This window comes from Streptomyces sp. NPDC110618 (assembly GCF_055657065.1).
The window spans coordinates 335,960-391,949 of record NZ_JBVKBN010000003.1 but is presented as its reverse complement, the minus strand read 5'-3'; the positions used below and the strand labels follow the sequence as shown (position 1 = coordinate 391,949).

Below are 55,990 nucleotides of genomic sequence, written 5' to 3'. Positions count from 1 at the left end.
CCGGTGGCGGAAGGAGCGACATGACCGACGAACAGCACGAGATAGGCGTCCTCGTGGTGGACGACGACTTCATGGTCGCCCGCATCCACCGCGCCTACGTCGAACGTGTCCCGCCCTTCAAGGCCGTCGGCACCGCCAGCACCGGCGAACAGGCCCTCGCCGCGGTCGACGAACTCCGCCCCGACGTGGTCCTCCTCGACCTCTATCTCCCCGACATCTTCGGCCTCGACGTCATCCCCCGGCTGCGCACCGCGGGCCACGACTGCGACGTCATGGTCATCAGCGCCGCCCGCGACGCCGACACGGTGCGCGGCGCTGTCCGGCACGGCGTCGTCGACTACCTCCTCAAGCCCTTCGACTTCCAGGACCTGCGCCTGCGCCTGGAGCGCTACGCCGACCAGCGCGGCAGGCTGCGCGGCACCGTCGTGCGCAGCCAGGCCGACGTGGACCGGGTCCTGGCCGGGGCCACGGCCCCCGCCACCCTCTCCGGGGCGCTCCCCAAGGGCATGAGCGTGGAGACCGCCGAACTCATCGAACGCACCCTGCGCGACTGCCCCGACACCCTCTCCGCCACCGAGTGCGCCCGCCTCACCGGCATCTCCCGCGTCAGCGCCCGCCGTTACCTGGAGCACTTCCACACCATCGGCCGGGCCGAGGTCACCCTCCGCTACGGCAGCACCGGTCGCCCGGAGCGGCGGTACAGCAGCGTGCGGCAAGGGGTCAGAGCGGAGCCACTGGCATGATCTCCTCACGTCGTACGCGCAAGGGCTGAAGGGGACCGCTGTGAACAGGCAGGGCGCGCTCGGGCGCGGCATGAGAGTCGGCCTGCTCATGGCCGGCGTCCCGGTCCTCCCCTGGGCGGCGCTCGCGCTGGGAGTCGCCGCGGTGGAGTTCCTCAGGGGCGGGGACACCGACCTCGCCGCGCGTGACCTGCGGTACGCGGGGCTGCTCACCGGAGGAACCCTGGTGGCCGGAGCACTGATGGGCGCCGTCCTGTGCGCGGGCCTGGTCCTGGTGTCCCGTGCCGTCCGCCGCGCCTGGGGCCTCTCCCTGGTCGGAGCGCTGCTCGGCGTGCTGGTCTACCCGGCCGTACTCATGATCGTCGCCCTCGGCACGGACGTCGCGTACGCGCCGCTCGTCCTCACCTTCCTGGCCTGGCCGGTCATGACGCTGGTGGCAGCCGCCCACAGCGCCGACATCGTGGGCCTGACGCGAAGGCGCGCCTGGCTCATGGCCCGCCTTGGCACGCGCACGCCGGGCGCCTGACGTCGAGCGGTGGATCTTTTCGGACACTCATGGACAGCCCTGCGCACCGCCGTCGCCGACACCCCCGAGGAGGACTTCGCGTGCCCCTCGGGATGCGCCGGGTGGCTGGTCCGGGATCTGGTGTGCCATCTGGTCATCGGGGCGCAGGACATCCTGATCACCCTCGTCACCCCCGCCGACACCGAGCCGACTGTGGATGCCGCCGGGTACTGGCAGCTCGTCGAACCGCCGACCGGTGACGACCCGCTCGACGCGCTGATCCCGCGTCTCGCCGCCGCCTACGGCGACCCGCGGCTGCTGAAGTTCCACCTCGACGACGTGGGCTCCGCCGCCGGACGCGCCGCCGAACTGGCCGACCGCACGGCACGCGTCCGCACCGGCGACAAGGTGCTGACCGTCGACGACTTCCTCCACGCGTACGTCCTCGAATGGACCCTGCACCACCTGGACCTGATCGCCCGCCTCCCCTCCGCCCCCGAGCCGCCCGCCGAGACGCTCGCCGCCACCCGCGTGCTCCTGGAGCGGATCACCGGTACGCCGTTCCCGACGGCGCTCCCCGACAAGGACGCCCTGCTGATCGCCACCGGCCGCCGCGCCCCGGGCGAGGCGGAGCGGGCCGCGCTGGGCGGCCTCGTGAGCAGACTGCCGCTGTCGGTCGGGTGAGGTGACGCCATGTCAACCGATCGGCCCAGCGGCAAAATCGATACGCCGGGTGAAGGAAGGCGCCGCGTGATCAACTCGCGGCGCGCACCGTGGTGATCATGGGGCGGTAATGATCAACGGGCCGGTCGGTGTCCTGAGCTCCGGTCCGGTCCCCCGTCCCATGGAGTACTTCTTGCGTTTCCGTCGCATGATGACCGGCGCCCTCGGCGCTTCCGCCATCGTCCTGACGTCCCTCGGCGCGGTCACCTCGGCCTCCGTCCCCGCCGCCGCCGACCCGTGCGGGTTCTACGAGACCCACGCGGACGCCTTCTACAACCACTGCACCTCGGACGGCTCCAGCGTCGTCATCAAGGTCCAGGTCGCCCTGGCGCCCGACTACGAGCGGTGTGTCGGCCCCGGCAAGTCCTGGCTGGGCTCCGCCTCCAAGATCCAGGGCGCGTACTACGTCGGCCGCACCTGCTGACCCGGGAACACGCCTGACGGGGCGGACGGTCCGGGGCCCGGACCGTCCGCCCCGCCCGATTTTCCGCCGCTTTCGCTAGCAGATGTTCTGCCGGCTGTTGACCAGCGTGTTGTTGCGGAACGTGGTGTTGTTCCCGCACGGGTTCTCGGTGATGGCCGAGTTGGTGACCGTGAGGTTCTGGATGGTGATGTCGGAGTTGTTCGCGAACTCCGTGCGCGCGGCCAGCCGGATCTCCCCGCCGCCGGTCACACTGCCGCTCTGGGCGGCGATGTTCACGTTGTGGCAGTTCTCCACCAGGATCGCGTTGTTGCCGGTGTGGGAGAGGTTCACCCGGTCGATGACGGCGCCGCCGCTCTCGGAGACACAGAACACCCCGCGCCCGCCGCCCCGCGCGATCACTTCGCCGACCCGGATGTTGGTGGGGTACGAACTGCCCACCCGGCCGTTGCGGTTGGCCATGCGGAAGGCCGCGTAGCCGGTACCGGTGCCCGCGCCGTCGGCGTCGACCTTGGTGACGGTGGCGTTGATCGTCTGGTTCAGCAGCAGTCCGGACTCGCCCACATTGCGGGCGGTGACCGTCCCGACGGTGAGCCCGTCCACGCCGTACGTCTCCACGGCGTGGCTGCTCGCACCGGACACGTACACGGAGTCGATACGGACGTTGCGTGTCCACTGGCTGGTGTCGCCGCGGTTGTCGATGCGGACGCCGAGGCCGCGGGACAGCCGCATGTCGATCTGGCCGAGCACCACGTTCTGCACGTTGCGCATGAAGATCCCGTACAGCGGGGCGCCGGTGACGTTGAGGTGCTGGACCTCGATGTCGCGGACGCCTCGGGCGTACACGGGGGCCTGGTCGCCGGAGCCCGATCCGGTGACGTTGATCGTGCCGCAGACGTCGAGGACGGTGTAGCTGGGCAGGGAGACCCGGGACCCGGCGCTGATCGAGCCGGAGCCGCGGACCACGACCCGTTCCTTCGAAGTGCGGCCGGAGGTGAGGCTGTTGATCGCTGCCTGCATCGCGGCCCGCATGTCCGTGCCGGTGTGGACGACGGAACCGCCACGGCGGACGGTCCAGGTACTGCCGCTGAGTACCGCCTCCGCCTGGTAGCCGCCCTCGCCGCAGGCCGCCGAGGCCTGGGCCGAGGCGGCGGTCGCGGGCTGGGTGAGTAAGGAGGCGCCGGTCAGCAGGGCGGTGGCACAGGCGCCGGCGGCGATGGCTCGGCTTCTGTTTCTTCTCATGTCGGCTCCTATGGGGGGTGTGGGGGGGCACGTCGAAGCGGCTCCGGTCGTGGGACCGAAAGAGTGTTTGAATCGATTCAAAACATGCCCTCGCGACGTGACCGGGAGGGGATGTCCCGCGTGATCACGGAGGCGCGGCCGAACCGCCGTAGCAAGGGTTTTCTACGGCGGCTCGCGAGTGTGCCAACGCCACCGTCGCGCGTCAAGAGGGCCGTTGATCGAGTGGTGGCCGCACAGGGGGCGGCGTACCGTCAAACGGTGGACCGACGGTGGACGCAGCCGTCCACCGACCCCTCGCGAGGGCACAGGCCCCGAGAGTGCGACCCGACATGACCAGCAGCCCCCAGCCGACCACGCCGCAGACCACCGCCCCGAAGAACGGCGGTGGCGGCAATGCGATGGCCCTCCTGGTCATCGCCTCGTGCCAGTTGATGGTGGTCCTGGACATCACCATCGTGAACATCGCGCTCCCGCACATCCAGCGCTCGCTCGACTTCTCCACCACGAGCCTGTCCTGGGTGGTCAACGCGTACACGCTGACGTTCGGCGGCCTGCTCCTGCTGGGCGGCCGGGCCGGTGACATCCTCGGCCGCAGACGCGTCTTCATCTTCGGCGTCCTGCTCTTCGTACTCGCCTCCCTTCTCGGCGGGTTCTCCCAGAACGAGGCCCAACTCCTGTCCGCACGCGCCCTCCAGGGCGTCGGCGGCGCCATCGCCTCACCGACCTCGCTCGCCCTGATCAGCACGACCTTCCGCGAAGGCCCGGAACGCAACCGGGCTTTCGGCGTGTTCGCGGCCGTCTCGGCGGGCGGCGGCGCCATCGGACTGCTGGCCGGCGGCATGCTCGTCGAGTGGCTGAACTGGCGCTGGGTGTTCTTCGTCAACGTCCCCATCGGCCTGCTCATCGCCCTCGCCACCCCACGCTGGATCAAGGAGTCCGAACGCCACCCCGGCCACTTCGACATCACCGGCGCGCTGATGTCCACCGCGGGCATGGTGCTCCTGGTCTACGGCTTCATCCGGGCCGCGCAGGACGGCTGGCGGGACCCCCTGACGCTGGCGTCCTTCGGCGCGGCCGTGGTGATCCTCGTCCTGTTCGTCCTCGTGGAACGGCGGTCCGTCCAGCCCATCACCCCGCTGCACATGTTCGCCGACCGCAACCGCGCCGGGACCTACGGCATCATGCTGTGCCTGGCCGCCGCGATCTTCGGCATGTTCTTCTTCCTCACCCTCTTCGTGCAGAACGTGCTGGGCTTCAGCCCCTTGCAGGCCGGGCTCGCCTTCCTGCCGGTCAGCGCGGTCATCGCGATCGGCGCCGGGCTCGCGTCGAGGTTCCTGCCCGTCTACGGGCCCAAGCCGTTCATGGTCGTCGGCGCCCTGCTCGCGGCGGCCGGCCTGAGCTGGCTGACCCTGACCGACGTCCACTCCACGTACGCCGGCAGCGTCCTGGGCCCGATGCTGGTCTTCAGCCTGGGCATGGGCATGGAGTTCGTCTCCCTGACTCTGATGGCCCTCTCCAACGTCCCCGTCCGGGAGACCGGTGCCGCGTCCGGTCTCCTCAACGCCACACAGCAGGTGGGCGGTTCACTGGGCCTGTCCATCCTGGTCACGATGTACGGCACGGCGAGCCGGAACGAGGCGGAGAAACAGGTCCCGGCCTTCCTGGAACAGGCGAACCCCGCCCAGCGCCTGGAGTTCCAGCGGACGGGCGAACTGCCCCCGCCCTGGTCCCACGAGGTCCTCACCGCCGGAGTCTCCTCCGCCTTCATCACGGCGGCGATCTTCACGGGCGTGGCGGCCCTCATCGCCATCCTGGCGATCCAGGTGCGCCCCTCGGACCTGGAGCGGCTGAAGGGCGGAGGGCCACCGGGGGCGGTGTGAGCGGGGGCCGAAGGCCCGCGAGGGGTCGCGCGGTGACTCCGCTTGGGCGGGGCCACCGCGGGGTTCACGGAGCCGGACCGCGCACTCGGATGATCGGCCGCTGCCCCGGAGTTCACCGTCCCGGCTCGGCCCCCCAAGCCGCCGCGCACAGCGCCCGGTCCACCTCCGTCGTGTAGTGCGCCGCCGCCAGCCAGGCGCGGGCGAAGCCGTTGACGTCGGTGGGGATCAGGCGGCCGAAGATGTCCCGGGTGCGGTCGGCCGCCGCCGCGTGGAGCTCGGTGAGGAGGTCGGCCGCGGTGGACAGACCCGAGCGGCGCAGGCGTAGCCCGTCGGTGGTGCTGTCGCCGGGGAAGGCCAGGACTCGGCGCCCGCCGGAAGCCGCCTGGTGGACCCGGCGGCGCAGCAGGTGCAACGGGGCCTCGTCCCCGGCCGGGTGCCCGGTGCCGGGGACGGCCGGGGCGGCCGTGGGCAGGTCCGCCCGCTGGAGGCGGTCCACGCCCAGGTCCAGGCGGGTTCCCCGCTCCGTCGGGTGCGTCGTGGCCAGGAGGAGGGCTCGGGCGTGTGGCGCGGGGGTGAGACGGGCCACGACCCGCAGCCGGGTGCCGGGGGCCATGGAGAGCAGACGGAGGTTGTCGCGGTAGGGGAGCGCCGCGTGGTCGTGGGCGGCAGCCAGCCGCACCGGGAGTCCGCCGCAGTCGGCCAGCAGACAGTCGCCCGCCGCCTCACGGACCGTGCCCAGCAGGGTGACGTCGAGGAAGAGCAGGTCGTGTCCCTCCTCGGACAGCGCCCGCACCGCCTGCTCGGCGACCGGCACCGCCCACAGCCGCTCCAGCGGATCGGCGTCCCAGTCCACGCCGGACGCACGCACCGCCCGTACCGCCTTCCCCGCGCCCAGCCGCCCCGTCGGCGAGACCGTCGCCCCGGACACGGCGAGCCCCGCCCGGGACAGCTCCCGGTGCGACAGGGCCGTGTCGCCGATCCGCACGGTGCGTTCGGCGGCGCCCACCGCCCGGCCCGCCCCGCCCGGCGCCACGTCGGAGACCGTGTACAGGCGGCCCTCGGCGTCGGCGGTCCAGGTGACGGCGCCCGCGTACCCCGTCGCGGTGAGGATCGGCTCCGAGAACAGCCCGTACAGCCGCAGCGAACCGTCCGGCGTGTACGGCTGCCGCACGGTGCCGCGCAGCGCGGTCAGTTCCGCCCCGGCCGCCCGCGGCAGGCGGTGCGCCGTGCCCAGGACGGAGAGCAGCCCGGCGACCAGGTCGGTGAGCCGGTACGACGGGTCCGCGCCGCGCGCCGCCCGCAGCGCGGTGACCACGCCGACCGCGGAGGCGGCGGCCCGGGGCAGCCCGGCGAGCCGCGCCGAGTGCGCGGCACGCAGCAGCTCCGCCTGGAGCACGGCCCCGGCACCGTCCGTACCGGCGTCGAGCACGGCCGCGGCGGCGTCGTAGAGGGCGCGCGCGGCGGCGAGCTGCTCGGCGGACGCCGTCTGACGCAGCTCCGGCTCCTTGGCCGACGCTCCCGCGTCGGGAGCCGAATCCTCAGCGGAGCCCGGATCCGGCTCCGCCGACTCCGACGCCACCGGGGCCGCCGAGGCGGCGGCCGCCCGGTGCAGACAGTCCGGCGCCAGCAGGCACCCACAGCGGATCGCGTCCGTGCTGGTCACCACCCCGCCCGGCGCGTGCAGTTCGAGGTCGGTGTCGTCGTCCACGGCGAGGCGCACGGTGTCACCGTCCACCACCACGGGACGCGCCGACAGTTTGGCGATCCCCGCGTCGAGGCGCTTGCGCAGCCGGGGCGAAAGGGCCCCGACCAGCTCTGCGGTCACCTCCGGGGCGACCGGCGGAAGGACCGGGCTCATACGATCTTCTCTCCTACCCAGCGGGCGAGTTCGAGCGGACTGAGGGCGGCCACCGGCATGCCCGCGGCGACGAGCTGCCCCGCGACGCCGGTGGAGTAGCGGGGCCGGCCCGCGTCGTCGAGGCTCGCGCAGCCCAGCAGTTGACAGCCCGCCCCGACCAGGGCGCGCACCTCGGCGAGGAGCCCGCCGACCGGGTAGCCCTCCTCGAAGTCGCTGACCACCACCACGAGCGTCCGCGACGGCACCGTGACCAGCTCGCGCGCGTGCCGCAGCCCCGCGGCGACGTGCGTGCCGCCGCCCACCCTGACCTCCAGCAGCAGCGACAGCGGGTCCTCGACATGGTCGGTGAGGTCGACGACCTTCGTGGAGAAGGCGAGGAAGTGCGTGGACAGCGTCGGCACCCCCGCCAGCACGGAGGCCGTCAGCGCCGCCCAGACCGTGGACGCCTCCATCGACCCGGACACGTCCGTGACCAGGATCAGCCGCCAGTCCGCCGCCCGTTTGGCGCGACTGCGGAACACCGGCCGCTCCGGGATGACCACGACCCGCCCGTCCTCCCCGCGTCGCGCGGTGGCCAGGTTGGCGCGCAGGGTGCGCGGCAGGTCCAGGCCGCCGCCCGGACGGCGGCTCGGCCGGGGCAGCGCGGTCCCGTGCAGGGCGGGCCGCAGCCGGGTGGCCAGCTCCCGGGTCAGCTCGTCCACCAGGCGCCGCACCAGCGGCCGCAGCGCGGCCAGCCGCGCCTCGGGCAGCCCCCCGGCGTGCCGGAGCACCGTCCGCAGCAGATCCACCGAGGGCCGCACGCTGTCCGGGTCCAGCTCGGCCAGTACATCGGTACGGCCCTCCGCGGCGGCAGCGGCCAGCACCTCCTCCCGGATCCCCGGCCCGAACAGCGCGGCCAGGTCCTCGGACCACTCGCGCACGCCGGGATACGGCGCCTCGCGCCCGGCGCCCGAGCCGGGCAGCCCGCCCCGGCTGCCCTCGCCGCGCCCGGAGCCGTACAGCTCGTCCAGCGCGGTCGCCAACCCGGCCGCCGACGGCGGAAGTTGATCCTGCCGCCGCCCCAGGACCAGCCGCCAGCGATCGGCGGGGGACAGCTGCCGGTCCGGCAAGTGCGGTACGGGCCTGGGCGCTTCGGGCTCCGCGCACGCGCCCCGCGGCGACGGCAGCAGCCCCAGCCGGTCCAGGTCCGCCCGCGCCGCCAGGTCGGCGCGCGTCCACGTGGCCAGCGCTACGGGGTCCACCTCGCCGGTGTCGGTCACCTGACGCTCGCCGCCCAGACGGTCCTCCACCGTCGAGAGCAGCCGCTCGCGGGCGGCCGGGCTGAGGGTGTCGAAGCCGCCGCGCAGCGCGGGCAGCCGGTCCAAAAAGGCCCGGTCCGACAGCTCCACCACCCGGCCCAGCAGCGGCTCCAGAGCGGCCGGAGCCGACTCCAGCAGCGGCCCGGCCGCGGTCAGTACCCCGGCGAGCCGGGCGGCCAGCACCGACCGCGCCTCGGGGCCGGTCGCCGAGTCCACCCAGGAGGCGATCCGGCCGCCCAGCGCCTGAGGCGCCTCGTGCCCGAGCAGCACCCGTACCGCACCGGCGGCGCCCCGCATCAGCGGCGAGCCGTCGGCGGCGAGCCGGGCGAGCGCGTCGGCCAGCCGGATGCCGCCCAACAGGTCGGCGCGGTGCGCGAGTTCGAGCAGGGCGTGGGCGTCGGCCGGGTCCTCGGAACCGGTCAGCCCGTCCACCTGCCGCACCGCTGCGGACGTCAGCAGCTCGGCCACCGCGACGGCCCGTACCGCACGCTCCTTGTCGACCCCGAGCCCGGCGATGTGCCCGGCCCGCACCCGGTCCAACAGGGCCAGCCCGGCGAGGAGTTCGGGCAGGGTGCCGGAGTTCGGCAGCACGTCGGCGACATCGGCGAGCCGTTCGTCCGCGAGCGCGGGCAGACCGCACTCCGCCGCTTCCCGCAGACCCCGCAGCGCCTGCTCGGCCGTACAGCCGCCGTCATCCAGCTCCGCCCGCCGCCGCTCCCGCAGCACGCCCTCGGCGGCCTGCGCCGCGGTGACTCCGCGCACCCCGGCCGCCGTCAGCATCGCCGCCGTCGCCGGGGTCCAGCGCACCTCCCAGCGCGAGGTCAGCGCCTCGGTGCCACCCGCGCCGGTCACCTCCTGGGCCTGCGCGTACGGCACCCGGCACACCGTCAGACGCCGCATCAGCAGCTCGCGCCGCCGGTCCAGGTCCGACCGGAGCGGATCGAGCCGCAGATCGCGCGCCGCGCCGTCGTCCTGCCCCGGCAGACCGAGCGCCGCGACCTCGGCCTCCACCGCCGGGGCGAGCCCACTGCGGGGCGCCCCCGGTGCGGGCCGGCCGACCCGGGTGCCGACGAGCACCCGCTCCATCGCACGGGCCACCGCCCGTCCCCTGCCGTACGGTTCGCCCTGCGCGAGGACCGTCTGCACCGCCTCGACCAGCTCGCCACGCCCCGCCGCGGGCAGCCCCCGCAACCGGGCCAGATCACCGGCGAGGCGGCTGATCTCCCGCGCGTCGGCGGGCCCCGACGGATGCCCGAGCGACCGCAGTTCGGCACACACCCGTACCGCCGCCCGCGTCAGCGCCTCCTCCAGCGCGTCCGGCTCCCCGGCCGCCTCCAGCACCAGGTGCTGCCACTCGGGGTCGCGGATGCCCGCCGGGTACCCGGAGCGCTCGTCCAGCAGCGAGTACGCGTACGGAATCAGGGAGGTCGTCCAGCCCGTGCCCGCGGCCGTCCCGACCTCGGTGTCCCCCGACAGCAGTGCCGGAGCGTGGAACGCCCCCACGACGACCGCCGCTCGTTCCCCCCGCGCGATCGCCTCCGCGATCCGCGCCCGCATCCACCGCTCGCGCCGCAGATCCAGCTGGGGCACACCCCCGGAGGCCGTCGCGTCCTCGCGCAGCGCCCAGCCCGTGAGCAGCGCCGCCCGGCGCAGCGCCTCGGGCGGGGAGCCCGGGGCGGTGGCCTCCACGAGCCGGTCCCACAGATCGTCCCCCGGGCGTCCGGTGAGCCGGGCGCGCAGCGCGTCGGCGATCCCCTGGCCCACGGACCCCGACCGGGCCGCCGTCCGTCCCTCGCCCCACGCGCGGTCCGCCAGCGGCAGATCGCACGCGACGACCGGCACCCCGTGCCGGTCCGCCCAGCGCACCGCGGCCAGTTCGGGCGAGAAGTCGGCGAACGGGTAGAACGCCGGTCCGGCGGCCGTCTCCGCGCCCGTGGGCGCCGCCGCGAGAGCAACCGGCGCCCGGGTCTCGGCGTGGCCCAGCCACGGCAGCCACTCCTGCATCTCCGCGGGCAGCTCGACCAGGAGCACGTCCGGCTTCGCCGCGTCCAGGAGGGCGGGCACGGCCGCGGCCAGGGAGGGCGCGTGGTGCCGTACGCCGATGAGGTACGGCGCGGCCGGGTCGGTGAGGGCCGTCAAGGCCTCGTCGGGGGAGAGGGACACGGCGTCAGCCCTCCAGCACCGTGCGCAGGTCCCACAGGGCGCGCCAGGTCGCCGAGCCCTGCTCGGCGCGACGCCGGACCGGGCCGTCCCAGTAGCCGCGCAGCCGGGCCGCGTCGGCCGGGTCGTCCTTGCGGACCACGCCGAGCAGATGGCCGGGGAGCAGCCCGAGCACATCGTGGTCGCCCGGGAAGTACGCGGTGGCCAGGCCCAGGGCGCCCGCCACGGACACCGCCTCCGCCGTGCTCATCACGGTCGACGGCCGCTCCACCTCCCAGCCCTCCGCCGACCGGCCCTCGCGCAGGTCCCGGAACGCGGTCACCAGGGCCTCCAGCACCGCGTCGTCGACCTTGAAGGCGGCGCCGGCCCGTTCCACCGAGGCGCGGGCCTGGCTGCGCACCAGCGCGGTCTCGGCGTCGAGGTCCGTGATCGGGCCGACCGTCTCGAAGTTGAAGCGGCGCTTGAGCGCGGCGGACATCTCCGAGACGCCCTTGTCGCGCAGGTTGGCGGTGGCGATGAGGTTGAAGCCGGGCGCCGCGTGCGCCAACGACTCCTCACCGCCCGCCAGTTCCGGAATCGCGATCCGCCGCTCGGACAGCAGCGAGACCAGCGAGTCCTGCACCTCGGGCAGACAGCGGGTGACCTCCTCGACCCGGGCGATGGCGCCGCGGCTCATGGCGGTCAGCACCGGCGACGGCACCAGGGCCTGCCGGCTCGGGCCCTGGGCCAGCAACAGGGCGTAGTTCCAGCCGTACTTGAGCTGGTCCTCGGTGGTGCCCGCGGTGCCCTGCACGACCAGGCCGCTGGTGCCGCACACCGCCGCCGACAGCAGCTCCGACAGCATCGACTTGGCGGTGCCGGGCTCACCGACCAGCAGCAGACCGCGCTCACCGGCCAGGGTGACGACGCACCGCTCGACCAGCGCGCGGTCGCCGACGAACTTCGCCGACACCTCCAGCCGCCGCGGCACCCCCTCCGGGGCCTCGGCGGAGTCGGGCAGCTTCAGCGCCTGCCCGCCGCTGCCCATCACGAACGTGACGACGGCGCGCGGCGTGAGCTTCCAGGCGGGCGGGCGGGGGCCGTCGTCGTAGGCGGCGAGGAAGGCCAGTTCGGTGGCGTACAGATCCTCCGGCGGGACGATCTGGCGGGCCGGGGCGGCGGTGGTCATGGGCTGCGGTTCTTCCGGTCGGTCGGACGGGGCGGAGGCAGGGGCGGTCGTCATCGGCGGCGGCTCTTCCGGGTGGGCCGCGTGACGAGTTCCTCGTAGGCGGGGGCTTCGCCGTCCTGTACGCGCTTCCAGGCGCGGGCGAACAGTTCGGGCAGGGGCAGGTGCGGTACGGCGCGCGCGTTGCCGGGGACCGGGTACAGGCCCTCCTTCCACGCCTCGATCGGCAGCGCGGAGCCCTTCAGATCGCGCCACGGGCCGGGCAGGAACAGGGTGCGCCCGGCGCGGGCCCGCTTGGCCTCGACGACCAGGTCGGTCGCCGCCAGCTCGGCGCGGGCCTTCTTCAGCCGCGCGGGCTTCCAGCCGGTCCAGCGGGCGCAGTTGCGGTCCGTCGGGTCGGGCAGCGCCAGCAACTGCAGGTACAGCGCCGCCGCGTCCTCGCTCAGCCCCCGGGCCGCGGCGACCTCGGTCACCAGGTCCGGCACGCTGAACGTCGGGTCCTGGGCGTAACCGGCGGGCCCCTCGGAGTCGAGGCCGGCCGTCACCAGCCGGGTGAGGTCGTCGGCGAGCAGTGCCCGCAGCCCCGCGACTCCGCCGCCGAGCGGGCCCGCCAGCCCTTCCAGGAGCCCGAAGACCGGGTCGTCCGGGCCGGTGAGCCCGGCCGTGCGGATCACGGGCGTCTCCCGGTCGGGGTGCGCGGGCCGCAGGACCAGCGCCTCGCTCAGCCGGACCAGGCCGAGTTCGTCGCCGCCGCCGGACTCCGGGAGGCCGTACACCTTGCGCAGCTCCGGGGCGGTCGGGCGGCCCTTCTCGGTCCATTCGGCGCCGACCGGGAGCAGCAGTCGCGGGTCGGCGATCCGGCGGCGCAGCGCGGCCAGCCCTTCCGGCAGCGCGGCCCGCAACGCGTGCCCGTACGGCAGCGCGTAGGCGAGGGCGGCCAGCGCGTCGACCGCGCTGGACAGGTGGTGTCCGCCGGGCTCGGCCTTGGGGTCCTGCGCGACCAGGTTGCCGTCCTTGTCGTGGCGCAGGGACGAGGTGCCGCTGACCCACCGGGTGCGGCCGGGGTTCAGGACCGCGTCGGCGGAGTGGACGGGCAGCCCCGCCAGGTCGCCCAGGATGTCCTCGGGGATCCGTACGACCGAGCCGAACCGCTCGGCCCACACCCGGCCCGCGGCCGCCACGTCCGGGCCGGTGGACCACAGGTCGGCGGGGTCGGCGGGCAGCAGCGCCGAGAGCAGTTCGTTGCGTTCCCGCGCCTCGACCGAGCCCAGCATGCCGTGCGCCTGGTCGAGCTGGCGCGGCTTCAGGCCCAGCAGCTCCAGTGCCCGATCGCGGACCTGCGGCAGCGCGGCCAGCAGCACGCCCGCCTGCAGCGGGCCGAGCCCGCCGCCGGTCGCGGCGGCGAGGGCCCCGACCGCCTCCGGCCGCCAGGATGCGGCGCCCTTGTCCCGGATCAGCCGGGCCACGGCGGCGAGTCCGTCGTCCGGGAACGCCCGCCGGAACCGCTTCTCGCGCTCCAGCGTGAAGTGGGCGACGGCGCCGAACGCGCCGGACGGATCGTGGTCCAGGGCGAGCCAGTTGACCCGGTTCTTGGAGGGGTCGACGTTCTGGCAGCCGAGGATGACGACCGTGCGGCCGTCCTTGCGCAGGACCTGGCCGGCCCGCTCCTGTTTGTCGTGCGGTTCGCCCAGGAGGACCTCGCGCAGGTTCTCCCCCGAGGCGAGCGGCCCTTCGGCGATCGCGTCGAACAGCAGGAGCAGCGCCTCCCGGTGCTGGTCGGGCACGGCGGGCAGGGCTGCCCGGTAGGCCAGCGGCCGGACCGCGTCGAGCAGAGCCGGCCAGTTCGCCCCGATGCGCGGGACGGTGAACCCGTCGCTGATCCAGCCGTCACCGACGGACGCCTTGTGCTTGGCGGTCAGCGGCGGGCCCTCGGCGGGGAGACCGGAGAGCACGTGGTTCACCGCGCGGATCTGCCGCAGTGCGGTCCACTGGTTCTTGCCGCCCCAGCCGCCCCACATCCTGGTCACGCCGCTCGCCGCGTCGAGGAGGGTGTGGTCGTCGCCGTGCCGGGGGCGGTAGTCGGCGAACATCTCCTCCACCTGCTTCTTCCGGGGCGCCGACTGCTGCACCGGGGCCGCCACGAGGGCGGTGGCCTGCTCGACGAGGTGCTGCGCCGTGCGGACGAGCACGGTGACGCCCACGAGCAGCCGCTCGTCGGTCACTTCGGGCAGGGCCGCACGGACGGCCTTCAGCACGAACCGCGCGGTGTGGGGAATCTTGGCGCGCGCCTCCAAGGACTTGTTGGCGGCGACCTGCGCCTGGTACTCGGCCACCGCGGCGGCGCCGGCGCTCAGCAGCTCGGCGGCGCGCTCGTCGCTCAGGGCGCGCAGGGCCGCCGAGCCCTTCTCGTCGCGGGGCCGCAGCGCGTGCCAGTACGCCACCGGGGGCATGTACGGCTTGTCCGCGCTGAACTCGCCGTGCTGCTCGCCCTCGGTGACGCGGTCGAGCAGACCGCCCTTGGAGGTGTCGTCGGCGGCGAACAGGGCGAGGTTGCCGCCTACCCGCGCGACCACGGGCCCGGCTCCGCCGGGCAGCCGCAGCGCGCCGAGCGGAACGCCCTCGGCGCGCAGGGTGACCGTACGGCCGTCCGGCGTGCCCGCGGACATCAGCCGCTCGTCGCCTTCCGTCGAGGTACGCACCCAGCGGCCCACGACCGCCCCGTCGGTGCCGAACGGGGTGTGCTCCAGGCCCGGCTGGAGCGGCAGAACCTCGCACTGGTGCTGGTCCAGCGTGGCGCCCTCGGCGATACCGGACCGCAGGAACGCGGGCAGCGAGGCCCGGCCGTGGGTGCCGGTCGCCGGGTCGTACTCCAGCCAGATCTGCCTGCGGCCCTCCCGGCCCTGGCGCCACAGTGTGGTGCCGTCGCCGATCACCGGGCGGCTCGCGGGCAGGACGGTGTCGCCCGCGTGCAGCGTGCGGCCGCCGGTGGCCCGGCCGCCGGAGGACAGCGGGATCGACGGCCAGCCGGGATCACGGCTGTAGCTGCCGCCGAGTTGCTCCCCGCCCAGGGTGAACACCTCGGACGGCCGGGACGACCAGTAGCCGTACTGCTTTCCGTCCTTCTGCCAGATCACCAGCAACTCGCCGTCGGTGTAACGGAAGTTCGGGCGGGTCCAGTAGTCCAGCTCCACCGGGACACGCAGCTCGTGCTCCAGCAGCACGCCCTCCGGGCCGACGACGACCGCCTTCTTCCCCCGGGCCAGGATCAGCGCGGGCCACGCCTCGGCGACGAGCAGCTCATTGCGCTTGCCCTTGGGGAGGGTCTCGGGGTCGAGCAGCGCGAACGCCTCGTCCAGGGCGGGCCAGCCCAGTTCGTCGACGATGCCCGCGCGCAGGGTGCGGCCCAGCAGCGGCGCCAGCTCATGGGCGGCGACCCGTGCCACGGCGTCGGCGTTGACCTCGGCGGCGACCGAGCGGAAGGAGCTCAGGCGGTTCAGGGCCGCGCGCGCTCCGGGCAGCCCGGTCGCGCGGGTGAACTCGTCGGCCCGGTCGGCGATCCACTCCCGCATCACCTCGCTCACCACCGGATGCGCGGCGGCCGACGTCAGCGACCCCGCGGACGAGCCGTTCCCGCCGAGCCGGCCCACCTCCTCGTACAGCAGGCGCCGCAGCCGCGGGTCGGCGGCCGTGGCCACCAGATCTCTGCGCCCGGCACGGCCCTTGCCCAGCCAGTCGTCGAGAGCCAGATGGACGCGGGTGCCCGGCGCGGGCACCGTCAGCGGAACACCCTCGGCCGCGCACAGGTCGAGCAGGTCCAGATCGGCGCCGGCGTACCAACGGCCGACGAACAGGTCGACCGGCCGTCCGTCCGCGCGCAGCCGCGGTGCCATCCGCTCCACCAGCGCGAGTGTGGCGGGGGAGCGTTTGGCGGAAGCGGTGCCGTGCTTGCGGTACGTGGCCCACCGGCCCAGCCAGTCCGCCGCGTCCACCGGACCCTCGTCCTCGCCGGTCAGCAGCCGGTCCGCGCCGGTCTCCGCCAGTAGCTCCAGCCAGAACTCGTCGTCCTCGACGGAGCGTCCGAGCCCGGACGGCATGATCTCCAGCAGCCGGACACGGGTCTCCGGACGCTCCTTCGCGAGCACGGCCAGGGTGGCGCGGTAGGTGTTCCAGAAGGACGCGGGCGCGCGCACCGCCGCCGGGGAGGCGATGAGGTCCGCGACCAGCGCGCACTCCTCCGTCACCCGGTCAAGACCGGCGGCCTTGATCAGACTGCGGGCGTCCTGCGGCAGCGAGGCGTACGGCGGCATGCCCGCCGCGCACCGCTCCACCGTCAACTGCCGGTACTGCGCCCACGCTTCGCCCGGGTCGAGCCGCTGGGACAGGGCCTTCACGTGCTCCTTGAGGGCCTTCACGGTCAGCGCCCCGGCGAAGGCGAACTCCAGGAACACCGCGCGCTGCCGGTCCTCGTCCACGGTCAGCGCGTGCACCCGCTCGGCCTCGCGCGCCTTGCCGAAGAAGGCCGCCGCGTACGTCGTGTTCTCGTGCTGCAGGAAGACCCGCGCGGCCTGCTCGTAGAACGTCGGCAGGAAGTGCGGGACGGCCCGGCCGAGCCGCTCGCCCAGCTCCTCGAAGCCGTCCTTGGCCGTGCCGGGGCGGGACTTGGCCTGCCGGGCGAGCCGTTCGACGTCCTTGACCAGGGCGAGCGCGTGGTGGCCGTTGGCCGGGTCGTGGACCAGCGCCCAGGCGGGGAAACCGAGCGTCTCCTTGCGCACCTGCCCGACCTCGGGCGCCTCCGCGTCACGGGTCAGCCCCAGGAACTCCAGGGCGAGGTCCTCCGCCTCGCCGAGGGTGCCCGGCACCAGCCGGACGACCGGCCGCTCGTCCAGGGCGGGGTGGGTGTAGGTGCGGACGGTGAGGGTGTCCGCGTCCTCGCGGCTCGTGGTGCGCGGCGGCAGGACGGCGCCCGCCTCCAGCAGCGCGGCCGCGGTCGTCTCGTCGTAGGTGGTCACGCGGCCTTCTCCTCGTCCTCGATGTCGCGTCCCGCGTACAGCGCGGCCGCCATGCGCATGCCCTCCGACCAGGACACCGGCCCGACCTGACCCGGCCTCAGCAGCTTCCCGGAGCCGTCCGTCCAGGTCAGCGGGCCGGTCTCGGTCTCCATGTAGGTCTCGTAGTCGCCGATCCAGACGCGGGCCTCGATCGCGCGGCCGTCCTCGCGCAGCGCGCACACGGCGTCGCCGCCGCGCACCCGGTAGCCGAGCTGGGTGGCCCGGCCGGCCAGGAACCGCAGTTCCTTGAAGACGCCGCCCGCGTACTCGTCCACGGAGGTGGCGTCCGCGCCGAGGTTCGCCGGGCGGTGCCACACCTCGCGGAACAGCTGCTGGGCGCGCTGCTCGACGCCGAGTTCGACGGCGAACTCCCGCAGCTCCTCCAGGTCCTCCAGCAGCACCGGGTGCGGGATGCGCACCAGGTCGGGGCTGATGCGCACGGTGTCGCCGTCGAGGTCGACGAGACCGAGTCCGCGCTCGGTGTCGGCGTCCCGCAGGAACCCGGCGACCTCGCCGTCCGGCCCGGTCACCACCAGGTCGCGCAGCGCCGCCTGCCAGGCCGGGTCCGGCCACACCCGGGCGATCACCGCGAGCGGCACCGGAAGGGAGCGCACCATCCAGCGCTCCACGTCGGTCAGGCACTGCCGTTCGTGCCGCTGGAGCCACTCGGCGAGCTGACGCAGCCCCACCACCGCGGGATCGTCGGCGAGTTTGGCCGGCACCGATTTCAGCCGCCGCCCGGCCGCGTTGCGGCACACGACCTTCCCCGCGTCCAGCGCGACCTCGTAGTCGCCCGCGCTCACCCACCCCACAGGTGCCTCCCCGTCACTTCGTCGATCAAGTGAGCGGAACTCTAGGGGAGACCACTGACAACGCCGTGCCGGGGTACCTGACCTGCCCGGACGCTGCCTCAACTCGCCGTGAGCACACCGCCGTCGGCCACCTCGACCCGCACCCCCGCACTGATCCGCCCGAGCGTCTCCCGCAGCCACTGCGTGTCCGCCGCCCCGGCCCGCTCCAGCCGCATCCGCCGGGCCCGCAACGGCACCATCCGCAGCCTCGCCAGCCGCCCGCTGTCCGCCGCCACGGACACCAGGAACATCAGCCGCAACTCCGCCCGGTACTCCTCGAATCCGCCGATGCCCTCGTAGTCGTCGACGAAGTCGCCGCAGCCGTACAGGATCAGCCGGTCGCGGTACACCTCCACCGGGCGCGGATGGTGCGAGGAGTGCCCGTGGACCACGTCGACCCCGCCGTCCACCAGGGCGTGCGCGAACGCGACGTGGGACCGGGGCACTCGGTACCCCCAGTTGGAGCCCCAGTGCACCGACACGACCACGAGGTCACCAGGCCGCCGGAACCGCTCCAGGCGCTCCAGTACGGCGGTGGCCGCGTCCGGCGTCGCCGCGGGCAGGTACGCCACGCCCGCCCGGCCCGCCGTCGCCGCCCACGAGTCGGGCACACCGCTGGAGCGCAGGGCCAGCGCCCACACCACCACCCGGCCGCCACCGCCGAGCGGGACCACGGCCGGTGCGTACGCCTCGTCCGCGTCCCGCCCGGCGCCCGCCGTGCGCAGCCCCGCGCGGGAGAGCACGGTGAGGGTCTCGGCCAGCCCGAGCGGGCCGAAGTCCAGGACATGGTTGTTGGCGAGGACGCAGACATCGGGGCGGGCCACGGTCAGAGCGGGCAGGTTGGCCGGGTGCATCCGGTAGTGGATCTCCTTGCCCGGCGCGAAGGAGCCGTCGGCGGTGACCGAGGTCTCCAGGTTCACGATCCGCACGTCAGGGGCGCTCGCGGCGAGCACGGGCAGTGCTTCGCCCCACGGCCAGGAGGGCGGCACGGGCGCCGGAATCGGACCGTTCGCGGCCTCCGCGAGACGGACGTAGGTGCGGGCGTCCGTCACGTACGGCTCGCGCAGGGCCGGGTCGCCGGGGTGCGCGAGGATCTGGTCGACGCCGCGCCCGAGCATCACATCGCCGCACAGGAACAGCGTCACGACACCGCCGCCCATGACTCCACGGTAGGCCGCGTGAGGCGCGCTACCGGTCGGCCTCTGTCTCAGGGAATCGGCCGCTGCCGGGAACCGCACCGACCGTGGGAACAGCCGCTGCCGGAGACCGCACCGATCGTGGAAACGGCCGATGCCGGGGATCGTGGAAGCAGGACACCGAATAGCGGCGGAAGCATGGGAAGCAGGCGATGGCGATGATCTCCCGAGCGGTCGTCGTGCCCGCGGGCCGGGACGTCGAACTGGCCGGTGAACTGGTTCTGCCCTCCCGGGCCCGGGCCGTCGTGCTGTTCGCGCACGGCAGCGGCAGCTCCCGGCACAGCCCCCGCAACCGGAAGGTCGCCCAGGCCCTGCACGGCGTCGGCCTCGGCACCCTGCTGATGGACCTGCTCAGCGAGGAGGAGGCACGCGAGGACGAGATCACGCGCGCGTACCGCTTCGACATCCCGCTGCTCGGCGGGCGGCTGGTGGCGGCGATCGACTGGCTGGCGGAGCGGGAGGAGACCCGGAACCTGCTGGTGGCGCTGTTCGGCGCCAGTACCGGGGCCGCCGCCGCGCTGGTGGCCGCCGCCGAGCGCCCCGCGCGCGTGCTGACCGTCGTCTCCCGCGGCGGGCGTCCCGACCTGGCCGAGGGTGCCCTGGAGGCCGTACACGCGCCCGTGCTGCTGATCGTCGGCGGGCGGGACCTGGAGGTGATGCGGCTCAACGAGGACGCGGCCCGGCGGCTGCGGGTGCCCTGCACGGTGCATGTCGTGTCCGGGGCGACCCATCTGTTCGAGGAGCCCGGCGCGCTGGAGACCGTCGCCGACGCCGCCCGCCAGTGGTGCGCCGACCACGTACGGGCCGCAGCGGGGGACTGAGACCGCCCCGCGTGCCTACCCTGAACATGTGGCCCGTGCCAACGACGAGGTCGCCGCGCTCTTCCAGGAGTACGCGGACCTGATCTCGATCACCGGAGGAGACGCGTTCAGGGCACGCGTCTACGAGAAGGCCGCCCGCGCGATCGGCGGCCACCACGCCGATGTCTCCACCCTCGACCTCAAGGGCCTCCAGGAGATCCCCGGTGTCGGGAAGTCGACCGCCGAGAAGATCGTCGAGTACCTGGGCACCGGCCGGGTCGCGGCGGTGGAGAAACTGCGCGCGAAGATCCCGGCCGGGGTGCGGCGGCTGACCGCCATCCCCTCCCTCGGGCCCAGGAAGGCCCTGGTGCTCTACCAGGAGCTGGGCATCTCCTCGGTCGACGAACTCGCCGACGCCATCCACGAGCAGAAGCTGCGCGACCTGAAGGGCTTCGGACCGCGCACCGAGGAGAAACTCCTGCACGGCATCGACCTGCTGCGCTCCGCCGGCGACCGGGTCCTCATCGACGTCGCCGCCGACCTCGCCGAGTCCGTCGTCGGCGCGCTGTCCGAGGTGAGCGGGGTGCAGCGGTGCGCCTACGCGGGTTCGCTGCGCCGGGGCCGGGAGACCATCGGCGACATCGACGTCCTGGTCGCCGCCCGCACGCCCGGACCCGTCATGAAGGCGTTCACCGAACTGCCGTACGTCACCGAGGTCATCGCCCACGGCGACAAGAAGACCTCCGTGCGCACCGACCGCGGACTCAACGTCGACCTGCGTGTCGTGCCGAAGGACTCCTGGGGCGCGGCCCTGCTGTACTTCACCGGCTCCAAGGCGCACAACATCAAGATCCGGGAACGGGCCGTCCACCAGAAACTGAAGCTCTCCGAGTACGGCCTCTTCGACACCGAGACCGGCGAGAAGATCGTCTCCCGCACCGAGGAGGACGTGTACGCCAGGCTCGGGCTGCCCTGGATCGCGCCACCGCTGCGCGAGGACCGCGGGGAGATCGAGGCGGGCCTGGAGGGCACCCTGCCCGAGCTGGTCACCGAGGCGGACCTGCGCGGCGACCTGCACACCCACACCGACCTCACCGACGGACTCGCCTCCCTGGAGGACATGGTCGCCGCGGCCGCCGGGCGCGGCTACGCCTACTACGCGATCACCGACCACGCCCCCGACCTCGCCATGCAGCGCATGACCAAGGAGCGGATGCTCGCCCAGCGCGCGCAGGTACGGGAACTCAGGCCCCCGCACGGCATGCGGCTCCTGCACGGCGTGGAGCTGAACATCGGCCCCGAGGGCGGCGTCGACTGGCCGGACGACTTCCTCGCCGACTTCGACCTGTGCGTGGCCTCGATCCACTCCCACTTCGACCAGGGCCGGGACGCGCTGACCCGGCGCCTGGTGCGGGCCTGCGAGAACCCGTGCGTCCACATCATCGGCCACCCCACCACCCGCCTGATCGGCAGACGGGCCGCCGTCGACGCCGACCTCGACGAGGTCTTCGCCGCCTGCGCCCGCACCGGCACCGCCCTGGAGATCAACGCCCACCCCGACCGGCTCGACCTCAACGACGAGCACATCCTGCGCGCCAAGCGGCACGGTGTGCGCTTCGCCATCGACAGCGACGCCCACGCCGTACCCCACCTCGCCCATATGCGCTACGGCGTGGCCACGGCCCAGCGCGGCTGGTTGACCAAGGACGACGTGATCAACACCTGGACCCTGACCCGGCTCGGGCGCTTCCTGCGCAAGGGGCGCACGTAGCCGGACCGACCCGGACAGGAGATGCCCCCATGACCCATCGGATACGCGACGTGATGTCGCCCGGAGCGGTGGCCGTCGAACCGATGACCACGCTGGAGAAGGCGGCCCGCGTGATGAACGAGCACAACGTCGGAGACGTGCTCGTGGCCTACGACTGCGACCTCTTCGGCGTGCTCACCGACCGCGACAACGTGGTCCGGGCCGTCGCCGAGGGCGTCGACCCGCACACCACGGCCGTCGGCTCGGTGTGCAGCAAACCTCCGGTGGTCACGGTGAGCCCGGAGGACACCACCGACCACGCGGCGGAGCTGATGCGCCAGTACGCGGTGCGCCGGCTGCCGGTCGTGGAACGCGGCGGCTGCCCCGTCGGCATGGTCAGCCTCGGCGACCTCGCCGTCACCGAGGAGCCGCACACCGCGCTCGCCGACATCAGCAGGGCCGACCCGACCCACTGATCACGCCGGGTAGGCGTGCGTCTCGGCCGCCTTCACCGTCGCCCACACCGTGGCGCCCGGGTGCAGCTCCAGTTCGGCCGCGGCGACGGTGGTGAGGTCGGCGGCGAGCGCCAGCTCACCGGTCAGGTCGGCGCGGATCTGGTCGCCGTGACTCTCCAGGCCCGCCACCTCGCAGCGCCAGAGGTTGCGGGCGCTGGAACCGGTCGGCCGGTCCCGGTGCAGGGTGACGGCGCTGGGCGGGAAGGCGACGAACACCGGGCCGTGGAGATCTTCCGTGGTGACCACCGTGGCCCCTGGGACACGGACGGTGTGCCCCTCGGCCTCGCCCCGGTACAGGTTCAGGCCCACCAGCTGGGCGATGTAGTCCGTACGCGGATGCCGGGCGATGTGCGACGGCGCGCCCTCCTGCACCACCCGCCCGTGCTCGACGACGACCAGCCGGTCGGCCAGCACCATCGCGTCCAGCGGGTCATGGGTGACGAGCACGGCCACCGCCTCGAACGCGGCGAGGTGCCGCCGCAGCGCGGCCCGCACCTCCAGCCGGGTCCGGGCGTCCAGGGCGGCCAGGGGCTCGTCGAGCAGGAGCAGCCGGGGGTTCACGGCCAGGGCACGGGCCAGCGCCACCCGCTGCGCCTGCCCGCCGGAGAGCCTGCGCGGCTTGGCCTGGGCGTGGTCGGCGAGCCCCATACGGTCCAGCCACTCGGCGGCACGCGCCCGGGACTCGGCTTTGGACGCGCCCTGGCAGCGCGGCCCGAAGGCCACGTTGTCGAGCGCCGTGAGATGCGGGAAGAGCAGGTAGTCCTGGAACACCACCCCGACCGGGCGGTGCTCGGGCGGCGTACGGTCCAACTCCCTTCCGTCCAGCCGCAGATGGCCGTCGCTGAGCGGGGTCAGCCCGGCCAGGGCGCGCAGCGCGGTGGACTTGCCGGCGCCGTTCGGGCCGAGCAGCGCGACCACCTCGCCCGGTGCGACGGTCAGCGCCACGTCGAGGCGGAACTCCCCGCGGTCCACCACGAGATGGGCATCGAGTCCGGTCATGAGGCGGTCATCCATCGGTCACGCAGCCCGGCCAGGACCGCGACGGACACGGCGAGCAGCACGAGGCTGAGGGCGATGGCCGCCTCAGGGTCGCTCTGCAGGGCGAGGTAGACGGCGAGCGGCATGGTCTGGGTACGTCCGGGAAAGTTGCCCGCGAAGGTGATCGTGGCCCCGAACTCCCCGAGCGCCCGCGCCCACGCGAGCACGGCCCCGGCCGCGACACCCGGCGCGATCAGCGGCAGCGTGACCCGGCGGAACGCGGTGAACCGGGAGGCGCCCAGGGTGGCCGCGGCCTCCTCGAAGCGCGGATCGGCCGCCCGCAGGGTGCCCTCGACGCTGATCACCAGGAACGGCATCGCCACGAACGCCTCCGCGACCACGACTCCCGCAGTGGTGAAGGGCAGCGTGATCCCGAACCAGGAGTCCAGCCACTGCCCGACGATGCCGTTGCGGCCGAGCGCCATGAGCAGGGCGACACCGCCGACCACCGGCGGCAGGACGAGCGGCAGGGTGACCAGGGCCCGTACGAGACCCCGCCCGGGGAACTCGACCCGGGCCAGCAGCCAGGCCAGCGGTACCCCCACGACCAGGCTCACCGCCGTCGCCGCCGTGGCGCACACCAGGGACAGCCGCAGGGCATCCCACACCTCGGCGCTGGTCAGCAGCTCGGGCATGCTCCGCCACGGGGCCCGTACGAGCAGGGCGACCAGCGGGACGACCAGGAACGCCAGGCCCAGCAGCGCGGGGACCAGCAGGGGAACGGGCGCGCCCGAGCGAGGACGCCGGGGCTGCATCTTGTCGGTGCGGGTCACGGTCGGTCGATGTGTACGTTGGTCGACTTCACCCGGGCCGTGGCCTCCATGCCGATCTCCAGGCCCAGCTCCTCCACCGCCTCGCGGGTCAGCAGGGAGACCAGGCGGTGCGGTCCGGCCTGGATCTCCACCTGGGCCGCGACGTCCCCGAGCTTGATCGCGGTGACGATGCCGGGGAAGGAGTTGCGGACGGACGTGTAGGGGGTCTGGCCCTCGGCCCCGCCGCTCTTGGCCAGCTCCACGGAGAAGGCGGCCAGGTCCTTCCCGTCCACGAGGCGGCGCCCGGTCTCGTCCCGGCGGGTGGCCACGCGGCCCGCGTCCGCCCAGCGTCGCGCGGTGTCGGGGCTCACGCCGAGGAGCCGTGCGGCCTGGCCGATTGTGTAGGACTGCATGCCGATCACCTTAGACGCCGATTCCGGCCGTTCCCGGCTCCCAAAAATACCCCTGGGGGTACCCGTGCTACATTCGCCATATACCCCGGGGGGTAATCCGTGGATGGGAAAGGAGTGCCCGGAGTGTTCTTCATCGACACCGTCGACGTGGCAGGACTCGGCAATCGCGGCTATCTGGCGGGCGGCGAGCGGACGGCCGTGGTGGTCGACCCGCCGCGCGACATCGACCGCGTGCTGGCGGCAGCGGTACGGCGGGACGTACGGATCACGCACGTGGTGGAGACGCACCTGCACAACGACTACGTCTCCGGCGGCCTGGAGCTCGCCCGGCTGACCGGCGCCACCTACCTGGTCCCCGCCGACGCCCACGTCTCCTTCGCCCGCACCCAGGTGCGCGACGGCGACCGGGTGACCGTCGACGCCGACGCGGGCCTCACCCTGCGCGCCCTGGCCACGCCGGGCCACACCCCGCACCACACCTCCTACGTCCTTGAGGAGCACGGCACCGCCGTCGCCGCCTTCACCGGGGGCTCCCTGCTCATCGGCACCGTCGGCCGCCCCGACCTGGTCGAGCCGCGGCTGACCGAGCGGCTGGCCCGCGCCCAGCACGCCTCCGCGCACCGCCTGGCCGCCGAACTCCCCGACGAGACACCCGTGCTGCCCACCCACGGCTTCGGCAGCTTCTGCTCCTCGACGCAGGCCGCGGGCGACGCCACGACGATCGGCAAGGAGAAGGCGCAGAACGAGGCGCTCACCCTGGACGTCGACACCTTCGTCGCCGAACTCCTTGCGGGCCTCGACGACATACCCGCCTACTACACGCACATGGGGCCCCTCAACGCCGCCGGACCCCGGCCGCTCGACCTCACCCCGCCCGCCGTCGCCGACGCCGACGAGATCGCCGCCCGGCTCGCGGCGGGGGAGTGGGTGGTGGACCTGCGCAGCCGCGTCGCCTTCGCCGAGGGACACGTCGCGGGCACCTTCAACTTCGAGGCCGTCGGCCAGTTCGCGATGTACCTCGCCTGGCTGATCCCCTGGGGCAGGCCGGTGACCCTGCTCGCCGGGTCGGCGGAGCAACTGGCCGAGGCCCAGCGCGCGCTGACGCGCGTCGGCATCGACCGGCCCGCCGCCGCGGTCACCGGCGGCCCGGCCGACTGGGTCCGCGCCGACGAGACGCCCGCCGCCTTCCCCCGCGCCGATTTCGCCGAACTGGCCCGCCGCCACCCGGCCGAGGGCACGGTCGTCCTCGACGTACGGCGCGACTCCGAGCGGGCCTGCGGACACATCGAGGGCTCGGTCCACATCCCCCTGCACACCCTGCACCGCCGGATCGACGAGGTCCCCGACGGTGAGGTGTGGGTGCACTGCGCCGGCGGTATGCGAGCCGCGATCGCCGCGTCCCTGCTGGACGCGGCGGGTCGGCGCGTCGTCGCGGTGGACGACGCCTTCGACTCCGCGGAACGCGCCGGTCTCGTCGTGCGGGCCTGCTGACATGGCCGGGCGCATCACCGTCCAGGAGGCGGCCGAGCTGACCCGGAACGGCGGTCCGGCCCTACTGGTGGACGTACGCGAGACGGACGAGTGGCAGTCGGCCCATGTCCCGTGGGCGCTGCACCTGCCGCTGGGGGCCCTGCCCCAGCTGCCGCCCGAGGCACAGTGCCGCCCCCTGGTCCTGCTGTGCCGTTCCGGCAACCGCTCCCGGTGGGCCGCCGACCTGCTGACCGGCCTGGGCGTCGACGCGGTGGACGTGATCGGCGGGATGACCGAGTGGGCGCGGGCCGGGCTGCCCGTGGAACCGGACGGCGCCGCGACGTGACCGCTGTGCTCCTCGCCCTGGCCGCCGGGGCCGTCGTAGGGCTGGCGCTGGGTGCTCTCGGGGGCGGCGGCAGCGTGCTCGCCGTCCCCGCGCTGATCTACCTGCTGGGCTTCAGCCCGGCGGCGGCCACCACCGCGTCGCTCGTCATCGTCGTCCTCACCTCGGCCACCGCCCTGTACGGGCACGCCCGCGACGGGCGGGTCCGCTGGCGCGCGGGGCTCGCCTTCGCGGCGGCGGGCGCCGTCCCGGCCCTGCTCGGCGGCACCCTCGCCGCCCGCATCCCCGACGCCCTGCTCACGGCCGCCTTCGCGGTCCTGGCGGCCGTGGTCGCCACCCGCATGCTGCGCGCCGCCCGGCCAGGACCGGCCATCGGGGAGCGTCCGCTACGGCCCCGGCGCGCGGCCGGGGTCGGCGCGGGGCTCGGCGCCGTCACCGGCGTGCTCGGGGTGGGCGGCGGCTTCCTGGCCGTACCGGCGCTGGTGACGGGCGTCGGCCTGCGGATGCGGGTCGCGGTGGGCACCAGCCTGCTCGTGATCACGGTCAACTCACTGACCGCCCTCACCGCCCGCGCCGACACCACCGCCGACCTGGACTGGTCCCTCGTGGCCCCGTTCGCCGCCGCGGCGATGCTGGCCGCCTGGGACGGCCGCCGACTGGCGACCAGGACGTCCGCGGACACCCTGCAACGGGCGTTCGCCGTGGCGCTCCTGGCGGTGTCGGCCTTCATGCTGGCCGAGGCCCTGCTCTGAGGGCCCGGGAGCTCAGGCCAGCGACAGGAAGAGCTTCTCCAGGCGGGCCCGCATCTGTTCCGCGTCCTCGCCGTTGCTGCGGCCCGCCTCCATGTCGGCCACGCACTGCTGCAGGCCGGTCGCGATGATGGCGAAGCCGGCCCGGTCCAGGGCCCGGGAGGCGGCGGCGAGCTGCATGACGACCTCCTCGCAGTCCCGGCCCTCCTCGATCATCCGGATCACACCGGAGATCTGGCCCTGCGCCCGGCGCAGCCGGTTCAGCACGGCCTTCAGCTCGGCACCCGCGAGGTCCAGTTCCACCATCACTCCTCCATGAATACCCCTAGGGGTACTCTACGTCCCGGTTCGGGAACACGTCGAACATCGAACAACAAGGATCACATCTGCCATGACCGCACCGCTGACCCCCGTCGTCGTCACCCCCGGCCAGGCCCGCGCCCGGCTGCACGAGTTCACCGTGATCGACGTCCGGACCCCCGGCGAGCACGCCACCGGTCACCTGCCCGGCGCCCTCAACCTCCCGCTCGACCACATCCGCGGCGCCCTGCCCGAGCTGCGCGGGACCGAGGGCCTCCTGCTGGTGTGCGCCTCCGGCGCCCGCTCCGAGAACGCCTGCCGCATCCTCGCCGCCGAGGGCATCGAGGCCGCCACCCTCGCCGGAGGCACCAGCGCCTGGGCCGCCGAGGGCCACGACCTCCACCACCACCCCGAACCCGGCACCGCCCGCACGGTCTGGGGCATGGAACGCCAGGTGCGCCTCACGGCGGGCTCGCTGGTCCTCCTGGGCATCCTCCTCGGCGCCTTCGTCCACCCGGCCTGGCAGCTGCTCTCCGCCGGTATCGGCGGCGGCCTGGTCTTCTCCGCCCTCACCAACACCTGCGGCATGGCCGCCGTCCTCGCCAAGCTCCCGCACAACCGCCCGCGCGGCACCGACGTCGAGGCCACCCGCGAAGCGCTGCGCCTGCGCGCGGCTCAGGAGACGGGCGGCGCGTAGCGGTAGCCGACGGAGTCGATCGTCCCGGTGTCCAGCACGTCCTCCACGGTGACGGGGGCCGCGCCGGAGAAGTCCGGCAGGAGCTGCTTCACCTGGGCGTCGACGTCGGCCTCGTAGCCGGGCGCCGAGCCCACCCACGGCCACATCCAGTCATGCAGACGGTGCCCGGCAGGCGCGGGCTCCAGGTTGAACGGCGACACCTCGTGCGGCGGCGGGTAGTGGTCGCGCGGCTTGGAGCCCGGGACCGCGGCGAGCCGCCGGTTCTGCCAGTTCGCCCAGATCCGGTCCACGTTGGCGTGGTGCAGCCAGAAGACGGGGTCGTTGGGCGAGAAGCCCCGGGACATATGGCCGCCGATGAAGTTGTGCCCGGAGTTGTGGGTGGGCACGAACACCGGCATCCCGCCCGGGCCCGGCACTGAGAACCCCTCCTCCAGGGCGGTCCAGAAGTACCAGAAGGGATGGACGCCCGGCTGCTGGAGGACGTACTGCTCCAGCACCGCGACGGACGTCCGCGCGGGCGGCCACAGCTCGCCCGTGCGGGCGCGGGCGAGGGTTGTGCCGAAGGTCTCCTCCAGCAGCGGGTGCACGGGGAATCCGGTCACCCCGGGCGGGTCGGCCGGCCACCAGGCGGGCCGCTCGGCCGGGGGCACGGGGTTGCGCAGGACGCCGTCGGTCACGGGCGCGGGGGCGCCGGTGCCGAGGGAGGCGAGGAAGTCGCCGGTGAACAGTTCACCGACGGCACCTGGGTGGTCGGCCCAGTCCCAGTAGGGGACGGTGACACCGGGCACCTCGGCCTGGAGCGCCCGTTCGAACTCGCGGACGTACTGGCGGTGCCAGGCGCAGAACCCGATGTTCCAGTGCGCGAAGTTCACGGTCTCCCCGGGCGCGAGCCCCGGCGGCCGGACCGACATGACCGCGCGGTGCAGGGCGACGAACTGGTCGTAGACGCTCGCTCCCGCGGGCCCGGCGGGGGCCGGCCGGTGCTTGAGCCGGATGACCGCCTCCAGGAACGCCTCACGCTCCGGTCCGGTCAGGTCGACGGCGCTCCTACGGATGTCCATGCCCGCTGCCTCCCTGCCGGCCGTGGTGGTCGTGGCCGCCGCCACCGGTGGAGTGGTGGTGCTCCAGGTGGCCGGTGGCGGGAACGCCGTGCAGACCGGCGAAGAAGGGGCGCTCGGGATCGTCCGACAGCAGCCGGGTGAGCAGTTCCCGGAAGGTCTCGTCCGTATGGGTCCGCAGGACCAGCGTGCTCTGGTACATGTTCGCCGGGCCGAGCCCGATCCGGAGCAGTACCCCGGCCCGGTACGGGGTGACCGAGATCTCCGCCGGGTGCACTCCGACCGCGCCGCAGTGCACGGTGCCCTCCAGCGAGGCGGCCAGCTCCTTGACGCGGTGCGCGTTGCAGCCGTCGGCGGGGGTGAGGGTGGTCAGCAGGACCAGGTGGTCGTAGAGCATGCCCGGGCCGGTGACGACGACCCGGACCTCCGGGGCGTCCACCAGGAGGTCCACGAGCGAGGCGCCCCCCTTGCTCAGGGCCAGCGTCGCGCTGCGGTATGCGGAGGTCGCCATGCGACCAGCCTCCGGCGGTGCGGCGGCGCGGCGCCAGCCCTGGGCACCCGAAAGGGTCCGTACGTCACGGCTGGGCGACCGTCACGGCTGGGCGACCGTCACGGTTGGGCACCGTCACGGCTGGGCCACCGGAGCCTGCGCGGGCCGGCTCCGCAGGACCTCGCGGCGGTGCTCGCCCTTCGGCCAGTGGTGCGAGCCGGGCCTGTGGGCCTCCTTCACCAGGTGCTTGACGCTGAAGGTGTAGGTCAGCCCCTTGAGCTTCGCGCCCGCGCGGCCGCTGACGTACAGGCGCCTGGCGGTGTCGTCCTTGCGGGCGAGCTGGAAGATGCCCGCGCCGCTGCCGATGCTGACGCACATGGCGTTGAACGACAGGTCGAGGGGCTCGGCCCGCTGCCCGGCGAGCCGGTGGAGGACGGTGTCCGCGGCGTGGGCGCCCAGGCATCCGGCCGCGTAGGCGCTCATCCGGAAGGGCAGGTCGGACGGCGCCGCCGAGTCCCCGGCCGCCACGATGCGCTCGTCGTCCACGCAGGTCAGGGTCTCGTCGGTGAGCAGGCGGCCCGCCGAGTCGGTGGTCAGGCCGCTGCGCGCGGCCAGGTCCGGCACCCCGAACCCGGCGGTCCACACGGTGACCTCGCTCGGCAGCACGCGCCCGTCGGCGAGGTGCACGGCGTCCCGCTCCACCCGCGTCACCTTGGTCCCCGGGCCGTCGAGCACGGTCACGCCGAGCCGGGCCAGCCGCCGGGCCGCCGTACGACGGGCACGCGGGTGCAGGTACGGGCCGAGCGGGCCGCCGCACAGCAGGGTGACCCGGCGTCCGCGCTCGGCCAGTTCACCGGCGGTCTCGATACCGGTCGGGCCGCCACCGACCACCGTCACCGCGGCGGTCCCCGGGGTGTCGTCGAGGCGCGAGCGCAGGTCCCGCGCCGCCTCCAGAGTGGCCACGGCGTGGGTGAACCCGGCGCCGGGCACCCGCGGTTCGGCCCCGCCGCTGCCCACGGCGTAGACGAGGTAGTCGTAGTCGAGGCGGCTGCCGTCGGCGAGTTCGACCGCGCGCCCGGCCGCGTCGATCCGGGTCACGTGGTCGACGAGGAGCCGGACGCGGTCGGCCAGGACCTCGTGGTAGTCGACGAGCACGTCGTCGGCGCCGCCCACCAGTTGGTGCAGCCGGAGCCGGGGGACGAAGACCGGGCGGGAGTTGATCACGGTCACGGTCAGTTCGGGGTGCTGCGTCAGCCGGTTCGCGGCCATCACGCCCGCGAAGCCGCCGCCGATCACGATCACGTGCGCGTGGGCAGTCATGGTGTCTCCTCCGCATCAAGGTGTCGGCCTCAAGACACCGCGCGGACGAACCCTGTGACAGCTTGTGGCGTGGATCACGAAAGTCGGCTGAGTAGGCTGCGAGGCATGCGGATCTCCGTCTCCTCCGACATGGACGAACCCGTCGCCCGCCTCCTCCTTGAGGAACTTCAGCGGCGCGGCCACGAGACCGTGCCGCACGGGGCGCTGCGGCCGGGCGCGGACCCCCAGTGGGCGGTGTGCTCCGAGGCCGCGGCCCGCGAGGTCGCCGACGGACGCGCCGACATGGGCGTGGTCTGCTGCTGGACCGGCACCGGCGCTTCCATCGCCGCGAACAAGGTGCCCGGTGTGCGCGCCGCCCTGTGCACGGACGCGTACACGGCGGACGGCGCGCGCCGCTGGAACGACGCCAATGTGCTCGCCCTCAGTCTGCGGCTGACCTCCGGGCCGCTGCTGAAGGAGATCCTCGACGCCTGGTTCGCGGCCGGGGCGAGCGAGGACGCCGAGGACCGGCAGAACGTGGCGCACGTCGCCCGGATCGAGGGCCGTACGGGCTGACCTACGGCTCGCGGAGGTCCTTGACCCGCTTCAGCTTGCCGAGCGAGCGCTCCAGGGTCTCCGGTTCGACGATCTCCACGTCCACGCTGACACCGACGCCGTCCTTCACGCCCTGCGCGATGGCCCGCGCGGCCGCCTCGCGCTGCTCGGGGTTCGCGCCGGGGCGGCTCTCCACCCGGACGGTGAGGTGGTCCATCCGGCCGCGCCGGGTGAGCTGGATCTGGAAGTGCGGGGCGACGGCGGGCGTGCGCAGCACGATCTCCTCGATCTGCGTGGGGAACACATTCACCCCGCGCAGGATGATCATGTCGTCGCAGCGTCCGGTGACCTTCTGCATCCGCCGGAACGCCGGCCGCGCGGTGCCCGGCAGCAGCCGGGTCAGATCACGGGTGCGGTAGCGGATGATCGGCAGGGCCTCCTTGGTGAGCGAAGTGAACACGATCTCGCCCTCCTCGCCCTCCGGCATGATCTCGTCGGTGACCGGGTCGACGATCTCCGGGAAGAAGTGGTCCTCCCAGATGTGCAGACCGTCCTTGGTCTCCACGCACTCCTGCGCCACGCCCGGACCGATCACCTCGGACAGGCCGTAGATGTCCACGGCGTGGATCCCGGTGCGCTCCTCGATCTCGCGGCGCATTTCCTCCGTCCACGGCTCGGCCCCGAAGATGCCGACCCTGAGCGAGGTGTCCCGCGGATCCACCCCCTGCTTCTCGAACTCGTCGAGCAGGGTGAGCATGTAGGACGGCGTGACCATGATGATCTCGGGCCGGAAGTCCTGGATGATCTGCACCTGCCGGGCCGTCATCCCGCCGGAGGCCGGGATCACCGTGCATCCGGCGCGCTCGGCGCCGTAGTGGGCGCCCAGGCCGCCGGTGAACAGGCCGTAGCCGTAGGAGATGTGCACCTTGTGGCCGGGACGGCCGCCGGCCGCGCGGATCGAGCGGGCGACCACGTCCGACCACGTCGAGATGTCGTTCTCGGTGTACCCGACGACCGTGGGGCGGCCCGTGGTCCCGCTGGAGGCGTGCACGCGCCGCACCTCGGACATGGGGACCGCGAACATGCCGAAGGGGTAGGTGTCGCGCAGGTCGGCCTTGGTGGTGAAGGGGAACCGGGCGAGGTCCTCCAGGGTGCGGCAGTCCTCCGGGGTCACCCCGGCCGCGTCGAACTTCTTGCGGTACAGCTCCACGTTGTCGTAGGCGTGCCGCAACGTGGCGCGCAGCCGGTCCAGTTGGAGCTCCCTGAGCTGCTCGCGGCTCATCCGCTCGCCGTCGTCCAGCAGGTCGTGGGGCAGGGGCTCACCCAGGTTGCTCATCGCGACTCCTTCGGCGCGTCACCGGTTCCGCGGCCGACGCTGCGGCTGCGGCCGCGGAACTCCGCTATGACCTCGTCACCGCGCCGGACGCTCACGTCGTAGATACCACTGCGGCCGAACCGCGTCCGCTCCTCGGCGCGGGCCACCAGGACGTCGCCCGCGCGGGCCGGGGCGACGAAGGTGATGTCGGCGCCCGCCGCGACCGTCACCGGGCCGTGGCTGTTGCAGGCACAGGCGAAGGCGGTGTCGGCGAGCAGGAAGACATAGCCGCCGTGGGCGATGCCGTGCCCGTTGACCATCGCCGGCGTCACCGTCATCCGCAGCTCGGCCCAGCCCGTGCCGTGCTCCAGGAACTCGATCCCCAGACTCCGCGAGGCCTCGTCCGCGGCGAACATCGCCTCCGCGGGGTGTGCCGTGGTCATCTCCACCACCTCAGTCCCAACCGACCATTCGGTCCGCATTTGGCTCCCGGCCAAACAATCAGCCGCGCAAGGGCCTGTCAAGGGCGGTCCCGGGACCGCTGGGGTCTTGCCCGGGGCGCCGAAACACGTCACACTGGGAGCCGAACGAATGGTCGGTTGGGAAGCTGGTGCAGATGACCACGACACGCCTCGCCGAGGACTCGCCCCCCGAGTCGCCCGGGTCGCCCGAGGAGCTCCAGGCGCACTTCGACGCGACGATCGCGCACGACCAGCGCATCGAGCCGCGCGACTGGATGCCCGAGGGCTACCGCAAGACCCTCGTCCGGCAGATCGCGCAGCACGCCCACTCGGAGATCATCGGGATGCAGCCCGAGGGCGAGTGGATCACCCGCGCACCGTCGCTGCGCCGCAAGGCGATCCTCTTCGCCAAGGTGCAGGACGAGGCCGGACACGGCCTGTACCTGTACTCGGCGGCCGAGACCCTCGGCGTGGACCGGGCGGAGCTCACCGACCGCCTGATCGAGGGCCGCCAGAAGTACTCCTCGATCTTCAACTACCCCACGCTCAGCTTCGCCGACGTCGGCGTCATCGGCTGGTTCGTGGACGGCGCCGCGATCTGCAACCAGGTCCCGCTGTGCCGCAGCTCCTACGGCCCCTACGCGCGCGCCATGGTCCGCATCTGCAAGGAGGAGTCCTTCCACCAGCGGCAGGGCTACGAACTGCTGATGACGATGATGCGCGGCACCGACGAGCAGCGCGCCATGGTCCAGGACGCGGTGAACCGCTGGTGGTGGCCGTCGCTGATGATGTTCGGCCCGCCCGACGACGCCTCCCCGAACTCCGCGCAGTCCATGGCCTGGAAGATCAAGCGGCACAGCAACGACGAACTGCGCCAGCGCTTCGTCGACATGACCGTCCCGCAGGCCGAGAAGCTCGGCGTGACGCTCCCCGACCCGGAGCTGAAGTGGAACCCCGAGCGGGGCCGGCACGATTTCGGCACCCCGGACTGGGACGAGCTGATGCGGGTCATCAAGGGCGACGGACCCTGCAACGCCCAGCGGATGGAACGGCGCAGAAGCGCCCACGAGGAAGGCGCCTGGGTGCGCGAGGCGGCCACCGCCCACGCGGCCAAGCGGGCCCGGAAGGAACCGGCGGCATGAGCAAAGAGACCTGGCCCCTGTACGAGGTGTTCGTACGCGGCAAGCGCGGCCTGAACCACGTCCACGTGGGCTCGCTGCACGCCGCCGACGACCAGATGGCCCTCACCCACGCCCGCGACCTGTACACCCGGCGCAACGAGGGCGTGTCGATCTGGGTGGTGCGCTCCGAGCACATCGCCGCCTCCACGCGCGACGAGAAGGACCCCTTCTTCGCCCCCAGCGCGGACAAGGTCTACCGCCACCCGACGTTCTACGACATCCCCGACGATGTCCCGCACATTTAGGAGCCGGGGATGAGTGAGGACCACGTCTACATGACCCTCGCCGAGGGCCACGAGGACGACACCCGCTGGGCCTACGGCACCGGCTTCGAGGACCCCCTGCACGGCGTCGACACCACCGTGCCCGACACCGTCGACGCCGGGGAACTGGCCGCTCTCTGCGTCGCCCTGGGCGACGACGCGCTGGTCTCCGCGCAGCGCCTCGCCGAGTGGGTCACCCGCGCCCCCGAGCTGGAGGAGGAGGTCGCGCTCGCCAACATCGGCCTCGACCTGCTCGGCCAGGCCCGTCTGCTGTACTCCCGCGCGGGCCAGGTCGACGGCACCGGCCGCGACGAGGACGCCTACGCCTACTTCCGCGACGCCGCCGACTTCCGCAACGTACGGCTCGCCGAACTCCCGCGCGGGGACTTCGCGTTCTGTGTTGTCAGGCTCCTGGTCCTGTCCTCCTGGCGGCTCGCCCAGTTCGAACGGCTGCTGGGCCACCCCGACCCGGTGCTGGCCGCCGTCGCCGCCAAGGGCGCCAAGGAGCTGACCTACCACCGGCAGTACGCCGCCGAGTGGGCGGTCCGCCTCGGCGACGGCACCGAGGAGTCCCACACCCGGATGCGCAAGGCCCTCGACAAGGTCGCGCCCTACCTCGGCGAGCTGTTCACCGCCTGCGACGTACGCGACGAGGTCGTCGCCGTACTGCGCCAGGTGACCGAGGAGGCCGGGCTGCCCATGCCCGCCTACCGCCCGTCCTCCGGCTCCGGCCGGGCCGGCGAGCACACCGAGCACCTCGCCCCGCTCCTTGCGGAGCTGCAGGGCGTCGCTCGCGCCACCCCGGGGGCGACATGGTGACCCTCCAGCTCGACGCGCGGCACGCCCGGGAGATCGCCGAGAGCGTGCCGGACCCCGAGCTGCCCATGCTCACCCTCGCCGACCTGGGCGTCCTGCGGGACGTGACGCTCACCGAGGACGGCACCGTCGTCGCCGCGCTCACCCCCACCTACTCGGGCTGCCCCGCCATGGCCGAGATGCGCGCCGACGTCGCCGCCCGGCTGCGGGAGGCCGGGTACGAGCGCGTGGAGATCCGCACCGTCCTGAACCCGCCGTGGACCAGCGACTGGATCACCCCCGAGGGCCGCCGCAAGCTCGCCGAGCACGGCATCGCCCCGCCCGCCGCGGCCCCGCGCGGCCCCGTGCCGCTCACCCTGTCGCCGACCCGGCGCGAGGTGCCCTGCCCGCGGTGCGGCTCGGCGGACACCGAGGAGACCTCCCGGTTCGCCGCCACCTCCTGCAAGGCGCTCTGGCGCTGCCGCGCCTGCCGCGAGCCGTTCGAGTACGTCAAGGAGATCTGATGGCCCCGACCGCCCCCGCCGAGGCCGTGAAGCCGCGCCCGCGCCGCCGCCCGGTCTTCCACGCGCTGCGGGTCGCCGAGGTGCGCCCGCTGTGCGAGGACGCCGCCGCCGTCGGCTTCGAGATCCCGCCCGAGCTGGCCGAGGAGTTCGCCTTCGAGCCGGGTCAGTCGCTGACCCTGCGGCGCGAGATCGACGGCCGCGACGAGCGCCGCTCGTACTCGATCTGCACCCCGGTCGGATCGGCCCCGCGCATCGGCGTCCGGGTGGTGCCCGGCGGCCTGTTCTCCTCCTGGCTCGTCAACGAACTGCGCCCCGGCGACACCGTCGAAGTCATGGCCCCCACCGGCAACTTCACCCCGGACCTGACCGTCCCCGGCCACCATGTGCTGATCGCCGCGGGTTCCGGCATCACCCCGATGATCTCCATCGCCGAGTCCGTGCTGGCCGCCGACTCCCGCTCCCGGGTCACCCTTTTCTACGGCAACCGCCGCTCCGGCACGGTGATGTTCGCCGACGAACTGGCCGACCTCAAGGACCTCTACCCGAGCCGCTTCCAGCTCGCCCACGTCCTCTCCCGCGAGCCCCGCGAGGCCGAGGTGCTCTCGGGCCGGCTCGACGCGGACCGGCTCTCCACCCTCATCGACGGCCTGGTCGACGTGAGCACCGCCGACCACTGGTGGCTGTGCGGCCCGCACGGCATGGTCCGCGACGCGCAGCGCGTCCTCGAAGGGCTCGGCGTTCCCGCCGACCGCGTCCACCAGGAACTGTTCTACGCCGACGACGAGCCCGTGCGCGAGGTGCACCACACGGAGGCCGGACCCACCGGCCCCGTCAGCCAGGTCACCGTCGTCCTCGACGGCCGCACCACCACCTCCGCCCTGCCGAGGGAGAGCAGCATCCTGGACGGCGCCCAACGCAGCCGCCCCGACCTGCCGTTCGCCTGCAAGGGCGGCGTCTGCGGCACCTGCCGCGCCCTGGTCACCGACGGCAAGGCCGACATGCGCCGCAACTTCGCCCTCGAAGAGGCCGAGGTGGAGGCGGGCTATGTGCTCACCTGCCAGTCGTACCCGGTATCCGAGACGCTGACGGTGGACTTCGACAGCTGAAAGGAAGAACCCCGGCTGTCCGTACGGCGGACGGCCGGGGTTCTCCACGTCGAGGGCGAGGAGAGCGAGAGGACTAGCTCAGGAATCCGCTGCTGCGGAGGATAGAAGGAAGCCCCCTCATGGCCTCGCCGCGCCTTACGCTACCAGTCACTCCGGGATCAGGTCGCGCAGATTTTCCACCGTCACGATCCGGGACCGAGGGTGCAGCCCCTCGGGCCGCTGGAGCCCGATCCAGGTGACCGGACGGTCCGGGAACTCCCCGCCGTCCCACACGGTCACGGAATCGGCGGCCATCAGCTCCACCAGGTACCGCACCGTCACCTGCTCGCGCTCGACGATGCCCCGCAGCAGGGTCGCCACCGACACCCGGTTCCCCTCGACCCGGTTGGCCGACGGCGAGCCGTGCAGATACAGGTGCAGCCACTTCGCCCGCCACCGCCCGTCCGTCCCGCGCAGGAAGGCCAGCGGCAGCGCCACCCGGCCGGGGCCGCGCAGCTCCGACTTCATCCGCACGGTCCGCGGCTCGAACGGCCGCCCCTTCTGCTCACCCTCACGCAGCATGAACCCGAAGAACGACTCCTCGACCTCCTCGAAGCCCTCACCGGAGTAGATGTTGACCTGCGGCACGACGAACGCGCCGCGCACCGCCCCCAGCCGCAGGTTGATGAACTCCGAGGCCCCATAGGGCGCTTCGGTGATGTCACCGGAGTGCTCGCCCTCCACCTCCGTGAGGTTGGTGTACGACAGCCACCCCGCCGTCGCGTACTTCTCGTCCAGCATCAGGGCCGACAGGTCGTAGTCCGTGGGGCGGTTGCGCTCCTTCCAGTACACGAAGAACCGCAGCAGCTCGCCCTCGACCGGCGAGAGGGAACCGCGCGGCAGCACACCGAGCCCGGCCGCCGTGGCCCGCCCGCTGAGCGGCAGCGCCACATCCAGCACGTCCGGGTCGACGAACAGTTCCCCCGGCTCCGGCAGCCGCCGGCCGATCTCGGCATCGAGGAGCTCGATCAGCCGCGCGCGCTCGGGCTCCGGCAGCGGCGTGCGCAGCGGGTCCGTCACCCAGGCCCGGCCACGCCGGTTGATGAACACCCGGCGCGCACCTGTTGCTTCGGCCCTGTTGTGCAGGTGCTCCCGCACCGACAGCAGTACGCGCCCCGCGACCTCGGGCGCGACCGCCTCGGCGGCGGCCACCACGGCGTCCCGCTCCTCCCGCGTCCCGCAGGTGCGCAGCAGCCGGTCCAAGGACCGGAACAGTCGACCGGGCGCGTGCTGCAGCAGCGCGGCGGCCTCGGCGACCTCGCCCGCGTCGAGCAGCGCCTCCACCCGGCCGGTGAACGACGGGGCCTTGCGCTCGCCGCGCGCCACCGCGAACACCTCGGCCGCGTGCGGCCACCGCGGGTACTCGTGCGGGTGCAGCCGCTCCCCGAGCCGCTTGAACTCCTCGCGGTGCACCAGGACATCGGCCAGCTTGCCCGGCGCGTCGGCGACCAGGGCGTCCAGCCCCGCGAGCAGCGCCCGGCGCACCGGACGGGACAGTGAGAGGAACCTGGTGGGCTCCTGGAGCGTGACATCGCCGTCGGACAGCGCGCAGGCCAGCCGCAGTACATCCGTCACCGTGTCCAGCAGCGGCGCGGCGCCCGCCGCCAGCCGGGCCCGGTTGACCACGGCGCGGTTCTCCCGCACCGGGATCGCCTCGGGCTGCGGCCCGTCGGCGCACGCCTCGGCCAGTACCGCGAGATCGGCGAGATGCTCGTCGCCCAGCGGCGTGACCGACCCGGCGAGCGCCAGGTACAGCGCGCGGACCTCCTCGTCGAGCTGCCCGCCCAGGTGCAGCACGGTCACCCGGTCACCGGCGGCGGCGATCAACTCCTCGTGCGCGGCGAGCAGTTCCTCGTACGAGTGGTGGTAGCGGCCGTAGGCGGGCAGCGTCAGCAGGTTCAGGACGCCCGCGCTCAACTGGGTGAGGATGCCGGGCCGTACCTTCTCGTCGGCGAGGGCCTTGAGGACGCAGTCCCGCCAAAAGTCCACGGTGTCCGGCATGTTGGCCGGGAAGTCGATGAAGTACGCGTTGTGCCGGACGTGGTCGCCGACCAGTTCGCGGACCACGGGCAGCGTGCGCACGGCGGTGTCCACGACCGTCTCCTCGGACAACTCCGAGAGCCGGGCGAGCAGTTCGGCCGAGAGCTTGAAGCCGACCTGCATCAGGGCAGCGTCGAACTGCCGCGCGGCCGCGGCCCCCTGTCCCGAGGGACCGGCGGGTGCGGGCAGGCGGAGCGTGTGACGGACGACCAGCGGTTCCAGGCGGTACGACATGCGAGGGATGATCCCAGGGTCGTACGCCTGTCCGCATTCGGGTTTCGCCGGGACCGGGCGACGGACGGGTCAGGCGTCGTCGCGTGCCGCGCGCTCGGTCTGCTTCGCCTTCACCCGCGCCGCCTCCTTGCGGACCTCGGCCTGGGTGGCGCGTTCCTTCTGCAGCCACTCGGGCTGCTCCCGCTTCAGCTCCTCGATCTGTTCCGTGGTGAGCGGCTCGGTGATGCCGCCGCGGGCCAGGCCCGAGATGGACACCCCGAGCTTCGCGGCCACGACCGGCCGGGGGTGCGGACCGTTGCGGCGCAGCTCGCGCAGCCACTCCGGCGGGTCGGCCTGGAGCGCGTTCAGCTCGGCGCGCGAGACGACACCCTCACGGAACTCTGCGGGGGTGGCGTCGAGGTACACACCCAGCTTCTTGGCCGCGGTCGCGGGCTTCATCGTCTGGGTGCTCCGGTGCTGCGTCATGCCTCCAGGGTATCGACCGGTGACACCTGTCCCGACCACGGCCGGTAACCTGGCCAGGTGACAGGCTCGGCAGCACCCCAGACCTTCCGGCTCGCCTACGTGCCCGGGGCCACCCCGGCGAAGTGGGCGCGGATCTGGCAGGAGCGCTACCCGGAGACCCCCCTCGACCTGGTCCCGGTCACCGCGGCCGAGGCCCCGCAGGCGCTGCGGGAGGGCCGCGCGGACGCCGGACTGGTCCGGCTGCCGGTGGACCGTACGTACTTCAGCGCGATCCCCCTCTACACCGAGACCACCGTGGTCGTGGTGCCCAAGGAGCACGCCGTCGCGGCCGTCGACGAGGTCACCGCGGAGGATCTGGCCGACGAGGTCGTCTTCCACCCGCTGGACGACGTCCTCGGCTGGGAGCGACCGCCGGGGGAGCCCGGCTTCGAACGGCCCGCCACGACCGAGGACGCGATCGAGCTGGTCGCCGCGAACGTGGGCCTGCTGATCGTGCCGCAGTCCCTGGCCCGCCTGCACCACCGCAAGGACCTCACCTACCGCACCCTGGTCGACGCCCCCCAGTCCGGCGTCGCCCTGTGCTGGCCGGAGGAGGCCACGACCGACCTCGTCGACGACTTCATCGGCGTGGTCCGCGGCCGCACCGTCAACAGCACCCGGGGCCGCGCCAAGCCCCAGGACGAGCCGAAAGCCAAGGCGAAGGACCAGTCGAAGGCCAAGCCCAGGGCGAAAGCTCGGCCCAAGGGCCAGGAGCAGCCCGGCCGCAAGCCCGCACCGGGCAAGAAGGCCGCCCCCGGCCGCCGCGGCAAGCCCCGCCGCCGCTCCTAGACCACTCCGTCCGGGTGAGCTCGCGCGACAGGACCGCCCCCGAGCGAGAGGCTGCTGTCGGAACCACCTCCGCGCGAAGGAGCCCGTGATGACCGCAGCCGCCACCGACGCCTACCGCTTCGACGATCTGCGTGCTCTGTACATCAACTGCACGCTCAAGCCCTCACCGCAGCTCAGCCACACCCAGGGCCTGATCGACAAGAGCCGGTCGATCATGGACTCGCGTGGGGTGAGCACGGAGGTCGTCCGGGCCGTCGACCACGACATCGCGCCCGGCGTCTACCCCGACATGACCGAGCACGGCTTCGCCACCGACGCCTGGCCCCGGATCCAGGAGCAGGTGATGGCGGCCGACATCCTGGTCATCGCCGGACCCATCTGGCTCGGCGACAACAGCTCGGTCACCAAGAAGGTCATCGAGCGGCTGTACGGCGCCTCGGGGCTGCTCAACGAGGCGGGCCAGTACGCCTATTACGGACGCGTCGGTGGCTGTCTGATCACCGGCAACGAGGACGGCGTGAAGCACTGCGCGATGAACATCCTCTACAGCCTCCAGCACCTCGGCTACACCATCCCGCCCCAGGCCGACGCGGGCTGGATCGGCCCCGCCGGACCGGGGCCGTCGTACCTCGACCCCGGCTCGGGCGGTCCGGAGAACGACTTCACCAACCGCAACACCACCTTCATGACCTGGAACCTGATGCACATGGCAGCCCTGCTCAAGCGCAACGGAGGGATCCCCGCCCACGGCAACCAGCGCTCCGAGTGGGACGCGGGCTGCCGGCTGGACGCGCCCAACCCCGACTACCGCTAGGCGCCGGGCGTCGGGCGGACCTCGCGGACACGACCTGGGGCTCAGGGCGCGTACCCGGCCCGCCGCGCCGTCGCCGCCACCGCCCGCCCGTCGGCCGCGCCGAGCAGCCCCTCCGCCACCCAGGCGTCCACAGTCGCCCGCACCCGCGCCACGAGAGCCCCCTTGCCGCCGAACGGAGCCCCCGCCCAGACCTCGTCCAGCAGCGTCGTGCCGTCGGAGCGGGCAGGGTTGGCGACACCCGAGTCCACACCCCCGAACACCACCCGTGGCTCCACGCGCCGGAAGTAGGCGTGGGTGGGATCCTCCGTCCCTTCGTGGAAGGGGGCGAACTCCGTGCCGTCCAGGGTGAAATGGAGCGGCTTGCCGGACACCGGGGTGAGTGAGGGCAGCAGGTCTCCGGAGAGGCCCGCGTTGCGGTACAGGCCCAACCGCAGGTACTCCGTCGAGGAGTTCCGGCCGACCAGGTTCACCGGGCCGAGGAACAGCGTCTGGAGCGAGGGGTCGTCCAGCGCCTTCTCCACGCGGAGCCGGAAGGGCATGGAGATCCGCACCGTGTCCCCGCTCCGCCAGGTGCGCGACACCCCGAAGTAGCGGCCCGGCACCGGAGTCCCGCTCACCGCACGCCCGTTGACCGTCACCCGGAACCCCGCCACGGCCCACGACGGCACCCGCAGCCGCAGCTCGAAGGAGGCGCTGCCGCCCGCGACGGTCAACGTGGTCCCCTGCTCGCGCGGGAAGGCCGTGGCCTGAGTGACCGTCACACCCTTTTCCGCCCAGGTCAGTTCGGACGAACTGTAGAGATTGACGTACAGCGCGCTGCCGTCGGCCTCCGCGAAGTACACCGAGTCCTGGTACTTGGTGGCGCTCTCCATGCCGGTGCCCTCGCAGCAGGTCGTGCCCTGCTTCGGCGTGTAGTCCCGGACATGGCCGGGGGTGAGCCCGATGAAGTAGGTGACGAGCGGCTTCTCCGCGTCGGGCCGGTCCTGCTTGGAGCCGAGCACCTGGTTGAACAGCGCCCGCTCGTAGTAGTCCATGTACTCGGGGCGTTGCTCGTGGAAGAACAGCGTCCGGCTCAGTTTCAGCATGTTGTACGCGCAGCACGTCTCGGCCGTGGTGGCGCTGATGGTCCCCGCGATGACATCCCGGGCCTTCCAGAACTCGCCGGTGCTGGTGCCGCCGATGCCGTACATACGATGCGGGACGACCATCCCCCAGAAGTTGCGGGCCGCGTCGAGGTAGCGCCGCTCGCCGGTCGCGTCGTACAGCCTCAGGTACCCGGTGAAGACCGGGATGTGCTGGTTGGCGTGGAGGCCGTCGAGGATGTCGGTGTCGGCGGCGCAGGAGTCGATGAGCCGGTCGAGGTCGAACAGCCGGGCCAGCGCGAGGTGTTCGGGCCTGCCGGTGAGGGCGTGCAGATCGCAGATCGCCTCGACGATGCCGCCGAACTCACCGCTGGAGAACAGTCCCCACATGCGTTGCAGGGTGGACCCGGGCAGCTTCGACAGCCGTGAGTGCATCCAGTCGCCCATCCCCGAGGCGAGGTCGAGCGCGCGGTCGTCGCCGGTGGCGAGGTGGGCGTCCAGCAGACCCCTGAGGATCTTGTGCGCGGTGTAGTACGGCGCCCACACCTTCGTGTAGTCGCTGCTGGTCCGGGACTCCAGATCGATGAACTGCGTCTCCGGATAGGCGGCGAGGAACCCCGGATGGCTCGGCCCGCCCCAGGTGCGGCGCAGGGTGGCGGTACGGCCGTGGCCGGAGCCGTCCGCGAAGGTCCCGTCGGAGGTCTCGTCGAAGGCGTACGAGGCCAGGTCGCCGCTTCCGGCCGGGCTGTCGGCGGCGCGGCTGTCCCGCAGAGCGGCGATCTCGGCGCCGGTCAGGGCCCGCGACCAGACGTTGAACTCGTCGAAGGCGCCCGCGAAGACGGGGTCGGCGGGGTAGTTGGAGCGGCCCAGCCAGTTGTTGGCCGGGGTGCCGAGGGCGGCCGGGGTGAGGGTCATCGCGGTGTTGCGGGCGACCTCGGTGCCGTTGACGTACAGGACGCCGGTGCCGTCGGCGAGGGTGACGGCGAGGTGGCTCCACTGGTTCAGCGGGAGTGCCGCGGTGCCGTTCACGCCCTGCTCTGCGCCCGGACCGTCGGTCGTGAGGGCGAAGCGGGGAACGCCTTCGGCGTTGCGGGCGGCCAGGTACAGATAGCGCGTGGTGTTGTCGCCGAAGTCGAACACCCGGGCCCAGGCGCCGTCGTGGGCGGGCTTCACCCAGGCGGACAGAGTGACGGCTCGGACGCCGCCGAGGGTGCCGGACGGCAGGTCGACGTACTGGTACGAGCCGCGGATCTGCTCGACCGCCGTGCCGAACCGCCCCTCCGCCACGGTCACCGCGGGGTCCTCGCGGAGCGCCGCGCGCACCTCGGTCAGCGCGCCGATCATCGTGCGCAGCCGGTCGGCGAAGACCTGCTCGCCGGTGCCGGCCCAGGCCTGGGCGAGCATGGTCATGAAATGCCCGGTGTAGTGGCCGCGCAGGTTGCCGTTGGCCTCCCCGTCGAGGCCCTCCCAGCCGCCCGGAGCCACCGCGTCACCCGTGGGCAGACCGGCGTTGGCGCGGAAGACCTGGAGCAGCCGGTGCACGTCGTAACCGCGTGCGTGATCCAGCATCAGCTCGCGCTTGTCGGCGAAAAGGCCGTCGCGCAGGGCGACTTGATCGAGCGGGAAGGGCCGTACCGTCCAGGCGTCCGGTGCGGGGAGCGTCGCCGAGCCGGTGGGTGCCGCCGAGGCGGCCGTGGGGGAGAGGGAGGACGCGGGTACGGCCGAGGCCAGGGCCGCGGCCCGGAGAAGGGATCGTCTGGAGAGGGGCGGTGCCATGGGGTTGCTCCTCTGCGCCGGTCGATATATCGAACAATGTGCGGATGGTCGACCAGACGATAGGAACGGGGCGGCTGGGGGTCAACGGGTCTGGAGGGGCCAGTTCCGGCCACGCGTGAGGGGGTTCGGGACGCGTGAGGGTCAGGGGGCTTCTCTGGTCAGCCACGCGTCAGGCTCACGGGTGCGCCCTCCCGGCCAGCCACGCGTAAGCCGCCCCTGCCGTGAACTCCTCCTGTCCGCCGCGCAGCAGCAGACCCGCCGTCGCGAACTCGGGGGCGTCGGCGTGTGCGGCGACGTACGGGATCGCGATGCACCGCATGCCGGCCGCGTGCGCGGCGGCGGCGCCCGGGGCCGCGTCCTCCAGCACCACGCAGTGGGCGGGCTCGGCGCCCAGCCGGCGGGCGGCCTCCAGGAAGACGTCGGGGGCGGGCTTGCCGTGTTCGACCTCGTCTGCCGAGACGACGGTGCCGAAGCGGGCGGCCAGGCCGGTACCCGCCAGCACCGCCTCGATCGCCTCCGGTGAGGATCCCGACGCCACGGCCATCGGCACGCCCTCGGCGGCCAGCAGCTCGACGAACTCGCGCATCTTTGGGTACGCGCGCGTGGAGGCGCGGGCGAGTTCGAGATACCGGCGGTTCTTCGCGGCGAGCAGCTCCTCGACGGAGGCCCGGAGCCCGTAGCGGGCCTTCCAGCCAGTGACCGTCTCCAGGGTGCTGATGCCGACGTAGGCCTCGTGATCGGCCCAGGTGAAGTCCGGCACGCCATGCTCGGCGAGGGTCAGCCGGCCCGCCTCGTAGTAGTTCGGCTCGCTGTCCACGAGTGTTCCGTCGAGATCGAAGATGACCGAGATGCCGCCGAGCCTGCTCATGGGATCCAGCATGCCAAGCGTCACTTACGTGCCGTACGGCCCATCGACTCCACCAGCGGCAGCAGCCGGTGCGGGACCCGCTCGCGCAGTGCCACCTCGGTCCGGGTGCGCACCACGCCGGGCAGGCTGATCAGCTTCTGGATCACGTCCTCCAGATGGGCGTTGTCCCGCGCCACCACCCGGGTCAGCAGATCCCCGCCGCCCGTGATCGAGAACGCCTCCACGATCTCGGGCACGGCCGCCAGCGCGTCGCCCACGTCGTCGAGGTGGCCCTGGGTCACCTCGATGTGCACGAACGCCAGCACTGGATGGCCGAGCGCGGCGGGGGAGAGGGCGGGCCCGGTGCCGGTGATCACCCCGTTCCGCTCCAGCCGGTCCAGGCGCGCCTGGAGGGTGCCGCGGGCCACCCCGAGGATGCGGGCGTACTCGCGCACGCTGGTGCGCGGCTGCTCCAGCAGGAGCCGCAGGATCCGGGTGTCCAGCTCGTCCACGGCCATGGGGCCGTCCTCCTCGCGCCTGTCGCGTCTGAACCGTTGGCCCGCCGGTGGGCGGACGGGGTCCGAAATGTCTATGCCAATGGCCCAGCATATGGGAGACGACTTGAGCCAGCAGATGGGTGGATGCTGCAATGAACCCGTCGATGGCGCTGCGGACCTCCGCGGCGCCTTTTTCGTGCCATGTCTGATCAGGGGGCGGTAGGCAGTGCTGAAGAGGGTGTTCGTGGCGCCGGACCCGGGCCGCGTGCGGCTGCGCTTCGCCGTGCGCGCCGTGCTCGGCATCGGTCTCGCCGTCGTGGTCTGCGGACTCGCCGGCCATTCCCTCGTCGGCGCCGTCACCGGCGGCCTCGCCGCGCTGCTCGCCCTGTTCACCGTCACCGACTCCACGGTCCGCGGCCAGGCGGTCACCACCGCGCTGCTGCCGGTCGTGGGGCTGCCCGTGCTCGTCGCCGCCGCCGAACTGCACGACCAGCCGCTCGCCCGCGACCTCGCCTTCCTCGCCGTCGTCGGCGCCGGGGTGTACGCCCGCCGGTGGGGCCCGCGCGGTCACAGCCTCGGCGTGTTCGCCTTCATGACGTACTTCGTGGCGCAGTTCCTCCAGGCGACCCCGCGCCACCTCCCCGAGCTGTACGCGGCCGTCCTGCTGTCCCTGCTCGTCGCCGCCGGTGTCCGCTTTGGCCTGTGGTGCTACGAGCGCCGCCTGCCCCCTGCGCCGGTACCTGCCGCCCCCGGCGGCACCGGACTGTCCCGTGTGACCACCCGCCAGGCGGTCCAGGCGACCGCCGGCGCGGGCTTCGCCCTCGTCGTGGGCCAGCTGGTCTCCGCAGAGCGCTGGTACTGGGCCGTCGGCGCCACCTGGTGGGTCTTCGTGAACACCACCTCGCGCGGCGAGACGCTGGTCCGCGGCTTCCGCCGGGTCCTCGGCACGGTGATCGGCATCGGCCTGGGCCTGGTCGTGGCCGTCCCCGTGGCGGGCGCGCCGGTGCCCTCCGCCGTCATCCTCGCGGTCTGCGTCTTCGGCATCTTCTACACGGCGGCGGTCTCGTACACCTGGATGATGCTCTGGGTCACCCTCCTCGCGGAACTCCTCTACGGCCTGCTGGGCGTCCTCGAACCCGCCCTGCTGGCGCTTCGGCTCGCGGAGACCGCCGTGGGGGCGCTGGGCGCCGTCCTGGCGGTCCTGTTCGTGCTGCCCGTGACGACCCACGCCACGACGGACGCGTGGATCCAGCGCGCCCTGCGCTGCGTCCACGCGGCGACGGCGGAGGCAGCGGCCCGCCTGGCGGGCTCGCCGACGGCGGACCCCGCCCCGAGGGTGGCGGAACTGGAGCAGCTCCTGGCCCGCGTCCGCCTCTCGGTCGCCCCCCTGGTCCACCCCCTGAACCCCATGCTGAGCCGCAAGAACCGCGCCCGCCGGGTCCTCGCCCTGCTGGACGACTGCGCCCGCGAAATCCGCGGCCTGGTGGCGGTGGCCGCCGACCCGGAGGCCTCCCACGACGCCCGCCTCGCGGCGGCGTGCTGGCGCGTGGAGGCAGCGGTGGAGGCCCTGACGGGCAACACCCCCGACGAACCGGCGGCGCCCTCCACCCACACCACCGCGACCGAACCGGCCCTCGCCCACCTGCACGGCCTGGAGCGGGCCCTGGCCGAACTGGCGACGCCGCTGCGCACACCGTCGGGATCACCGCTGGTGGGCGCCTGACCCCGCGCCCAGCCCCGCGCCCCGCCCCGGGCCCCCCGACCACCCGGGCAGACGCACTCGCCGGTACACGACCCCCACTTGGTCTAGACCGCGCATGATCGACTGCTACCGTCGCCTCCGGATGCACCCGACCGAGAGGGGACAGTGGTGGCGGACGAGCGCAGGCGGGCCTTCATCGGATCGTTCACGGCCGCCGGGGGGCCCGGAATCGTTGCCGCGGCCGTGAACGCCGGGAGTGGGGCCCTGACCGTTCTCTCCGGCGCGGACGACGTGCCCGACCCGGCCTATCTGGCCCTCGCGCCCGACGGCCGCACGCTCTACGCGGTCAGCGAGACGACCGACGGCGCGGTCGCCGCGTACCGCGTCACCGGGGACAAACCCGAGCTGATCGCGCCGCCCACACCGGTCGGCGGCAGCGGACCCACGCACCTCGCTCTGCACGCCGGGCACGTCCTGACCGCGAACTACGGCTCCGGCAGTGTCAGCGCCGTCCCCGTGCGCTCCGACGGCTCGCTCTCTCCCGCTCCCGCCGCTGTCCTCCCGCACACCGGCTCGGGCCCGTACGCGCCCCGCCAGCAGGCCCCGCACGCCCATCAGGTGCAGACCGACCCCAGTGGGCGCTGGGCCGTCAGCGTGGATCTCGGGACCGACTCCGTCCGGGTCTGCACGCTGACCGACGGACACCTCGACGTGCACGGCGAGTACGCCCTGCGCCCCGGCTCGGGCCCCCGCCACCTGTCCTTCCACCCCGACGGCGGCCACGCGTACGTGGTCAACGAGCTGACCCCCACCGTCACCGTCTGCCGCTGGGACGCCGCCGACGGCTCCCTCAAGCCCCTGTCCGAGACGCCGGTGCTGCCTGGCGCCCCCGCGGGCGACGCCTACCCGTCGGGCATCGCCGTCGCCCCCGACGGACGCTTCCTGTGGACCGCCACCCGCGGCGAGGACGTCCTGTCCGTGTTCGCCGTCGGGGGCGACACCCTCCGGCTGCTCGCCACCGTCCCCTGCCACGGCCACTGGCCGCGCGCCCTCACCGAGGCGAACGGCTTCCTCTACGTCGCCAACGAGCGCTCCGGTGACGTGGCCTGGTTCGCCGTCGACCCCGCCTCGGGCCTGCCCCGCTACGGCGGCTCCATCGAGGTCCCCGCGGCGTCCTGCGTGGTCATCGGCTGATCCCGGACGCCTCGCCCCAGAGGTACGACTCAGCGGTACGACTCAGCGGTACGACGAAGGGCCCGCTCCCATCCCGGAGCGGGCCCTTCTCGCGTGCGTCGCCGTCAGCGGACCGGAGTCCCCTGCGGCTGCTGGGGCGCGATCCCCAGGGCCGTCGTGTACTTGGCCAGCGCCAGCTTGCCGATCGCCGGGTAGGCGCCCAGCGGCTCGGCGGCGGGGCAGCCCGCCTCCTTCGCCGCCTCCTCGACCAGCGCGGCGTCTATCTCCGGCCCTATCAGGTAGGGCGCGAGCGCGAGCTGCTGCGACCCGGAACCGCGCAGCTGCTCGGCGACGGAGGCGATCGAGCCCTCCTGGTCCAGCGCCGCCGCCATCACCGGCACGGCCAGGCGCGCGGCGAGCAGCATGCCGGTGATCCCGGCCGCCTGCACGGCCTCCTCGCCGCCCACGGAGGCCAGGATGATGCCGTCGGCGGCCGTCGCCACCGTGAACAGGCGGGCGCGGTCGGCGCGGGCCAGACCGGCCTCCGACAGCCGCACGTGCAGCGCCTCCGCGAGCAGCGGGTGCGGGCCGAGCGCGTCGGTCAGATCGGCGGCGACCCGGCTGTCCATCACGGCCTGGCGGACCTGGCGCAGCAGCGCGCTGTCCGGACCGGCGAGCAGCGGCACCACGACGGCCACCGGACCCTCGGGCTCCTTGGCCTCCACACCCGCGGCGATCGCCTGCTCGTAGCGGGCGGTGCGCTCCTGGGCGGTGTGCGCGAGGACGGACTGGAGCGTGGGGAACTCCGCGTCGTCTCCGTCGAGGTACCCGATCCGGGCGTCGAGGCCGGGCAGCTCGGAGCGGGCGATGCTCACGACCTCCTCGGCGAGGCTGCGCGTGCCGGCACCCGGTGAGCCCGGCACCGCGAGGACGAGCGCGGGCGCGCCCTCGGGCGCGGCCAGAGGCTCGGGTCGGCGGTGCCGCCCGGGCTGGCGGGGGCGCGGCATTCGTACTGGCAGGCCGGCGGGCCCAGTGGGGGTGCTCATGGCGCCGCATGTTACTGGTTTCCGGTGCTCCCCTGTTCGGGGAGGGTGCAGGTGAGCGGTATCCGTCCGGTTTTGTCTGATGAGTTACGCGCGTTGCGGCACCGGACGGGCCGGACGATCAACCCCTCTCGCCGGTGACCACGCCGAGCATCGCCACGTCACTCGGCAGAGTGAGTGCCCCGGACGCCAGATCGGTCGCGATCCGCACCGCCCCCAGCAACGGGTCACCGTCGGCCGGCACGCGCCGCGCGTGCGGCAGCCGCGCCGACAACTCCTCGTCGAGGGGGCCGAGCAGCACGTCCCCCATCTTGAACAGCCCGCCGGTGAGCGCTACTCGGGGCTCGCCCTCCGCCGGGCAGACCGCCGCCGCGGACTCCGCCATGGCGCGGGCCGCCTCCCGCAGGATGCCCGCGGCAACCGGATCGCTCCCGGCGCAGGCGGCCACTTCGGGCGCGAAGGAGGCCAGGACGGCGGGCCGGTCGGTCCGCGGGTAGAGCCGGCCGGGCAGCCCCGGCATCGGCCCGAACAACTCCTCCGCGCGCGAGAGCAGCGCGACCGACCCGCCCGGCCGCCCGTCGTACGCCCGCAGCGCCGCCTCAAGACCGGCCCGCCCGATCCACGCGCCCCCGCCGCTGTCGCCCAGCAGATGACCCCAGCCGTCCGCCCGGCGCCAGCGCGTCAGGTCCGTGCCCACCGCGATCAGACCCGTACCGGCGGCGACGACGGCACCGGGCCGGGACCCGAGAGCCCCGACGTAGGCGGTCACCGCGTCGGCGGCCAGCGCGAGCGCGCGCACACCGAACTCCCGCCGCAGCGCCCCCGGCAGCTCCGCCCGCAGGTCGTCCCCCAACGTGGCGAGCCCCGCGGCCCCCAGCGCGGCGGTGCCCACCTCCGTGAACCCCCACTCGGCGGTCAGCTCCCGCACCAGCGGCACCAGTTGCTCCATCAGATGCCCGGCGTCGATGCCCCGCGCCCCGGTGCGCACCGGTACCCGGGACTCCCGGCGCCCCAGCACCCCCCGTTCGACGGTGCCGACGACGACCCGCACGCCCGAGCCCCCGGAGTCGATGGCCAGGAGCACCCGCTCGGCGGTCACGGCAGACGCCAGTCCACCGGCTGACCCCCCTGCTGTATCAGCAGGTCATTGGCCCGGCTGAAGGGCCGTGAACCGAAGAAACCGCGGTCCGCCGACATGGGGGAGGGATGCGCGGACTCCACCGACGGCAGCGGGCCGAGCAGCGGGCGCAGATTGCGGGCGTCCCGGCCCCACAGGATGGACACCAGCGGCTTGCCGCGCGCCGCGAGGGCCCGGATCGCCTGCTCGGTGACTTCCTCCCACCCCTTGCCGCGGTGCGCGCCGGGCTTGCGCGGGGCCGTGGTCAGCGCCCTGTTGAGCAGCAGCACGCCCTGCTCGGTCCACGGCGTGAGGTCACCGTTGGACGGCTGCGGCAACCCGAGGTCGGTGTGCAGCTCGCGGTAGATGTTGATCAGGCTGCCGGGCAGCGGGCGCACATCGGGCGCGACCGAGAAGGACAGCCCCACCGCGTGCCCCGGGGTGGGATAGGGGTCCTGGCCGACGATCAGGACGCGTACCTCGTCGAAGGGCTGCTGGAAGGCCCGCAGCACGTTCGGACCGGCGGGGAGGTACGTACGCCCCGCGGCGATCTCGGCGCGCAGGAAGTCGCCCATCTCGGCGATCTTCCCGGCGACGGGTTCGAGGGCCTTCGCCCAGCCCGGTTCGACGATTTCATGCAAGGGTCGTGGAGCCACGGGCGTCACCCTACTGCCGTACACACGGCGGAGATCAACCGGTGGCCAACGCCCGGCGATAAGCGGCCGCGGCTCATGCGATCACCGCCGCGCGCACGCACAGCACGTCCGGCAGGTGCGAGGCCAACTGCCGCCAGCTGTCGCCGTCGTCGGCGGAGCCGTACACCTCGCCGTTGCGGTTGCCGAAGTACACGCCCGCCGGGTCGGCGTCGTCGGTGCACAGGGCGTCCCGCAGCACCGTGCCGAAGTGGTCCTCCGCTGGCAGGCCCGCCGACAGCGGCTCCCAGGTCTTGCCCGCGTCCGCCGTACGGAAGACCCGGCACTTGCGCTCCGCGGGCACCCGGTCGGCGTCGGCGTTGATCGGGAAGACGTACGCCGTGTCACCGCGGTGCGGATGCGCGGCGACCGCGAAGCCGAAGGTCGACGGCAGCCCCTCGCCGATGTCCGTCCAGTGCGCCCCCGCGTCGTCGCTGCGGTACACACCCCAATGGTTCTGCAGGTACAGCCGGTCCGGGTTGGCCGCGTCCCGCGCCACCTTGTGCACGCACTGCCCGAACTCCGGGTTGGGATCGGGCAGGAACACCGCCGACACACCGGAGTTGGAGGGCGCCCAGCTCGCGCCGCCGTCCGTGGTGCGGAAGACACCGGCGGTGGACACGGCCACCGTCACCGACCCCGGGTCCCGCTCGTCGGTGAGGACCGTGTGCAGGCCCTCACCGCCGCCGCCCGGCACCCACTGGGAGCGTGTGGGGTGCTCCCACAGGGGCCGGACCAGTTCGAAGCTCTCGCCGCGGTCCTCCGAGCGGTACAGCGCCGCCGGTTCGGTGCCCGCGTACACCACGTCCGGCTCGGCCGCCGCCGGGTGCAACTGCCACACCCGCTCCAGCGAAGCGCCCGTGTCCTTGGGGAACTTGACGGCGGGCTGCGCCGGTTCGGTCCAGGTGCGGCCCAGGTCGTCGGAGTGGAACACCGACGGGCCCCAGTGCGCGCTGTCCCCGCCGACCAGCAGCCGGGGCCGCTCGCCGCGGGTGTCGATGGCGACCGAGTAGACCGCCTGCGCGTTGAAGTACGGACTCTCGTCGAACTCCCAGGTCTCACCCCGTTTCCTGCCGATGAACAGGCCTTTTCGGGTCCCCACGGTGAGCAGTACCTCGGTCATGCCGAACACCTCCGCGACGTCTGTGTCCCAGTCACCGGCCAGTCTGCACCCCACCACTGACAGTCACCTCTCCAAGCCGCCCCGCCGCAGGTCAGCGCGGCGAGGACCGGAACAGTCCGGCGATCCGATCACGGAGCCCGTGAGCATCCGGCGCCCCCGCGCCGTATGGGAGGTCGGTCGGGCAGATCGGTGTGCGCATGAGGAGGAGCCCCGCGATGGCGCTGCGAGGTCCGAGGGCGTGGCTGTGGCGCTGGCGGCGCAATCCGCTCAAGCGCCGCGCCGATGTGGTGGAGTCCTGGGTGCTGCTGGGGGCCTGGGCGGCCACCGTCCTGGTGGGCGTGGCGGTGGGCCTGCTCACGGCCGGTTCCGTGGAGCGGGGCATGGCCCGCGAGCGCGCCGAGTGGCGCCCGGCGCAGGCCCGGCTGACCGAGGGCACACCCGGTGTCCCCAACGGCGAGCAGATGTGGGCCAAGGTGAGCTGGACGGCCCCCGACGGCTCCCACCGCACCGGTCAGGTCCGGGTCAGCCCGGGCCGGGCGGCCGGATCGGCGGTTACCGTCTGGACGGACCGCGCGGGCCGCCTGGTCACCGCGCCCGCCACCGCCGCCCAGGCACGGCTGCGCGCCGCACTCGCCGGTGTGCTGGTGGGGACGGGCGCGGCGATGGTGCCCTTCGCCGGCGGCCGCACCCTGTGCGGACGGCTGGAACGGCAGCGGATCGACCGGTGGGACGCCGAGTGGGCACGGTTCGGCCCGATGTGGGGGCGGACGACGGGCTGAGGCCGAGGGACTACGGACTACGGACGACGGGCTGAGGCCTACGCGGGGGACCCCTCCCCGCCTACGGCCCCTCCAACACCTCCCCGCACATCCTCAACAGCTCCTCGTCGTGCGCGATGTCGTGGCTGCTGTAGCTGTGCTCCTGGTCCGTGTGCCGCCGTGGCGCGGCCAGTTCCCGCTCCACCAGGTCCCGCAGCTCCGAGCCCGCCGGACCCATGGCGAGCAGGCACCCGGCGATCGTGCGGCGCAGCCTGGGCTGCTCCTGCCACGCCGCGCGCAGTACCGGCACCACGGCTGCCGTCTCGCCGCCGATCCGCCACAGGGCGACCGCCGCGGCCGTACGCGCCTGTGCTGTCGCCGCGGCCCCCGCCGCCCGGCGCAGCACCGGCAGCGCGGGACTCGCCGCCGCCCCCATCCGGCCCAGTGTGTCCGTGGCCGTCACCCACCGCGGGGAGTCCTGGTCCGCCAACTCGTGGAGCAGGACGGGCAGTACAGAGGCCGGGTCCGCCTCGACGGCCCACAGCGCGGCCGCCGCCGCGACGCCGAACTCGGTGTCCAGCAGCCCCCGGAGCACGGGGACCGCATCTCGCGCCCTCGCTCCCCACGCGCCGAGCGCCAGGAGCGCGTGCTCGACGGCCGAGTCCCAGGAACGGTCACCGGGAGGGCGGCCCTCCAGCAGCCGCAGGGTCTCCGGTACGGCCCCCGGCTCCCCGAGCGCCCGGAGCCCGCTCAGCAGCGGCCCCGCCCGCCCCGGGGTGGCCGCATCGTCGAGGGCGAGGGAGCCCAGGTGGCGGCGGAGCGCCGGTGCCAGGGGCGCCGCGGCCGGACCCAGACAGGCGAGTTCATGACCCAGGTCGTCCGGCACCACCGCCCCGGCCAGCACCTCGCCCAGCACGGGCACCGCCCGTGGGTCCCCGCACCGGACCAGCGCCCGGAGCGGATCGCCCAGCGTCGGAGCGCCCCGCTCCCACTGCCGCACCCACAGGCCGGGGCGGGCCGTGACGAGGGCGTGCAGGTCGTCGGCGGCCGGGGCGGCCAGCCGGAACAGCGGCTTCAGCGCGGCCACCGCCGCGTCCCGCAACCGGTCGTCCTCCTCGGCCAGTTGCGCCCCGATCAGGGCCACCGGCTCGCTGAAGTCGGCCCGCCAGGCGCGCAGCAACGGGCCCGACATCCACACCGCGTTGCACCGGTCCGCCCAGTCGGGGCTGCGCAACTGCCCCACCAGCAGGGCGATCCGGTCGGTGACCCGGTCGTCCAGCGCCTGGTGCAGGGTGCGCAGCAGATGCGAACCCTCCTCGTCCGACGGCCGCAGCCGGCGCAGACGCCCGACCAGGGTGTCGCTGTACGGGCGGGTGCACACCACCGCCCGGCGGGCGCGCCGTTCGGACCGCTCCCGCAGCAGTCCCAGGGCCGTGGGCACCAGATCCGGCGGGGTGCGGTCCGGGGCACAGCCCGCCAGTTGACCCAGGGCCGCGAGCCGCAGTTCCGGCGCGTACGGCTCGGCGCTCTGCGCGTCCAGGAGGTCCACCGCGGCGTCGGCGTGCGCGGGGTGCCTCCGGGCGTACAGGCCCAGGCTCTCGGTGAGGGCGAGCAGGACCCGGTCGTCCCGCTCCACGGTGATCCGTTCCCTCAGCAGGTCCAGCACCCGGGCCGGTTCGTCCAGGAAGCGCACCAGCGCGCCCGGTGCGGTCCGCCGCACCCCGGGGTCCCGGTCCCCGGCGAGCCGGACGAACGTCTCCGCGCCCGCCCGTACCGCGGCGGCGCCGTCGGTGTCGTCCCCGCCGATGCTGACGAGGAGTTCCACGAGCGCGCCCCGGTCCTGCAGTTCGGGACGCGCCGCCAGGTCGAACAGGAACGGGACGCAGGCGAGCGTCGAGTCGTACACGTCGCCCTGGTGGTGCACCGCGCCGTACATGGCGTCCAGTGCGGTCTCCCGCTCGGCGGAGTCCGCCGAGGCCAGCCCCCGTAACAGCGCGGGCACGTCCTCGGCGCTTCCGTACGCATGTCGCATCGAGGCCCAGTCGACCTCGTCGATCCCCGTGAACACGTAGTCCTCCCCAGGCAATTACCACCTGGTTCGGAGTGTGCACCACCGCACCGACAACGACGCGGAATCGGGACGTGACTGTGTGCGATCCGGTCAGTGTGCGGCGGGAAGCGCCCGGTCCAGGATGCCGCCCAGGTCCGCCGTGTCGGGCAGGGTACCGAAGGCGTGGCCCCAGTCGCCGCCGAGCCGCGTGGCGCAGAACGCGTCGGCGACCGCGGCCGGGGCGTGCCGCACCAGCAGGGACGCCTGGAGTGTGATCGCCATGTGCTCCACCAGGCGCCGGGCGCCGGTCTGGGTGGCCTTGGAGAGCGCGTCCTTCAGGCGGGTCACGGCCGCGTCCAGGCGGGGGTCCGCGCCCCGGGCCAGGGCGAGTTCGCCGAACAGCGCCTCGGCCACCTGGGGTTCCTTGCCCAGCGCCCGCAGCACATCGAGGGCGTTGACGTTGCCCGAGCCCTCCCAGATCGACAGCAGGGGCGCCTCGCGGTAGTGGCGGGGCATGCCCGAGTCCTCGACGTAGCCGTTGCCGCCCAGGCACTCCAGGGCCTCCGCGGTGAAGGCCGGGCCGCGCTTGGTGACCCAGTACTTGCCGACGGCCGTGGCGATCCGCCGGAACGCCGCCTCCCCGGCGTCCCCGCGCACCGCGCGGTCGGCGGCACCCGCGAGCCTCAGCGTGAGCGTCGTGGCGGCCTCCGACTCCAGGGCGAGGTCGGCCAGAACATTGCGCATCAGCG

General features: G+C 73.5%; 50 protein-coding genes (1 of these 50 only partly in view). 23 read left to right on the top strand and 27 right to left on the bottom strand.

Annotated features, from left to right (window positions below):
* Window positions 1–20: 20 nt before the first annotated feature.
* The 4 genes from ACZ7L7_RS08330 to ACZ7L7_RS08315 all read left to right on the top strand — a co-directional run bounded on the left by ACZ7L7_RS08330 (window position 21) and on the right by ACZ7L7_RS08315 (window position 2,392).
* Window positions 21–743, top strand: coding sequence for a response regulator (locus ACZ7L7_RS08330; protein WP_285512362.1), 723 nt, complete (start codon window positions 21–23; stop codon window positions 741–743).
* Between the two features lie 40 nt (window positions 744–783).
* Window positions 784–1,266 carry a hypothetical protein gene (locus ACZ7L7_RS08325; RefSeq protein WP_471430033.1) on the top strand — a complete coding sequence of 161 codons (483 nt, stop codon included), beginning with the start codon at window positions 784–786 and terminating at the stop codon, window positions 1,264–1,266.
* Window positions 1,267–1,275: 9 nt separating this feature from the next.
* Window positions 1,276–1,929 (top strand): maleylpyruvate isomerase N-terminal domain-containing protein, encoded by a 654-nt coding sequence (locus tag ACZ7L7_RS08320; protein ID WP_285512360.1) that lies wholly within the window; start codon window positions 1,276–1,278, stop codon window positions 1,927–1,929.
* Window positions 1,930–2,119: 190 nt separating this feature from the next.
* Window positions 2,120–2,392 carry a DUF6355 family natural product biosynthesis protein gene (locus ACZ7L7_RS08315; protein ID WP_285512452.1) on the top strand — a complete coding sequence of 91 codons (273 nt, stop codon included), beginning with the start codon at window positions 2,120–2,122 and terminating at the stop codon, window positions 2,390–2,392.
* Between the two features lie 75 nt (window positions 2,393–2,467).
* On the opposite strand, the gene ACZ7L7_RS08310 is transcribed toward ACZ7L7_RS08315, so the two are convergent.
* Window positions 2,468–3,631 (bottom strand): hypothetical protein, encoded by a 1,164-nt coding sequence (locus tag ACZ7L7_RS08310; RefSeq protein ID WP_471430031.1) that lies wholly within the window; start codon window positions 3,629–3,631, stop codon window positions 2,468–2,470.
* Between the two features lie 329 nt (window positions 3,632–3,960).
* Here ACZ7L7_RS08310 and ACZ7L7_RS08305 point away from each other — a divergent pair, with 329 nt between their 5' ends.
* Window positions 3,961–5,511, top strand: a complete 1,551-nt coding sequence (locus tag ACZ7L7_RS08305) for an MFS transporter (protein WP_285512358.1) — start codon at window positions 3,961–3,963, stop codon at window positions 5,509–5,511.
* Between the two features lie 112 nt (window positions 5,512–5,623).
* On the opposite strand, the gene ACZ7L7_RS08300 is transcribed toward ACZ7L7_RS08305, so the two are convergent.
* From ACZ7L7_RS08300 to ACZ7L7_RS08275, 6 genes are all read right to left on the bottom strand, one after another.
* Window positions 5,624–7,369, bottom strand: a complete 1,746-nt coding sequence (locus ACZ7L7_RS08300) for a hypothetical protein (RefSeq protein WP_472075323.1) — start codon at window positions 7,367–7,369, stop codon at window positions 5,624–5,626.
* The gene (locus ACZ7L7_RS08295) at window positions 7,366–10,830 is read right to left on the bottom strand and encodes a vWA domain-containing protein (RefSeq protein ID WP_472075321.1); all 3,465 of its coding nucleotides are present in this window, start codon (window positions 10,828–10,830) and stop codon (window positions 7,366–7,368) included. Before ACZ7L7_RS08295 ends, ACZ7L7_RS08300 begins: the two co-directional genes overlap by 4 nt.
* A gap of 4 nt (window positions 10,831–10,834) precedes the next feature.
* Window positions 10,835–11,995 (bottom strand): ATP-binding protein, encoded by a 1,161-nt coding sequence (locus ACZ7L7_RS08290; protein WP_285512355.1) that lies wholly within the window; start codon window positions 11,993–11,995, stop codon window positions 10,835–10,837.
* 50 nt (window positions 11,996–12,045) lie between these two features.
* Window positions 12,046–17,001 (bottom strand): hypothetical protein, encoded by a 4,956-nt coding sequence (locus ACZ7L7_RS08285; protein WP_472075319.1) that lies wholly within the window; start codon window positions 16,999–17,001, stop codon window positions 12,046–12,048.
* Window positions 16,998–17,852, bottom strand: a complete 855-nt coding sequence (locus ACZ7L7_RS08280; protein WP_285512353.1) for a DUF4132 domain-containing protein — start codon at window positions 17,850–17,852, stop codon at window positions 16,998–17,000. The genes ACZ7L7_RS08285 and ACZ7L7_RS08280 overlap by 4 nt, the downstream gene beginning before the upstream one ends.
* A 98-nt stretch (window positions 17,853–17,950) precedes the next feature.
* Window positions 17,951–19,051, bottom strand: coding sequence for a CapA family protein (locus ACZ7L7_RS08275; protein WP_285512352.1), 1,101 nt, complete (start codon window positions 19,049–19,051; stop codon window positions 17,951–17,953).
* Between the two features lie 194 nt (window positions 19,052–19,245).
* Between ACZ7L7_RS08275 and ACZ7L7_RS08270 the strand changes: the two genes are divergently transcribed.
* From ACZ7L7_RS08270 to ACZ7L7_RS08260, 3 genes are read left to right on the top strand one after another with little or no spacing between them, the layout of a single operon-like run.
* Entirely contained in the window at window positions 19,246–19,908 is a 663-nt protein-coding gene (locus ACZ7L7_RS08270; protein ID WP_472075369.1) for a dienelactone hydrolase family protein, read from the top strand.
* 28 nt (window positions 19,909–19,936) lie between these two features.
* The gene (polX, locus tag ACZ7L7_RS08265) at window positions 19,937–21,658 is read left to right on the top strand and encodes a DNA polymerase/3'-5' exonuclease PolX (protein ID WP_453603790.1); all 1,722 of its coding nucleotides are present in this window, start codon (window positions 19,937–19,939) and stop codon (window positions 21,656–21,658) included.
* A 29-nt stretch (window positions 21,659–21,687) separates the two neighbouring features.
* A complete protein-coding gene (locus ACZ7L7_RS08260) occupies window positions 21,688–22,113 on the top strand; it encodes a CBS domain-containing protein (protein WP_471591860.1) in 426 nt (141 codons plus the stop codon).
* On the opposite strand, the gene ACZ7L7_RS08255 is transcribed toward ACZ7L7_RS08260, so the two are convergent.
* From ACZ7L7_RS08255 to ACZ7L7_RS08245, 3 genes are read right to left on the bottom strand one after another with little or no spacing between them, the layout of a single operon-like run.
* Complete coding sequence (locus ACZ7L7_RS08255) at window positions 22,114–23,151, bottom strand: ABC transporter ATP-binding protein (RefSeq protein WP_285512349.1); 1,038 nt, start codon at window positions 23,149–23,151, stop codon at window positions 22,114–22,116.
* Window positions 23,148–23,945, bottom strand: a complete 798-nt coding sequence (gene modB, locus ACZ7L7_RS08250) for a molybdate ABC transporter permease subunit (RefSeq protein ID WP_285512450.1) — start codon at window positions 23,943–23,945, stop codon at window positions 23,148–23,150. Before modB ends, ACZ7L7_RS08255 begins: the two co-directional genes overlap by 4 nt.
* A 14-nt stretch (window positions 23,946–23,959) precedes the next feature.
* Window positions 23,960–24,355, bottom strand: a complete 396-nt coding sequence (locus ACZ7L7_RS08245) for a TOBE domain-containing protein (protein ID WP_285512348.1) — start codon at window positions 24,353–24,355, stop codon at window positions 23,960–23,962.
* A gap of 123 nt (window positions 24,356–24,478) precedes the next feature.
* Here ACZ7L7_RS08245 and ACZ7L7_RS08240 point away from each other — a divergent pair, with 123 nt between their 5' ends.
* From ACZ7L7_RS08240 to ACZ7L7_RS08230, 3 genes are read left to right on the top strand one after another with little or no spacing between them, the layout of a single operon-like run.
* Window positions 24,479–25,846: an MBL fold metallo-hydrolase gene (locus ACZ7L7_RS08240; protein WP_285512347.1), complete on the top strand. Its 1,368-nt coding sequence runs from the start codon at window positions 24,479–24,481 to the stop codon at window positions 25,844–25,846.
* Between the two features lies 1 nt (window position 25,847).
* On the top strand, window positions 25,848–26,171 hold the full coding sequence (locus tag ACZ7L7_RS08235) for a rhodanese-like domain-containing protein (protein ID WP_285512346.1): 324 nt from the start codon (window positions 25,848–25,850) through the stop codon (window positions 26,169–26,171).
* Entirely contained in the window at window positions 26,168–26,920 is a 753-nt protein-coding gene (locus tag ACZ7L7_RS08230) for a sulfite exporter TauE/SafE family protein (RefSeq protein ID WP_285512345.1), read from the top strand. Before ACZ7L7_RS08235 ends, ACZ7L7_RS08230 begins: the two co-directional genes overlap by 4 nt.
* Before the next feature lie 12 nt (window positions 26,921–26,932).
* On the opposite strand, the gene ACZ7L7_RS08225 is transcribed toward ACZ7L7_RS08230, so the two are convergent.
* Window positions 26,933–27,220 carry a metal-sensitive transcriptional regulator gene (locus ACZ7L7_RS08225; RefSeq protein WP_093719389.1) on the bottom strand — a complete coding sequence of 96 codons (288 nt, stop codon included), beginning with the start codon at window positions 27,218–27,220 and terminating at the stop codon, window positions 26,933–26,935.
* Between the two features lie 88 nt (window positions 27,221–27,308).
* Here ACZ7L7_RS08225 and ACZ7L7_RS08220 point away from each other — a divergent pair, with 88 nt between their 5' ends.
* A complete protein-coding gene (locus tag ACZ7L7_RS08220; protein ID WP_453603784.1) occupies window positions 27,309–27,914 on the top strand; it encodes a rhodanese-like domain-containing protein in 606 nt (201 codons plus the stop codon).
* Here the strand turns inward: ACZ7L7_RS08220 and ACZ7L7_RS08215 are convergent.
* From ACZ7L7_RS08215 to ACZ7L7_RS08205, 3 genes are all read right to left on the bottom strand, one after another.
* Window positions 27,893–28,975: a tyrosinase family protein gene (locus tag ACZ7L7_RS08215; RefSeq protein ID WP_472075316.1), complete on the bottom strand. Its 1,083-nt coding sequence runs from the start codon at window positions 28,973–28,975 to the stop codon at window positions 27,893–27,895. The genes ACZ7L7_RS08220 and ACZ7L7_RS08215 overlap by 22 nt on opposite strands.
* A complete protein-coding gene (locus ACZ7L7_RS08210; RefSeq protein WP_285512342.1) occupies window positions 28,962–29,483 on the bottom strand; it encodes a hypothetical protein in 522 nt (173 codons plus the stop codon). The genes ACZ7L7_RS08215 and ACZ7L7_RS08210 overlap by 14 nt, the downstream gene beginning before the upstream one ends.
* A gap of 114 nt (window positions 29,484–29,597) precedes the next feature.
* Window positions 29,598–30,782, bottom strand: coding sequence for an NAD(P)/FAD-dependent oxidoreductase (locus ACZ7L7_RS08205; RefSeq protein ID WP_471591863.1), 1,185 nt, complete (start codon window positions 30,780–30,782; stop codon window positions 29,598–29,600).
* A gap of 105 nt (window positions 30,783–30,887) precedes the next feature.
* Here ACZ7L7_RS08205 and ACZ7L7_RS08200 point away from each other — a divergent pair, with 105 nt between their 5' ends.
* Complete coding sequence (locus ACZ7L7_RS08200) at window positions 30,888–31,337, top strand: RpiB/LacA/LacB family sugar-phosphate isomerase (RefSeq protein ID WP_285512340.1); 450 nt, start codon at window positions 30,888–30,890, stop codon at window positions 31,335–31,337.
* Between the two features lies 1 nt (window position 31,338).
* On the opposite strand, the gene paaK is transcribed toward ACZ7L7_RS08200, so the two are convergent.
* Window positions 31,339–32,652 (bottom strand): phenylacetate--CoA ligase PaaK, encoded by a 1,314-nt coding sequence (gene paaK, locus ACZ7L7_RS08195; RefSeq protein ID WP_453603779.1) that lies wholly within the window; start codon window positions 32,650–32,652, stop codon window positions 31,339–31,341.
* Window positions 32,649–33,074: a hydroxyphenylacetyl-CoA thioesterase PaaI gene (paaI, locus tag ACZ7L7_RS08190; protein WP_453603777.1), complete on the bottom strand. Its 426-nt coding sequence runs from the start codon at window positions 33,072–33,074 to the stop codon at window positions 32,649–32,651. The genes paaK and paaI overlap by 4 nt, the downstream gene beginning before the upstream one ends.
* A 173-nt stretch (window positions 33,075–33,247) precedes the next feature.
* Between paaI and paaA the strand changes: the two genes are divergently transcribed.
* The 5 genes from paaA to paaE are packed head-to-tail and all read left to right on the top strand — an operon-like array spanning window position 33,248 to window position 36,961.
* On the top strand, window positions 33,248–34,234 hold the full coding sequence (gene paaA / locus ACZ7L7_RS08185; RefSeq protein ID WP_285512337.1) for a 1,2-phenylacetyl-CoA epoxidase subunit PaaA: 987 nt from the start codon (window positions 33,248–33,250) through the stop codon (window positions 34,232–34,234).
* On the top strand, window positions 34,231–34,518 hold the full coding sequence (gene paaB / locus ACZ7L7_RS08180) for a 1,2-phenylacetyl-CoA epoxidase subunit PaaB (RefSeq protein WP_093719364.1): 288 nt from the start codon (window positions 34,231–34,233) through the stop codon (window positions 34,516–34,518). Before paaA ends, paaB begins: the two co-directional genes overlap by 4 nt.
* Before the next feature lie 9 nt (window positions 34,519–34,527).
* Entirely contained in the window at window positions 34,528–35,355 is an 828-nt protein-coding gene (gene paaC / locus ACZ7L7_RS08175; RefSeq protein WP_285512336.1) for a 1,2-phenylacetyl-CoA epoxidase subunit PaaC, read from the top strand.
* Window positions 35,349–35,855 carry a 1,2-phenylacetyl-CoA epoxidase subunit PaaD gene (paaD, locus tag ACZ7L7_RS08170; protein WP_285512335.1) on the top strand — a complete coding sequence of 169 codons (507 nt, stop codon included), beginning with the start codon at window positions 35,349–35,351 and terminating at the stop codon, window positions 35,853–35,855. The genes paaC and paaD overlap by 7 nt, the downstream gene beginning before the upstream one ends.
* Window positions 35,855–36,961, top strand: coding sequence for a 1,2-phenylacetyl-CoA epoxidase subunit PaaE (gene paaE, locus ACZ7L7_RS08165; protein WP_285512334.1), 1,107 nt, complete (start codon window positions 35,855–35,857; stop codon window positions 36,959–36,961). The genes paaD and paaE overlap by 1 nt, the downstream gene beginning before the upstream one ends.
* Window positions 36,962–37,108: 147 nt before the next feature.
* Here paaE and ACZ7L7_RS08160 read toward each other — a convergent pair whose 3' ends face one another.
* Both ACZ7L7_RS08160 and ACZ7L7_RS08155 read right to left on the bottom strand, forming a co-directional pair.
* Entirely contained in the window at window positions 37,109–39,274 is a 2,166-nt protein-coding gene (locus ACZ7L7_RS08160; protein WP_472075312.1) for a TerD family protein, read from the bottom strand.
* A gap of 69 nt (window positions 39,275–39,343) precedes the next feature.
* The gene (locus ACZ7L7_RS08155) at window positions 39,344–39,739 is read right to left on the bottom strand and encodes a DUF5997 family protein (RefSeq protein ID WP_453603768.1); all 396 of its coding nucleotides are present in this window, start codon (window positions 39,737–39,739) and stop codon (window positions 39,344–39,346) included.
* A gap of 57 nt (window positions 39,740–39,796) precedes the next feature.
* Here ACZ7L7_RS08155 and ACZ7L7_RS08150 point away from each other — a divergent pair, with 57 nt between their 5' ends.
* The gene (locus ACZ7L7_RS08150) at window positions 39,797–40,567 is read left to right on the top strand and encodes a LysR family substrate-binding domain-containing protein (protein WP_453603766.1); all 771 of its coding nucleotides are present in this window, start codon (window positions 39,797–39,799) and stop codon (window positions 40,565–40,567) included.
* Window positions 40,568–40,655: 88 nt separating this feature from the next.
* Window positions 40,656–41,381: a flavodoxin family protein gene (locus ACZ7L7_RS08145; RefSeq protein WP_453603764.1), complete on the top strand. Its 726-nt coding sequence runs from the start codon at window positions 40,656–40,658 to the stop codon at window positions 41,379–41,381.
* Window positions 41,382–41,422: 41 nt separating this feature from the next.
* Here ACZ7L7_RS08145 and ACZ7L7_RS08140 read toward each other — a convergent pair whose 3' ends face one another.
* The 3 genes from ACZ7L7_RS08140 to ACZ7L7_RS08130 all read right to left on the bottom strand — a co-directional run bounded on the left by ACZ7L7_RS08140 (window position 41,423) and on the right by ACZ7L7_RS08130 (window position 45,604).
* Window positions 41,423–44,239 carry a beta-L-arabinofuranosidase domain-containing protein gene (locus ACZ7L7_RS08140; protein WP_472075310.1) on the bottom strand — a complete coding sequence of 939 codons (2,817 nt, stop codon included), beginning with the start codon at window positions 44,237–44,239 and terminating at the stop codon, window positions 41,423–41,425.
* A 175-nt stretch (window positions 44,240–44,414) separates the two neighbouring features.
* Window positions 44,415–45,107, bottom strand: a complete 693-nt coding sequence (locus tag ACZ7L7_RS08135; RefSeq protein WP_285512328.1) for an HAD family hydrolase — start codon at window positions 45,105–45,107, stop codon at window positions 44,415–44,417.
* A gap of 20 nt (window positions 45,108–45,127) precedes the next feature.
* Window positions 45,128–45,604 (bottom strand): Lrp/AsnC family transcriptional regulator, encoded by a 477-nt coding sequence (locus tag ACZ7L7_RS08130; protein WP_285512327.1) that lies wholly within the window; start codon window positions 45,602–45,604, stop codon window positions 45,128–45,130.
* A gap of 205 nt (window positions 45,605–45,809) precedes the next feature.
* Here ACZ7L7_RS08130 and ACZ7L7_RS08125 point away from each other — a divergent pair, with 205 nt between their 5' ends.
* Together ACZ7L7_RS08125 and ACZ7L7_RS08120 are read left to right on the top strand one after the other, a co-directional pair.
* Window positions 45,810–47,306 (top strand): FUSC family protein, encoded by a 1,497-nt coding sequence (locus ACZ7L7_RS08125; protein ID WP_285512326.1) that lies wholly within the window; start codon window positions 45,810–45,812, stop codon window positions 47,304–47,306.
* Window positions 47,307–47,450: 144 nt separating this feature from the next.
* Window positions 47,451–48,479, top strand: a complete 1,029-nt coding sequence (locus ACZ7L7_RS08120) for a lactonase family protein (RefSeq protein ID WP_471591869.1) — start codon at window positions 47,451–47,453, stop codon at window positions 48,477–48,479.
* 104 nt (window positions 48,480–48,583) lie between these two features.
* Here ACZ7L7_RS08120 and ACZ7L7_RS08115 read toward each other — a convergent pair whose 3' ends face one another.
* The 4 genes from ACZ7L7_RS08115 to ACZ7L7_RS08100 form a co-directional block, all read right to left on the bottom strand.
* The gene (locus ACZ7L7_RS08115; protein WP_453603757.1) at window positions 48,584–49,504 is read right to left on the bottom strand and encodes a sirohydrochlorin chelatase; all 921 of its coding nucleotides are present in this window, start codon (window positions 49,502–49,504) and stop codon (window positions 48,584–48,586) included.
* A gap of 118 nt (window positions 49,505–49,622) precedes the next feature.
* On the bottom strand, window positions 49,623–50,600 hold the full coding sequence (locus tag ACZ7L7_RS08110) for an N-acetylglucosamine kinase (RefSeq protein WP_471591870.1): 978 nt from the start codon (window positions 50,598–50,600) through the stop codon (window positions 49,623–49,625).
* Window positions 50,597–51,274, bottom strand: a complete 678-nt coding sequence (locus tag ACZ7L7_RS08105; protein ID WP_285512322.1) for a uracil-DNA glycosylase — start codon at window positions 51,272–51,274, stop codon at window positions 50,597–50,599. The genes ACZ7L7_RS08110 and ACZ7L7_RS08105 overlap by 4 nt, the downstream gene beginning before the upstream one ends.
* A 73-nt stretch (window positions 51,275–51,347) precedes the next feature.
* Window positions 51,348–52,433 (bottom strand): WD40/YVTN/BNR-like repeat-containing protein, encoded by a 1,086-nt coding sequence (locus tag ACZ7L7_RS08100; RefSeq protein ID WP_285512321.1) that lies wholly within the window; start codon window positions 52,431–52,433, stop codon window positions 51,348–51,350.
* A gap of 215 nt (window positions 52,434–52,648) precedes the next feature.
* Here ACZ7L7_RS08100 and ACZ7L7_RS08095 point away from each other — a divergent pair, with 215 nt between their 5' ends.
* Window positions 52,649–53,212 carry an Rv1733c family protein gene (locus tag ACZ7L7_RS08095; RefSeq protein ID WP_285512320.1) on the top strand — a complete coding sequence of 188 codons (564 nt, stop codon included), beginning with the start codon at window positions 52,649–52,651 and terminating at the stop codon, window positions 53,210–53,212.
* A gap of 61 nt (window positions 53,213–53,273) precedes the next feature.
* Here the strand turns inward: ACZ7L7_RS08095 and ACZ7L7_RS08090 are convergent, their stop codons facing one another.
* Both ACZ7L7_RS08090 and ACZ7L7_RS08085 read right to left on the bottom strand, forming a co-directional pair.
* The gene (locus ACZ7L7_RS08090) at window positions 53,274–55,259 is read right to left on the bottom strand and encodes a HEAT repeat domain-containing protein (protein WP_472075306.1); all 1,986 of its coding nucleotides are present in this window, start codon (window positions 55,257–55,259) and stop codon (window positions 53,274–53,276) included.
* Window positions 55,260–55,352: 93 nt separating this feature from the next.
* Window positions 55,353–55,990, bottom strand: the final stretch of a protein-coding gene (locus ACZ7L7_RS08085; RefSeq protein WP_285512318.1) for an acyl-CoA dehydrogenase family protein. It continues 1,018 nt past the right edge of the window; the window shows 638 of its 1,656 coding nt (coding positions 1,019–1,656); its start codon lies off the right edge, out of view — the gene reads right to left on this strand; it ends in the stop codon at window positions 55,353–55,355.

Bases quoted from the DNA above. Each gene is read 5' to 3' on its own strand.
- modB (WP_285512450.1), bottom strand. From the start codon at position 23,945: ATGCAGCCCCGGCGTCCTCGCTCGGGCGCGCCCGTTCCCCTGCTGGTC.
- ACZ7L7_RS08205 (WP_471591863.1), bottom strand. From the start codon at position 30,782: ATGACTGCCCACGCGCACGTGATCGTGATCGGCGGCGGCTTCGCGGGC.
- paaE (WP_285512334.1), top strand. From the start codon at position 35,855: ATGGCCCCGACCGCCCCCGCCGAGGCCGTGAAGCCGCGCCCGCGCCGC.
- ACZ7L7_RS08155 (WP_453603768.1), bottom strand. From the start codon at position 39,739: ATGACGCAGCACCGGAGCACCCAGACGATGAAGCCCGCGACCGCGGCC.
- ACZ7L7_RS08220 (WP_453603784.1), top strand. From the start codon at position 27,309: ATGACCGCACCGCTGACCCCCGTCGTCGTCACCCCCGGCCAGGCCCGC.
- ACZ7L7_RS08330 (WP_285512362.1), top strand. From the start codon at position 21: ATGACCGACGAACAGCACGAGATAGGCGTCCTCGTGGTGGACGACGAC.
- ACZ7L7_RS08255 (WP_285512349.1), bottom strand. From the start codon at position 23,151: ATGACCGGACTCGATGCCCATCTCGTGGTGGACCGCGGGGAGTTCCGC.
- ACZ7L7_RS08305 (WP_285512358.1), top strand. From the start codon at position 3,961: ATGACCAGCAGCCCCCAGCCGACCACGCCGCAGACCACCGCCCCGAAG.
- paaK (WP_453603779.1), bottom strand. From the start codon at position 32,652: ATGAGCAACCTGGGTGAGCCCCTGCCCCACGACCTGCTGGACGACGGC.
- ACZ7L7_RS08200 (WP_285512340.1), top strand. From the start codon at position 30,888: ATGCGGATCTCCGTCTCCTCCGACATGGACGAACCCGTCGCCCGCCTC.
- ACZ7L7_RS08290 (WP_285512355.1), bottom strand. From the start codon at position 11,995: ATGACCACCGCCGCCCCGGCCCGCCAGATCGTCCCGCCGGAGGATCTG.
- ACZ7L7_RS08260 (WP_471591860.1), top strand. From the start codon at position 21,688: ATGACCCATCGGATACGCGACGTGATGTCGCCCGGAGCGGTGGCCGTC.
- ACZ7L7_RS08235 (WP_285512346.1), top strand. From the start codon at position 25,848: ATGGCCGGGCGCATCACCGTCCAGGAGGCGGCCGAGCTGACCCGGAAC.
- ACZ7L7_RS08245 (WP_285512348.1), bottom strand. From the start codon at position 24,355: ATGCAGTCCTACACAATCGGCCAGGCCGCACGGCTCCTCGGCGTGAGC.
- paaB (WP_093719364.1), top strand. From the start codon at position 34,231: ATGAGCAAAGAGACCTGGCCCCTGTACGAGGTGTTCGTACGCGGCAAG.
- ACZ7L7_RS08135 (WP_285512328.1), bottom strand. From the start codon at position 45,107: ATGAGCAGGCTCGGCGGCATCTCGGTCATCTTCGATCTCGACGGAACA.
- ACZ7L7_RS08315 (WP_285512452.1), top strand. From the start codon at position 2,120: ATGACCGGCGCCCTCGGCGCTTCCGCCATCGTCCTGACGTCCCTCGGC.
- ACZ7L7_RS08270 (WP_472075369.1), top strand. From the start codon at position 19,246: ATGATCTCCCGAGCGGTCGTCGTGCCCGCGGGCCGGGACGTCGAACTG.
- ACZ7L7_RS08100 (WP_285512321.1), bottom strand. From the start codon at position 52,433: ATGACCGAGGTACTGCTCACCGTGGGGACCCGAAAAGGCCTGTTCATC.
- paaA (WP_285512337.1), top strand. From the start codon at position 33,248: ATGACCACGACACGCCTCGCCGAGGACTCGCCCCCCGAGTCGCCCGGG.
- ACZ7L7_RS08160 (WP_472075312.1), bottom strand. From the start codon at position 39,274: ATGTCGTACCGCCTGGAACCGCTGGTCGTCCGTCACACGCTCCGCCTG.
- ACZ7L7_RS08310 (WP_471430031.1), bottom strand. From the start codon at position 3,631: ATGAGAAGAAACAGAAGCCGAGCCATCGCCGCCGGCGCCTGTGCCACC.
- paaD (WP_285512335.1), top strand. From the start codon at position 35,349: ATGGTGACCCTCCAGCTCGACGCGCGGCACGCCCGGGAGATCGCCGAG.
- ACZ7L7_RS08300 (WP_472075323.1), bottom strand. From the start codon at position 7,369: ATGAGCCCGGTCCTTCCGCCGGTCGCCCCGGAGGTGACCGCAGAGCTG.
- paaI (WP_453603777.1), bottom strand. From the start codon at position 33,074: ATGACCACGGCACACCCCGCGGAGGCGATGTTCGCCGCGGACGAGGCC.
- paaC (WP_285512336.1), top strand. From the start codon at position 34,528: ATGAGTGAGGACCACGTCTACATGACCCTCGCCGAGGGCCACGAGGAC.
- ACZ7L7_RS08130 (WP_285512327.1), bottom strand. From the start codon at position 45,604: ATGGCCGTGGACGAGCTGGACACCCGGATCCTGCGGCTCCTGCTGGAG.
- ACZ7L7_RS08275 (WP_285512352.1), bottom strand. From the start codon at position 19,051: ATGGGCGGCGGTGTCGTGACGCTGTTCCTGTGCGGCGATGTGATGCTC.
- ACZ7L7_RS08095 (WP_285512320.1), top strand. From the start codon at position 52,649: ATGGCGCTGCGAGGTCCGAGGGCGTGGCTGTGGCGCTGGCGGCGCAAT.
- ACZ7L7_RS08210 (WP_285512342.1), bottom strand. From the start codon at position 29,483: ATGGCGACCTCCGCATACCGCAGCGCGACGCTGGCCCTGAGCAAGGGG.
- ACZ7L7_RS08145 (WP_453603764.1), top strand. From the start codon at position 40,656: ATGACCGCAGCCGCCACCGACGCCTACCGCTTCGACGATCTGCGTGCT.
- ACZ7L7_RS08115 (WP_453603757.1), bottom strand. From the start codon at position 49,504: ATGAGCACCCCCACTGGGCCCGCCGGCCTGCCAGTACGAATGCCGCGC.
- ACZ7L7_RS08140 (WP_472075310.1), bottom strand. From the start codon at position 44,239: ATGGCACCGCCCCTCTCCAGACGATCCCTTCTCCGGGCCGCGGCCCTG.
- ACZ7L7_RS08215 (WP_472075316.1), bottom strand. From the start codon at position 28,975: ATGGACATCCGTAGGAGCGCCGTCGACCTGACCGGACCGGAGCGTGAG.